Source organism: Methylobacillus rhizosphaerae (assembly GCF_900187985.1).
In the GTDB taxonomy this organism is placed as follows: domain Bacteria; phylum Pseudomonadota; class Gammaproteobacteria; order Burkholderiales; family Methylophilaceae; genus Methylobacillus; species Methylobacillus rhizosphaerae.
On sequence record NZ_FZOA01000007.1, the window covers coordinates 112,975 to 170,645 of the forward strand.

Annotated in this window: 51 protein-coding genes (2 of these 51 only partly in view); 34 read left to right on the forward strand and 17 right to left on the reverse strand. The window is 52.5% G+C overall.

Going from position 1 to position 57,671, the window contains the following annotated elements; genetic code table 11:
- Window positions 1–245: the 5' portion of a LysR family transcriptional regulator gene (locus tag CHB59_RS09245; protein ID WP_089375951.1), read on the reverse strand. Its footprint begins 682 nt before the window's first position; 245 of the gene's 927 nt are visible here — the first part of the coding sequence; the start codon lies at window positions 243–245; the stop codon falls past the left edge of the window.
- Window positions 246–359: 114 nt separating this feature from the next.
- Here CHB59_RS09245 and CHB59_RS09250 point away from each other — a divergent pair, with 114 nt between their 5' ends.
- From CHB59_RS09250 to CHB59_RS09265, 4 genes are all read left to right on the forward strand, one after another.
- On the forward strand, window positions 360–1,106 hold the full coding sequence (locus CHB59_RS09250) for an electron transfer flavoprotein subunit beta/FixA family protein (RefSeq protein ID WP_089375952.1): 747 nt from the start codon (window positions 360–362) through the stop codon (window positions 1,104–1,106).
- Window positions 1,106–2,032, forward strand: a complete 927-nt coding sequence (locus CHB59_RS09255) for an electron transfer flavoprotein subunit alpha/FixB family protein (RefSeq protein ID WP_089375953.1) — start codon at window positions 1,106–1,108, stop codon at window positions 2,030–2,032. The genes CHB59_RS09250 and CHB59_RS09255 overlap by 1 nt, the downstream gene beginning before the upstream one ends.
- A 40-nt stretch (window positions 2,033–2,072) precedes the next feature.
- Window positions 2,073–2,849 (forward strand): ferredoxin--NADP reductase, encoded by a 777-nt coding sequence (locus tag CHB59_RS09260; RefSeq protein WP_089375954.1) that lies wholly within the window; start codon window positions 2,073–2,075, stop codon window positions 2,847–2,849.
- A gap of 151 nt (window positions 2,850–3,000) precedes the next feature.
- The gene (locus CHB59_RS09265) at window positions 3,001–3,444 is read left to right on the forward strand and encodes a GNAT family N-acetyltransferase (RefSeq protein WP_089375955.1); all 444 of its coding nucleotides are present in this window, start codon (window positions 3,001–3,003) and stop codon (window positions 3,442–3,444) included.
- 64 nt (window positions 3,445–3,508) lie between these two features.
- Here the strand turns inward: CHB59_RS09265 and CHB59_RS09270 are convergent, their stop codons facing one another.
- The 4 genes from CHB59_RS09270 to ftsY are packed head-to-tail and all read right to left on the reverse strand — an operon-like array spanning window position 3,509 to window position 7,175.
- The gene (locus CHB59_RS09270) at window positions 3,509–4,564 is read right to left on the reverse strand and encodes a hypothetical protein (RefSeq protein ID WP_089375956.1); all 1,056 of its coding nucleotides are present in this window, start codon (window positions 4,562–4,564) and stop codon (window positions 3,509–3,511) included.
- 32 nt (window positions 4,565–4,596) lie between these two features.
- Window positions 4,597–5,499 (reverse strand): permease-like cell division protein FtsX, encoded by a 903-nt coding sequence (gene ftsX, locus CHB59_RS09275; protein ID WP_089375957.1) that lies wholly within the window; start codon window positions 5,497–5,499, stop codon window positions 4,597–4,599.
- Window positions 5,496–6,152, reverse strand: coding sequence for a cell division ATP-binding protein FtsE (gene ftsE / locus CHB59_RS09280; RefSeq protein ID WP_089375958.1), 657 nt, complete (start codon window positions 6,150–6,152; stop codon window positions 5,496–5,498). Before ftsE ends, ftsX begins: the two co-directional genes overlap by 4 nt.
- A 15-nt stretch (window positions 6,153–6,167) precedes the next feature.
- Window positions 6,168–7,175: a signal recognition particle-docking protein FtsY gene (ftsY, locus tag CHB59_RS09285; protein WP_089375959.1), complete on the reverse strand. Its 1,008-nt coding sequence runs from the start codon at window positions 7,173–7,175 to the stop codon at window positions 6,168–6,170.
- Between the two features lie 329 nt (window positions 7,176–7,504).
- On the opposite strand from ftsY, the gene CHB59_RS09290 reads away from it, so the two are divergent.
- From CHB59_RS09290 to gloA, 6 genes are all read left to right on the forward strand, one after another.
- Entirely contained in the window at window positions 7,505–8,824 is a 1,320-nt protein-coding gene (locus CHB59_RS09290; RefSeq protein WP_089375960.1) for a M16 family metallopeptidase, read from the forward strand.
- The gene (locus tag CHB59_RS09295; protein ID WP_089375961.1) at window positions 8,814–10,142 is read left to right on the forward strand and encodes a M16 family metallopeptidase; all 1,329 of its coding nucleotides are present in this window, start codon (window positions 8,814–8,816) and stop codon (window positions 10,140–10,142) included. The genes CHB59_RS09290 and CHB59_RS09295 overlap by 11 nt, the downstream gene beginning before the upstream one ends.
- Window positions 10,129–10,692: a 16S rRNA (guanine(966)-N(2))-methyltransferase RsmD gene (gene rsmD / locus CHB59_RS09300; protein ID WP_089375962.1), complete on the forward strand. Its 564-nt coding sequence runs from the start codon at window positions 10,129–10,131 to the stop codon at window positions 10,690–10,692. The genes CHB59_RS09295 and rsmD overlap by 14 nt, the downstream gene beginning before the upstream one ends.
- A 45-nt stretch (window positions 10,693–10,737) precedes the next feature.
- The gene (gene coaD, locus CHB59_RS09305; protein ID WP_245835107.1) at window positions 10,738–11,226 is read left to right on the forward strand and encodes a pantetheine-phosphate adenylyltransferase; all 489 of its coding nucleotides are present in this window, start codon (window positions 10,738–10,740) and stop codon (window positions 11,224–11,226) included.
- A 10-nt stretch (window positions 11,227–11,236) separates the two neighbouring features.
- Entirely contained in the window at window positions 11,237–11,488 is a 252-nt protein-coding gene (locus CHB59_RS09310) for a YfhL family 4Fe-4S dicluster ferredoxin (protein WP_089375964.1), read from the forward strand.
- A gap of 83 nt (window positions 11,489–11,571) precedes the next feature.
- Window positions 11,572–11,970, forward strand: a complete 399-nt coding sequence (gene gloA, locus CHB59_RS09315) for a lactoylglutathione lyase (protein ID WP_089375965.1) — start codon at window positions 11,572–11,574, stop codon at window positions 11,968–11,970.
- 22 nt (window positions 11,971–11,992) lie between these two features.
- Here the strand turns inward: gloA and pdxR are convergent, their stop codons facing one another.
- Entirely contained in the window at window positions 11,993–13,465 is a 1,473-nt protein-coding gene (pdxR, locus tag CHB59_RS09320; protein ID WP_089375966.1) for a MocR-like pyridoxine biosynthesis transcription factor PdxR, read from the reverse strand.
- Between the two features lie 215 nt (window positions 13,466–13,680).
- Here pdxR and CHB59_RS09325 point away from each other — a divergent pair, with 215 nt between their 5' ends.
- From CHB59_RS09325 to leuA, 12 genes are all read left to right on the forward strand, one after another.
- A complete protein-coding gene (locus CHB59_RS09325; protein WP_089375967.1) occupies window positions 13,681–14,718 on the forward strand; it encodes an AAA family ATPase in 1,038 nt (345 codons plus the stop codon).
- A 7-nt stretch (window positions 14,719–14,725) separates the two neighbouring features.
- Window positions 14,726–15,589 carry a DUF58 domain-containing protein gene (locus CHB59_RS09330; protein WP_089375968.1) on the forward strand — a complete coding sequence of 288 codons (864 nt, stop codon included), beginning with the start codon at window positions 14,726–14,728 and terminating at the stop codon, window positions 15,587–15,589.
- Complete coding sequence (locus CHB59_RS09335; protein WP_089375969.1) at window positions 15,586–16,500, forward strand: hypothetical protein; 915 nt, start codon at window positions 15,586–15,588, stop codon at window positions 16,498–16,500. The genes CHB59_RS09330 and CHB59_RS09335 overlap by 4 nt, the downstream gene beginning before the upstream one ends.
- Window positions 16,497–17,477, forward strand: coding sequence for a vWA domain-containing protein (locus tag CHB59_RS09340; protein WP_089375970.1), 981 nt, complete (start codon window positions 16,497–16,499; stop codon window positions 17,475–17,477). The genes CHB59_RS09335 and CHB59_RS09340 overlap by 4 nt, the downstream gene beginning before the upstream one ends.
- Entirely contained in the window at window positions 17,462–18,016 is a 555-nt protein-coding gene (locus CHB59_RS09345; RefSeq protein WP_089375971.1) for a hypothetical protein, read from the forward strand. The genes CHB59_RS09340 and CHB59_RS09345 overlap by 16 nt, the downstream gene beginning before the upstream one ends.
- Window positions 18,013–18,993 carry a vWA domain-containing protein gene (locus CHB59_RS09350; protein WP_089375972.1) on the forward strand — a complete coding sequence of 327 codons (981 nt, stop codon included), beginning with the start codon at window positions 18,013–18,015 and terminating at the stop codon, window positions 18,991–18,993. The genes CHB59_RS09345 and CHB59_RS09350 overlap by 4 nt, the downstream gene beginning before the upstream one ends.
- A 444-nt stretch (window positions 18,994–19,437) precedes the next feature.
- Window positions 19,438–20,763, forward strand: coding sequence for an MdtA/MuxA family multidrug efflux RND transporter periplasmic adaptor subunit (locus CHB59_RS09355; RefSeq protein ID WP_089375973.1), 1,326 nt, complete (start codon window positions 19,438–19,440; stop codon window positions 20,761–20,763).
- Window positions 20,760–23,891: an MdtB/MuxB family multidrug efflux RND transporter permease subunit gene (locus tag CHB59_RS09360; RefSeq protein ID WP_089375974.1), complete on the forward strand. Its 3,132-nt coding sequence runs from the start codon at window positions 20,760–20,762 to the stop codon at window positions 23,889–23,891. The genes CHB59_RS09355 and CHB59_RS09360 overlap by 4 nt, the downstream gene beginning before the upstream one ends.
- A 19-nt stretch (window positions 23,892–23,910) precedes the next feature.
- A complete protein-coding gene (locus CHB59_RS09365; protein WP_089375975.1) occupies window positions 23,911–27,066 on the forward strand; it encodes a multidrug efflux RND transporter permease subunit in 3,156 nt (1,051 codons plus the stop codon).
- Window positions 27,063–28,490, forward strand: coding sequence for an efflux transporter outer membrane subunit (locus CHB59_RS09370; RefSeq protein ID WP_089375976.1), 1,428 nt, complete (start codon window positions 27,063–27,065; stop codon window positions 28,488–28,490). The genes CHB59_RS09365 and CHB59_RS09370 overlap by 4 nt, the downstream gene beginning before the upstream one ends.
- Before the next feature lie 181 nt (window positions 28,491–28,671).
- On the forward strand, window positions 28,672–29,667 hold the full coding sequence (locus CHB59_RS09375; RefSeq protein WP_089375977.1) for an alpha/beta hydrolase: 996 nt from the start codon (window positions 28,672–28,674) through the stop codon (window positions 29,665–29,667).
- A gap of 349 nt (window positions 29,668–30,016) precedes the next feature.
- Entirely contained in the window at window positions 30,017–31,702 is a 1,686-nt protein-coding gene (gene leuA / locus CHB59_RS09380; RefSeq protein ID WP_089375978.1) for a 2-isopropylmalate synthase, read from the forward strand.
- A 52-nt stretch (window positions 31,703–31,754) separates the two neighbouring features.
- Here leuA and CHB59_RS09385 read toward each other — a convergent pair whose 3' ends face one another.
- The 5 genes from CHB59_RS09385 to waaC all read right to left on the reverse strand — a co-directional run bounded on the left by CHB59_RS09385 (window position 31,755) and on the right by waaC (window position 38,080).
- On the reverse strand, window positions 31,755–32,978 hold the full coding sequence (locus CHB59_RS09385) for a Bcr/CflA family multidrug efflux MFS transporter (RefSeq protein WP_089375979.1): 1,224 nt from the start codon (window positions 32,976–32,978) through the stop codon (window positions 31,755–31,757).
- Between the two features lie 208 nt (window positions 32,979–33,186).
- Window positions 33,187–34,308, reverse strand: coding sequence for a molecular chaperone DnaJ (gene dnaJ, locus CHB59_RS09390; RefSeq protein WP_089375980.1), 1,122 nt, complete (start codon window positions 34,306–34,308; stop codon window positions 33,187–33,189).
- Window positions 34,309–34,437: 129 nt separating this feature from the next.
- Window positions 34,438–36,360 carry a molecular chaperone DnaK gene (dnaK, locus tag CHB59_RS09395; RefSeq protein ID WP_089375981.1) on the reverse strand — a complete coding sequence of 641 codons (1,923 nt, stop codon included), beginning with the start codon at window positions 36,358–36,360 and terminating at the stop codon, window positions 34,438–34,440.
- A 118-nt stretch (window positions 36,361–36,478) separates the two neighbouring features.
- Window positions 36,479–37,006 (reverse strand): nucleotide exchange factor GrpE, encoded by a 528-nt coding sequence (grpE, locus tag CHB59_RS09400; protein ID WP_089375982.1) that lies wholly within the window; start codon window positions 37,004–37,006, stop codon window positions 36,479–36,481.
- 120 nt (window positions 37,007–37,126) lie between these two features.
- Window positions 37,127–38,080 carry a lipopolysaccharide heptosyltransferase I gene (gene waaC, locus CHB59_RS09405; protein WP_245835108.1) on the reverse strand — a complete coding sequence of 318 codons (954 nt, stop codon included), beginning with the start codon at window positions 38,078–38,080 and terminating at the stop codon, window positions 37,127–37,129.
- Between the two features lie 71 nt (window positions 38,081–38,151).
- Between waaC and CHB59_RS09410 the strand changes: the two genes are divergently transcribed.
- The 12 genes from CHB59_RS09410 (at window position 38,152) to CHB59_RS09465 (ending at window position 52,466) form a co-directional block, all read left to right on the forward strand.
- Window positions 38,152–39,327, forward strand: a complete 1,176-nt coding sequence (locus CHB59_RS09410) for a glycosyltransferase family 4 protein (protein ID WP_089375984.1) — start codon at window positions 38,152–38,154, stop codon at window positions 39,325–39,327.
- Window positions 39,327–40,163: a lipopolysaccharide core heptose(I) kinase RfaP gene (gene rfaP, locus CHB59_RS09415; RefSeq protein ID WP_089375985.1), complete on the forward strand. Its 837-nt coding sequence runs from the start codon at window positions 39,327–39,329 to the stop codon at window positions 40,161–40,163. The genes CHB59_RS09410 and rfaP overlap by 1 nt, the downstream gene beginning before the upstream one ends.
- A gap of 33 nt (window positions 40,164–40,196) precedes the next feature.
- Complete coding sequence (gene cptA, locus CHB59_RS09420; RefSeq protein WP_089375986.1) at window positions 40,197–41,897, forward strand: phosphoethanolamine transferase CptA; 1,701 nt, start codon at window positions 40,197–40,199, stop codon at window positions 41,895–41,897.
- Window positions 41,887–43,356: a lipopolysaccharide kinase InaA family protein gene (locus CHB59_RS09425; RefSeq protein ID WP_089375987.1), complete on the forward strand. Its 1,470-nt coding sequence runs from the start codon at window positions 41,887–41,889 to the stop codon at window positions 43,354–43,356. The genes cptA and CHB59_RS09425 overlap by 11 nt, the downstream gene beginning before the upstream one ends.
- Before the next feature lie 12 nt (window positions 43,357–43,368).
- The gene (locus CHB59_RS09430) at window positions 43,369–45,087 is read left to right on the forward strand and encodes a carbamoyltransferase family protein (RefSeq protein WP_089375988.1); all 1,719 of its coding nucleotides are present in this window, start codon (window positions 43,369–43,371) and stop codon (window positions 45,085–45,087) included.
- 144 nt (window positions 45,088–45,231) lie between these two features.
- Entirely contained in the window at window positions 45,232–47,046 is a 1,815-nt protein-coding gene (gene edd, locus CHB59_RS09435) for a phosphogluconate dehydratase (RefSeq protein ID WP_089375989.1), read from the forward strand.
- A 167-nt stretch (window positions 47,047–47,213) separates the two neighbouring features.
- Window positions 47,214–47,843: a bifunctional 4-hydroxy-2-oxoglutarate aldolase/2-dehydro-3-deoxy-phosphogluconate aldolase gene (gene eda / locus CHB59_RS09440; RefSeq protein ID WP_089375990.1), complete on the forward strand. Its 630-nt coding sequence runs from the start codon at window positions 47,214–47,216 to the stop codon at window positions 47,841–47,843.
- A gap of 65 nt (window positions 47,844–47,908) precedes the next feature.
- On the forward strand, window positions 47,909–48,595 hold the full coding sequence (locus CHB59_RS09445; RefSeq protein WP_089375991.1) for an HAD family hydrolase: 687 nt from the start codon (window positions 47,909–47,911) through the stop codon (window positions 48,593–48,595).
- A gap of 140 nt (window positions 48,596–48,735) precedes the next feature.
- A complete protein-coding gene (locus CHB59_RS09450) occupies window positions 48,736–49,425 on the forward strand; it encodes a BUD32 family EKC/KEOPS complex subunit (RefSeq protein ID WP_089375992.1) in 690 nt (229 codons plus the stop codon).
- 3 nt (window positions 49,426–49,428) lie between these two features.
- Entirely contained in the window at window positions 49,429–50,532 is a 1,104-nt protein-coding gene (locus CHB59_RS09455; RefSeq protein WP_089375993.1) for a glycosyltransferase, read from the forward strand.
- Window positions 50,533–50,538: 6 nt separating this feature from the next.
- The gene (locus CHB59_RS09460) at window positions 50,539–51,579 is read left to right on the forward strand and encodes a CgeB family protein (RefSeq protein ID WP_089375994.1); all 1,041 of its coding nucleotides are present in this window, start codon (window positions 50,539–50,541) and stop codon (window positions 51,577–51,579) included.
- A gap of 11 nt (window positions 51,580–51,590) precedes the next feature.
- Window positions 51,591–52,466 (forward strand): DUF6625 family protein, encoded by an 876-nt coding sequence (locus CHB59_RS09465; RefSeq protein ID WP_342743073.1) that lies wholly within the window; start codon window positions 51,591–51,593, stop codon window positions 52,464–52,466.
- A gap of 6 nt (window positions 52,467–52,472) precedes the next feature.
- Here CHB59_RS09465 and CHB59_RS09470 read toward each other — a convergent pair whose 3' ends face one another.
- The 6 genes in view from CHB59_RS09470 to hemH are tightly spaced (at most 50 nt apart) and all read right to left on the reverse strand, a layout consistent with a single transcriptional unit that may run on beyond the window.
- Entirely contained in the window at window positions 52,473–53,363 is an 891-nt protein-coding gene (locus CHB59_RS09470; RefSeq protein ID WP_089375996.1) for a glycosyltransferase family 2 protein, read from the reverse strand.
- Between the two features lie 14 nt (window positions 53,364–53,377).
- Window positions 53,378–54,391, reverse strand: coding sequence for a lipopolysaccharide heptosyltransferase II (gene waaF / locus CHB59_RS09475; protein ID WP_089375997.1), 1,014 nt, complete (start codon window positions 54,389–54,391; stop codon window positions 53,378–53,380).
- Entirely contained in the window at window positions 54,391–55,860 is a 1,470-nt protein-coding gene (gene hldE, locus CHB59_RS09480) for a bifunctional D-glycero-beta-D-manno-heptose-7-phosphate kinase/D-glycero-beta-D-manno-heptose 1-phosphate adenylyltransferase HldE (RefSeq protein WP_089375998.1), read from the reverse strand. The genes waaF and hldE overlap by 1 nt, the downstream gene beginning before the upstream one ends.
- A 12-nt stretch (window positions 55,861–55,872) precedes the next feature.
- A complete protein-coding gene (locus CHB59_RS09485; protein WP_089375999.1) occupies window positions 55,873–56,436 on the reverse strand; it encodes a D-sedoheptulose 7-phosphate isomerase in 564 nt (187 codons plus the stop codon).
- 20 nt (window positions 56,437–56,456) lie between these two features.
- Complete coding sequence (gene rfaD / locus CHB59_RS09490) at window positions 56,457–57,440, reverse strand: ADP-glyceromanno-heptose 6-epimerase (protein ID WP_089376000.1); 984 nt, start codon at window positions 57,438–57,440, stop codon at window positions 56,457–56,459.
- A 50-nt stretch (window positions 57,441–57,490) separates the two neighbouring features.
- Window positions 57,491–57,671, reverse strand: the 3' end of a protein-coding gene (gene hemH / locus CHB59_RS09495) for a ferrochelatase (protein WP_089376001.1). The gene runs 854 nt beyond the window's last position; 181 of the gene's 1,035 nt are visible here — the last part of the coding sequence; the start codon falls outside the window, past its right edge — the gene reads right to left on this strand; its stop codon occupies window positions 57,491–57,493.

The window sequence follows — 57,671 nt, forward strand, 5'->3', positions numbered from 1 at the left end:
CTCTCTATTTCAGCGGCTCGATCAAGCAGGGCGGCAGCCATGGGCAGCAGACTGCGTCCGAGTTCGTTGAGTTTCAGCACTTTACCCATGCGGTCAAACAGTTTGCAGTCAAACTGTCGTTCCAGTTCGGCAAGTGCAGTGCTCGCAGCAGACTGCGACAGGGACAATGCCTCAGCCGCGCGGGACACATTCTCCAGGCGTGCAATGGCAACAAATACTTCCAGTTGTCGTAATGTATGCTTCACCTGAGAATGATTCTCATATCGATGTGGTAGATATGTGATATAGTAATAATTGATTTAACAGATATTTTACCGCCGATTAAAATATGCGGCAAATTATGGAGTGGGATCGCGAATATGAAAGTTTTAGTTGCTGTCAAACATGTGGTTGATTACAACATCAAGCCACGTGTGAAGCCTGATGGTTCTGATGTTGATATCGCAGGCGTCAAGCTCAGTATCAACCCGTTTGACGAAATTGCTGTGGAAGAAGCTGTGCGTCTCAAGGAGCGCGGTGTTGCGACCGAAGTGATTGCCGTAACCATAGGCAAGGCCAATAGTCAGGACAGTCTGCGCCATGCATTGGCGATGGGCGCGGATAAGGCCATCCTGATCGAGACCGAGGCAGAAATGCAGCCTCTGGGTGTTGCCAAGCTGTTGAAGTCTGTGGTCGAGCGTGAGCAACCTGGCCTGATTATCCTGGGCAAGCAGGCTATTGATGATGATCTGGGACAAACCGGTCAGATGCTTGCTGCACTGGTCAATGTTGGCCAGGGGACATTTGCCTCTATCATTGACATCAAGGGTGATGAAATTGAAGTAACGCGCGAAATTGATGGCGGTACTGATGTAGTCGCCCTCAAGCTGCCGGCTGTGGTGACCACTGACCTGCGACTGAATGAGCCGCGTTTTATCAAGCTGCCCAACCTGATGATGGCAAAGAAGAAACCTGTCGAAACCATCAAGGCTGATGATCTGGGTGTTGATTTCAATCCTCGCCTCAAACAGCTGAAAGTGGCTGATCCTGAGCCTCGCAAACCTGGTATTAAGGTGGCGAATGTGGCTGAACTTGTTGAAAAACTACGTCTTGCGGAAGTCCTGTAATGAGTATCCTGATTCTCGCCGAACATGACGGCAAACATATCAAGCAATCCACACGCCAGGCTGTCACTGCAGCTGGTGCATGGCAACTTCCTGTTCACCTGCTGGTGACAGGATCCAATAGTACCGATCTTGCCAGTGAGGCAGCCGGTATTGCCGGTGTCGCCAAGGTGCTGCATGCGGATGCTGCACAATTCGAACACCCCCTGGCTGAGGATGTGGCAGCTTTGCTGGTGCAACTGGGTACTGATTACAAAGTGATCCTGTCTGCACATACAGCCTTCAGCAAGAGCGTATTGCCCCGAGTGGCGGCCCTGCTGGATGTTGCCATGGTGTCTGATGCCATCAGCATCACGGCACCAGCCACCTATGTACGTCCAATCTATGCAGGTAACGTCCTGACTACTGTTGAAAGCAGCGATGCGATCCAGGTCGTGACCGTGCGTGCTACTTCATTTGCCGCTGCTGCTGGCGGTGCCAGCGCGGAAGTGGCAGCAGTCAATGTGCCAGCCAGTGCCGGATTGAGCCGCTGGATCAGGGAAGACAAAACGGTTTCTGACCGTCCTGAATTATCTTCCGCACGGGTAGTTGTGTCTGGCGGACGTAGCCTGGCAGAGCGTTTTGACGAGCTGCTTGAGCCATTGGCACATCATTTCGGCGCAGCACTGGGTGCAACCCGCGCTGCTGTGGATGCCGGCTTTGCACCCAACGATATCCAGGTTGGCCAGACCGGCACGATTGTGGCGCCAGAGCTTTATTTCGCCATCGGTATTTCCGGCGCGATGCAGCATTTGGCAGGCATGAAGGACAGCAAGATCATTGTTGCAATCAATCATGATCCGGACGCCCCGATATTCCAATATGCCGATTACGGCTTGGTGGCCAACCTGTTTGATGCAGTGCCTGAGCTGACCAAGGCCCTGAGCTAATAGTAGATACCTAAAAATTTTTAAAGAGAATTGAATCTAAATGAGTGCATTTAATACCGAAAAAGTGCTGAGTGTCAGGCATTGGAACGATAGCCTGTTCAGCTTCACTACTACCCGCAATGAGGCGCTGCGTTTTGAGAATGGCCAGTTCGTGATGATAGGCCTGCAGGTTGAGGGCAAGCCGTTGATGCGTGCGTATAGTATCGCCAGTGCCAACTATGCCGAAAACCTTGAGTTTTTCAGCATCAAGGTGCCAAATGGCCCGTTGACCTCACGCCTGCAGCATTTGAAGGTAGGTGATGATTTGTTGGTAAGCCGCAAGCCAACCGGCACATTGTTGCTGTCCGACTTGAAGCCAGGCAAGCATCTCTACCTGCTATCTACCGGTACTGGCCTTGCACCTTTCATTTGCCTGATCCAGGACCCTGAAATCTACGAGCGCTTCGAGAAAGTCATCCTGGTTCACGGTGTGCGGCATGTGAACGACCTGGCGTATGAAGAATTCATCACCAAGGAACTGCCGGAAAATGAATTCTTCGGCGAGCAGATCAAGAACCAGTTGATCTACTACCCCACCGTGACACGTGAAGAATTCCGCAACCAGGGCCGCCTGACCGACCTCATGGAAAACGGCAAGCTGTTCCAGGACATCGGCCTGCCGCCGCTCAATCCCGAAACTGACCGCGCCATGCTTTGCGGTAGCCCACAAATGCTGATCGACACCTGCAAGGTACTTGATGACGCAGGACTCAAGATTTCCGAGCGTATTGGCGATGTGGCAGATTACGTGATCGAACGGGCGTTTGCCGAGAAGTAAATTTTTAGTATTAGTTAGTGTTTGACGTAAAAAAGCTGACATAGCGATATGTCAGCTTTTTTATTGAGTATCAGAGAAAGCAATATCTGGAGCGAATAGATGAGTAAACGAGTAGCCAGCACTTCTTGATCAAGCTGAGTTTCTTGAGAAGGTGCGTCATAGTCGTGCTATACACACTCCTTGGGTCTGTCCTCCTGACACCGAAGAGTTGTTTGCGCTTTACCTTGAAAGAATGCAGGCACAAAACAATGTGGCTTACTTGATTTGTGAAGCTTCTACCCATGCCATCATTGGTGTTGTCAATGTTACTAATATCATTATGGGGGCGTTCTGTAGTGCATATCTTGGTTACTATGTATTTACCGGATATGAGCGACGGGGGCTGATGCGTGAAGGCCTGCTGGTCGCGATGGAGCAAGCAAGTCAGGCCTTGGCGCTCCATCGGCTTGAGGCCAATATTCAACCTGATAATTTAGCGTCAGTTGCGTTGGTGCAGTCTTGTGGTTTTTCCAAGGAAGGTTATTCGCCTAGATATCTCAAGGTTGATGGAGAGTGGCGCGACCATGAGCGCTGGGCAATCATTCTTGAGGCATGACTGTACAATTATTTAGCTGCACTCAAGCACACGCAAGTCCTTATAGCTGAGCCGAAGCTAGATTTTATGGTACCGGATACCGAGGCGGCCCAGGCGGCGGCCTGCGGCGTTGGGAGTCGAGGTAACGCACGTCGTTGCCATCACCGAAGAATTCCTTGATCAGGAAGTCTTCCAGGCCGGCATTGTCTTCCATGCGGGCAGACAATGTGACGACACGGCCCATTTGCCTTGATTCCCAGTTGAAGTCGCCCGAGTAGTGGCGGCGTATCAGTTCTATCATTTTGCGCACGGTGGCGCGCTGGATATCTTCGCCTGCCTTGGCTTCGATCTGGAATACCTCGCGTTTGGCGGTGCTGAAGTCGTTGATCCAGCCGCGGAATTCGAAGGTGGACGTGTAGTTGCTCATGCTGAGGATGCGGAAGACGCCGCTGGCACCGGAAGAAAGGTTCTTCTTGATGGTTTCGTCGCGTTTTTCTTCGTCCGACTGTGAGCGGCTGCCGGATTCGCGCTGGGCGCGCTGGTTTTCCATCATGGCAGCATAGTTGTTGTCAGTCGCGCTGCGATATTCGCGCACGGCATTCATGTAGGAAGACATGTCTGCGTATTGCGATGGATCAGGCTCTTGCGGACGTGGTGGAGCTTGCACTGGCTTGGGTGCTGGCGCAGGGCGCTCCACCGGTTGCGGCACAGGCTTGTCCTTGCCGGTGATGACCTTGGGCGCTGGCTTGCTGGGCTGGCGTGGCCGTTTGGGCGTTTTGCGCGGTGTGGGCTCGGGAGCAGGTGTTGGTGGGGCTGCAGTGGGTGGAGGTGCCATTTCCGGCTGCGGTTTTTTCTCAGGTTGTGCCAGGCTGACTACCAGCTCTTTCTGACCACCGTCCTGATCTGCTGCTTCTCCTTGATCCAGGGTGGGCATGATGAAACCAAAGAACAGGACCAGGTGCAGGATAAGCGAGAAAATGACAGCATACAGCGTGCGGCGGCTGATGCGGAATTCAATGTAATGTTCACGCTGCAGCGGTGTCTGCCAGGGCAGGCCGGATGTGGGCGGTTGCGGTCGTATCATGCCCAGGCGGCTTGCAATGGAGGCAATAAAATGACGTAACAGGCGCGAAACAGCCACAGTTGATTAGTCCAGCACTCTTTATTTTGGGTTTAATGAAGTTTCAGTTGCGCCAGCGAGCGGTTGACTGCAATGTAGGAACCCAGCCAGCTCAGGACAACGGCGCAGATGACGACTCCCAGGCTGGCTTCCCAGCTCGGTAAGGTTAAGATGAAGCTGCTGCCATAAAGTTCTGCCAGGTCTGTTACTGAGTGGTTAAAGATGGTCAGGATGGTATTGGCAATGACCAGGGCTGCCAAACTGCCGCCAAAACCATACAGAGCGCCTGCGTAAAGGAAAGGTCGGCGGATAAAGCCATCTGTGGCGCCTATCAGTTTGCTGACTTCGATTTCTTCACGCTGGGTGGCAATCTGCAGGCGTATGGTATTGCCAATGACGGCAATCAGTGCAAAACCCAGCAGCCCGGAAATGATCAGGACGGCTTTCTTCCCCAGTTGCAGGATGGCATACAGGCGTTTGGCCCAGTCTGCATCTGCAAGTACGTGTTCCACACCTGGCCAGCTCGAGATTTCGTGCTGGATTTTCATGATGGTTTCAGGAGCGAGGTCCTTGGGCTCAATGAAAAAGGCGTCGGGCAGCGGGTTGCTATCCAGTTTGCTGGCGATGCCCTGGCTCAGGTCCTGCATCTCCTGCCAGGCAGATTCCTTGCTGACAAATTGCTGGTGGGCAATGTCCGGGTGCTGGTCCAGTTTCTTGCGGAAGGCGTTGATTGTGGCAGGTGTGGCATCCAGTTTCATGAATACGCTGATCTGCGGTTCATTTTTGACTTGCCCAGCCAGTTGGTTGAGGTTGTCGATCACGATGTAGAGGATTGTGGGCAGGCTCAGGGCGGTGCCAATGACACCCCAGATCATCAGGGTGGACAGCTTGTTGCGGAAGATGCGCGCGAGAAGAAGACGCCACACCAGGATGTGCTGGTTGATCCAATGTTTCATGATATGGTGAGCTTTCCATGGTCAAGATGCAGCAATTTGGCTGGAATGTTCTGTATCCCGTGCGCATCATGGGTTGCGATGATGACGGTGACGCCTACCTGCTGGAATGCATGGAATAAGCGCATGATGTCTTTTGCATAGGCTTCATCCAGATTGCCTGTGGGCTCATCTGCAATGAGGATGGCCGGCCGGCTGACCACTGCCCGGGCAATTGCCAGGCGTTGTTGCTCGCCGCCGGACAGGGTGATGGGCATGGATTTTTCTTTGTTGAGCAGGCCGACTTTGTCCAGGGCCGCGCGTATGCGCCTGCCGGCTTCATGTCCGGTGATGCCATTGATATAGAGCGGCAGAGCGACATTCTCGAAGCAATTGCGGTCGTACAGCAGTTTGTGGTCCTGGAAGATCAGGCCGAATTTCCGCCTGAGGTAAGGCAGCATGCGGGAGCGCAGTTTGCTGATATTCTGGTTGCCGATCAACACTGTGCCGCTGCTGGGGCGTTCAATGCCGGCCATGAGTTTGAGCAATGTACTTTTACCGGCGCCGGAATGCCCGGTGACGAATACCAGTTCGCCGCCAGCAATTTCAAGGGAAACATCGCGCAGAATTTCATCGCTACCAGGGTAACGTTTATTGACCTGATCAAAACGTATCATGCGCGCAATGCCCCTTTACTCAAATAATGCATCAACAAATTCACTTGCCCTGAATGGACGCAGATCGTCTATGGATTCGCCCACGCCGATGAAGCGGATGGGAATCGGGCGGGATTGTGCAATGGCGGCGATTACACCTCCCTTGGCTGTGCCATCCAGTTTGCTCAAAACCAGGCCGGTGACGCCCAGCGCATCATCAAAAGCCTTGACCTGGGTGACTGCGTTCTGGCCTGTGTTGGCATCCAGTACCAGCAGTATTTCATGGGGTGCCTCAGGCATGGCCTTGCCAATCACGCGCTGTACCTTGCGGATTTCCTCCATCAGGTTGAGCTGTGTCGGCAGCCGCCCGGCAGTGTCGGCCAGCACAATATCAATCCCTTTTGCCCGGGCCGAGTTGACGGCATCAAAAATGACGGCGGCGGGATCACCGCTTTCCTGGGCGACCACATGGACATTGTTGCGCGCACCCCAGACTTGTAATTGCTCACGGGCCGCAGCGCGGAAAGTGTCGCCTGCTGCAATCAGTACGGATTTTCCCTGGGCCTGGAACAGGTTCGCCAGTTTGCCGATGGTGGTGGTCTTGCCTGCGCCATTGACGCCGGCCAGCATGATCACGTAGGGATTGGCCCTGGAAATGTCCAGGGGTTGCTCCAACGGGGCGAGCAACTCCAGCAGGGATTGCTTGAGTGCTTCCTTGAGTTGTGTGGTGTCGCTGAGGTTCTGGCGCTTGACGCGAGTGCGTATCTGTTCCAGCAAGGCTTGTGTTGCCGCAATCCCCACATCTGAAGTCAGGAGGATGGTTTCCAGCTCTTCATAGACATCCTCGTCAATTTTGCCGCCACCGAACAGGGCGGCGAGTTGGGCACCAAGCTGGCTGCGTGTTTTGGCCAGGCCACGCTTGAGTCGCTCAGTCCAGCTCAGCGTGGGTTTTTCCTGCGTGACCACGGGAGCCGCTGGTACTGGTTCTGCCACTTCCGGCGCTGGAGGTGGATCGGCAGGTTTTTTCTTGAAAAAATCGAACATGAGTATCGTGCTTACGGTGAATTGCTTATTCTAAAGCAAAACAAGGCGCTTATAACCTACTGCGCTGTGACATTTTGAGCAACAGTGAAGATACGAACTTATCAGGCGACGGACGGGTCTGAGCGGAATTGTGGATGAATAAGGCCGTAAGCAACGGCCACGATAAGGGGTTTTGCCAGATACGTGCATCAACAAGTGTCGCTATAATGCGGCAGTACGCCTAATAGGAGAATTGCAAGGTGTTGGAAGAATTGAAACGTTGGCCAAGGGCTGACAGGAAACGACTAAGTACCACGCTGTTGGTGGCTTGTTGCGCTGCACTGGCAGCCATGCCAGGGGCGCAGGCTGCCACGATACATGAGTTCAAATTGGATAATGGCATGCGCGTCATTGTGCAGGAGGATCATCGTGCGCCTGTGGTGGTTTCGCAAGTCTGGTATCGCGCTGGCAGCATGGATGAAGTCAATGGCAAGACCGGGGTGGCGCATGTGCTGGAGCATATGATGTTCAAGGGCACGAAGACTGTTCCTCCGGGCCAGTTCTCCCGGTTGATTGCTGCTGCGGGCGGGCGCGAAAATGCGTTTACCGGCACGGATTACACTGCGTATTACCAGCAACTGGAGAAATCCCAGTTGCCGCTGGCGATCAAGCTGGAAGCTGACCGGATGGCCAACCTGCAACTGACCAAAGAGGAATTTTCCAAGGAAATCAAGGTGGTGATGGAGGAGCGGCGCTGGCGTACGGATGACAAGCCACAGGGTATGCTCAACGAGCAGTTCAATGCGGTGGCTTTCCAGGCACATCCTTACAAAAGGCCGATTGTCGGCTGGATGAATGACCTGGAAAACATGACGGTGGAGGATGCGCGGGAGTGGTACCAGACCTGGTATACCCCCAGTAATGCCGTTCTGGTTGTGGCGGGAGATGTCGAGCCGGAAGATGTGCTGAAACTGGCCAAGCAGCATTTTGGCGTGATCAAGCCACATGCCTTGCCTGCACGAAAACCGCAGCTTGAGCCTACACAGATCGGGGAACGTCGCACTGTGGTCAAGGTGCCGGCAGAGCTACCTTATGTGCGCATGGGGTTCCATGTGCCGGTATTGCGCGATGCAGAAAAGGACTGGGAGCCTTATGCGCTGGAAATACTTGCCGGCGTACTGGATGGCAATGCCTCTGCACGCCTCAACCAGCATTTGGTGCGACAGCAACAGCTAGCCGTGGATGTGGGGGCTGGGTATGACCTGATACAGCGCGGGCAGGTAGGACTGTTTGAGCTGGAAGGTACGCCGAGTGAGGGCAAGACCGTGGCTGAGCTGGAAGCTGCTTTATGGAACGAGTTGGAGCAGATCAAGCAGCAGGGTGTGACGGATGAGGAATTGCAGCGAGTCAAGGCGCAGGTCATCGCCGCTGATGTTTACCAGCGGGATTCTGTGTTCTATCAGGCCATGCGGATAGGGCGCCTGGAAACAACGGGCTTTTCGTGGCGTACGCTGGAAAGCTATCCAGCCCGGTTGCAAGCAGTAACCTCAGAGCAGGTGCAGGAGGTTGCGCGCAAGTATCTGGTCAGGGATAGCCTGACTGTGGCAGTTCTTGACCCGCAACCTATAGACCCCAATGCAAAACCAAAAGGTAAGCCCCATGAGCATTAAACATTCCGTGATCCGGCGCGCAGCACAGGCAGTGGCCGTTGTAGCTGGCGTGGTGATTGCCGTACAGGCACAGGCAGCGCTGAATATTCAGCACTGGCAGACCAGCAAGGGATCTGCCGTATATTTTGTTGAAAATCACGATCTGCCTATTATCGATATCAGTACCAATTTTGCGGCTGGCAGCGCACGCGATGGCGAGAAATCCGGCCTGGCGGGAGTTGCCCGTTACCTCATGACATTGGGGGCGGGTAGCCTGACCGATCAGCAGATTTCCAATGGATTGGCTGATGTAGGTGCTGTTCTTGGCGGTGAGCTTGATGCTGACCGTGCGGCGATCAAGCTGCGGACGCTGAGCAGCGCACGTGAACAGCAGGCTGCACTGGATATTTATACCAATATCCTGCATAAGCCGGATTTTCCCGATGCCGTGCTGGCGCGTGAGAAGGCGCGTATCATCGCAGGCCTCAAAGAGGCTGCAACCCAGCCGGAAAGCATTGCCAACAAGGCATTCATGAAGGCTTTGTATGGCAATCACCCGTATGCTGTCGAGGAAGATGGACAGCCTGAATCAGTGGGGGCGCTGCAGCGCTCGAACCTGCAGCAATTCTATCAACAGTACTATGGTGCCAGGAATGCCGTGATTGCCTTGATGGGAGATATGACGCCGGAACAGGCAAAAGCCATTGCCGAACGCATATCTTCCGGTTTGCCGGATGGCCCGGCTGCTGGTAGCTTGCCTGCTGTCAGTTATCCGCAGGCTGCAGTGGAGCGGCGTATTCCGCATCCGGCCAGCCAGTCGCATATCCTGCTGGGTTATCCGGGCTCCAAGCGTGGTGATGCAGATTACTTTGCATTGTATGTCGGCAATTACATTCTGGGTGGGGGAGGTTTCGTCTCACGCCTGACAGAGGAGGTGCGCGAGAAACGCGGCCTGGTATACAGTGTTTACAGTTATTTCCTGCCCTTGCAGGAGCTGGGGCCATTCCAGGTTGGTCTGCAGACCAAGCGTGACCAGGCGGAAGATGCATTGAAGCTGGTGCGCGAAACCTTACGTAATTTCATCAGCAAGGGCGTGACTGAGGCAGAGCTCAAGGCTGCCAAGCAGAACATTATTGGCGGCTTTCCCTTGCGTATAGACAGTAACAGCAAAATTCTCGATTATCTTGCCGTGATTGGCTTCTATAAACTGCCGCTCAACTATCTGGATGAGTTCAACAGCAAAGTGGAAGCTGTGACGACAGCCCAGATCCAGGATGCATTCAGCCGGCGCATAGACCCGGATAAAATGGTGACGGTGGTGGTCGGTGGCAGCAAGTAATCGTGTGCGTATCAGCGGCGGTGAATGGCGCAGCCGCCTGTTGAGTTTTCCTGATGTACCTGGTTTGCGCCCGACACCGGATCGGGTGCGCCAGACCGTGTTCAACTGGCTGGGGCAGGATATGCATGGTCGCCGCTGCCTGGATCTGTTTGCCGGTACGGGTGCAATGGGGTTTGAGGCATTGTCGCGTGGTGCGAGTGCAGTGGTGCTGGTGGAAAAGTCTGCAGTAGCGGCCCGTTCCCTGCAGCAGAACCAGGCCTTGCTCAAGGCTGGCCAGGCAACAGTGCTGCAACAGGATGCCATGCAGTTTCTGGCGCAGAGCCATGAGCGCTTTGATGTGATATTTCTTGATCCTCCCTATCAGCAAGGTTGGTTGCCCAGACTGTTGCCACTGCTTTCCAGCCACCTTGCCGAAGACGGAGTGGTCTATGTCGAGGCTGAGTTTGTGCTCGGCAATGATGCTTCATGGCAAGTGATCAAGCACGGCAAGGCAGGCAATGTTTGTTATCACCTGTTAAAATTGGCAGATATATTACCAATTGATCAGTAAGCCAGCCGCAGCATGCCTGTGTGCTGCTTTTCAGGGATTCTTCATTTGAGCAAGTTGAAAGTTGTATATCCGGGTACCTTCGACCCTATCACGCGTGGGCATGAGGACATCGTGCGCAGGGCTGCAGGCCTGTTCGATCATGTGATTGTGGCGGTTGCCAGGAGTCCGGGCAAGCACCCGATGTTCTCACTGGAGGAGCGCGTCGAGCTGGCGTCCAGCGTTTTGTCTGATTGTCCTAATGTCGAAGTGCTGGGTTTCTCAGGATTGCTGATGCAGTTTGTACGTGAGCAGGGCGCACGCGCAGTGGTGCGTGGTTTGCGCGCAGTATCGGACTTTGAATACGAATTCCAGCTTGCTGGCATGAATCGCCAGTTATTTCCCGAGATGGAAACCATTTTCCTCACACCGGCGGAGCAATACATGTTTGTCTCTGCCAGCCTGGTGCGGGAAATTGCGCAGCTGGAAGGGGATGTCAGCCAGTTTGTCTCTCCTTTGGTGCAGGCCAGCATCGCACGCAAGTTGGGCCGGGAGTAAGGAGCTCAGCATGGCCTTGATGATCACGGATGAATGCATCAACTGCGATGTCTGCGAGCCTGAATGTCCTAATGGCGCGATTTACCAGGGCGAGGAAATCTACCAGATCAATCCTGGCTTATGTACCGAATGTGTCGGTCATTTCAACAACCCGCAATGTCAGGACGTTTGCCCGGTTGCTTGCATCCCGCATGACCCTGACAGAGTGGAGAGTCATGACCAGCTCTATCAGAAATATCTGCAGATTATGTTGGTGAAGTAATTTTTGCAGTCATCGAGTATGGCGGCCAAGAGAAATTCTGGCGGTTATAATGAATTTTTCATTATGGTGTTAAGGAGTCGTTTGTGCGCATATTGCATACCATGTTGAGAGTTGGCGATCTGGAAAAGTCACTGGCATTTTATACCAATGTGCTGGGCATGAAATTACTGCGGCGTCACGAGTACCCGGAAGGCAAGTTCACATTGGCATTTGTAGGCTATGGCAGCGAAAGTGAGCAGGCTGTGATCGAGCTTACGCATAACTGGGACACGGCCAGTTATGACAAAGGCAATGCCTATGGACATATCGCCATTGAGGTGGAGGATGCCTATGCTGCCTGTGAGGCAGTCAAGCAGGCAGGGGGCAAGGTGGTACGCGAAGCTGGCCCCATGATGCATGGCACGACTGTCATTGCCTTTATTGAGGACCCGGATGGCTATAAGGTTGAGTTCATACAGCAAGGCACCTGGACGCCCGCCTGACCGTGAAGTTCTTTTCCTAGGTTTAGGTATCGGAACTTGTTTCCAGTGCCTGTTTCAGGCGCTTGATACCCTCCTCGATCTCGTTCAGGTCAAGATTGCCAAAGCCCAGCCGGAAAGCGGCTGGGGCTGGCTGAGCCATGGCAAAATTGGCAGCCGGCAGTAGCCCTATCTTATTAATTTTTGACTTTTCCAGCAGAGATTGCATCTGATTCTGCTTTTTAAGCAGAACCCAGAATGCCAATCCTCCTACCGGCATTCTGAAATCCATATACGCCGTTAGGTGTTCATTGATCAGATTTTCCAGGCTGTGGCGGCGTTCAGAATAAATCTTGAATGTTTTACGGATATGGTGACGCAGTTCGCCACTATTGATCAGCCCTGATACTGTCTGCTCGGTCACGGAATTTCCCTGTCGGTCGATCAGCAATATTTCCTGGCTGCATCGCTCTATCAGGCTACTGGATGTCACGAGATAGCCAATCCGTAATGCCGGGGCCAGCACTTTGGAGAGTGAGCCCACGTAGATGACGCGTTTCTGCTTGTCGTTGCTGGCCAGTGGCAGTATGGGATGGTTGGTGAAGTGGAATTCATGGTCGTAGTCATCTTCTATGATATGGAAATCATAGGTTTCTGCCAGCATCAGCAGTTTCAGCCGCCGCTCGGCGGTCATGGTGACGGTAGTAGGGAACTGGTGGTGAGGCGTGACGTAGACTGCGCGGATAGGGGTGGTCTGGCATAGTTGTTCCAGTTCATCCACCTTGAGTCCATATTCATCCAGGCCGACAGTCAATATATTGGCGCCACAGGATTGAAAGGCATCACGCGCCGGAGGGTAAGTCAAGTGCTCGACGACGACATGATCACCGGCCTGTACCAGCACCCTGGCGGCAAGAAAAATCCCCATCTGACTGCCTCGGACAATGCATATATTGTCCGGGGTGACGTACAGGCCGCGTTCCATATTGAGCATATCCGTAATCGAGCTTCTCAGTGAGTACATGCCCTTGGGATCTCCATATGTCAGGCAATGATTCTTGTCGGCATGCAACAGGCTGTGGCGAAAGGCGCGGGCAATGATGTTGTTGGGAATCAGGCGTGTATCAGGCATGCCATCACTGAAATGAATGACGCCATCTTGTGGTAGCACGAATGCGGATGCCACTGTGGTTGATGTGGAGAGTGGATGGCTTCGGACATTGGTCGCCGCAGGATGGGGAGGTGAAGCCGGCAGATTGGGGGAAACAAAGGTCTGGCTGCGGGCGGCGGAAGAAAGCCAGCCTTGGGCAATCAATTCCTCATACGCCATGATGACTGTTTTGCGATTGACTGCCAGGTTGCTGGCGAGCTGCCGGCTACTGGGCATAGGGGAGGATGGTGTCAGCCTGCCTGCCTGAATTTCCTCAATGATCTTCTGCACGATCTGCATAAAGACTGGCAGTTTGGAGCCAGGGGCCAGTTCGAATTTGAAATCCCACAACCTGACGCGTTTTACCATGACCTTTCCTTTGCTGACCTTTTCAAGGAATTGTTAATTTTTTTGTATGTGAAAAATTCATTCTGGACCATGCATTATAAATTTTCTGGCACTTATGTATACCAGTAACAAATTATTACAATTGGTAACACTTAAGGTTGTAAATAATAAAAATATATAAAAAACATACGGTTGTTTAAATTTCATTATGACGCATGGATGAAGCGAGGAGAAGCATGAATACAGTTTCTTATGATATTGAGCTGGCGGACTGGCGTACCAAGGCGCTTAAGCTGGAAAGCGAAGTGGGCAAGATCATCGTGGGCCAGACAAAAGCGATACGCTTGATGACAACCGCGATTTTCGCGCGCGGCCATGTGCTGCTGGAAGGCGGGGTGGGTGTAGGTAAAACCACTTTGTTGCAATCCATCACTCGCGGTATGGGAGGCGCCTATGAGCGTATCGAGGGCACGGTTGACTTGATGCCCAATGATCTCATCTACCACACCTATCTCAATTCCGAAGGGCGTCCGCAAATTGACGAAGGTCCTTTGTTGCGTGCTGGCGAGAACCTGTCGGTGTTTTTCTTCAACGAAATCAACCGGGCCCGCCCACAGGTGCATGCCTTGATGTTGCGTGTGATGGCGGAACGTCACCTGCAAGCATTCAAGAAAGATTACCGCCTCCCACATATGGTGGTGTTTGCCGACCGCAACCAGGTGGAAAAGAACGAAACCTTTGAAATTCCTTCTGCTGCACGAGATCGTTTCATGATGGAGATCCCCATTGAGATTCCGGAAAGCCGCGAGCACAGGAAATCCCTGATTTTTGATACCAAGTTCCAGCATGCCGAAGTGCTGACACAACAGGTTGAAGATCATATCCTGCAATTTGACCAGCTCAACAGCTTTTCCGACACCATACAGCGTCATGTGCGTTCCAGCCCTGTCCTGGAAGAATATGCACTGGATTTGTGGGAGGCAACGCAGGAACCAGCCAGGTTTGGTATCAAGCTGGATGGTGTGGAAGTTTCCCGCCTGGTCCAGGCGGGCGCCAGCCCTCGCGGTATGGGCATGCTGATGAAGGCATCACGGGTTAATGCCTGGCTTAACGGGCGTGACAGCTTGCTGCCTGAGGATATTCACGCGGTATTCCATGAAATCATTGCGCACCGCCTGGTGTTCAATCCTATGTATGACTCCAAGCGTACTGCACTGGCCCGCGAGTTGACCGCGCAGATCATCAATACCGTTGTAGTGCCCGGCAAGCACTGAGGCAGCCATGATTGCAATACCGGAAAAATCCTTTACCTACAGCATTCCATGGAAATCGGATAACCATCACTTGGGCGATCATCCGGGTAATCAGCGCGGTATCGGGTTTGAATACCGAGGCAATGTGCCCCTGGTGGATTATCCTGATACCCGGCGCATGGATATCAGTCGCAGTTTGCGTGATCCGTTCGAACAAATACAGGTGCGCCTGTTCAACCAGGAAAGTCCGACCCCGGTATATATCCTCTGCGATATGTCCAGCTCCATGCAGTTCAAGGGACAAATCCGGAAGCTGGATCTGGCTGTAGAGATTGCGGCGTCCATTGGTAGTGCTGTAGCACATGCAGGCGATGTTTACAGCTTTATTGGATATCACGAGAAGGTACTTGCAGAGACTTTGCTGCCGATGGGTAATCGCCTATCCGAGCTGCTGGCGCAGTTGTGTCAGGTGGCGGCATGTGAGGATATGGGACGCAATAGCGCTGGCGTGCTGGACGTGCCGCAATATCTGGGGCAGAAAAAAAGCCTGGTGTTCTGGCTGTCTGATTTTCATATGCCCCTGGAGCATGTGGACCAGACGTTGACAGCCATGTCTGCACACCAGGTCATTCCCGTTGTGCTCTGGGATGAACATGAAGTCAGCAGGCTGCCCAGGCTGGGGTTCAGCAACATGATAGATCCCGAGACCGGCGTCAGTCGCAATATGTTCTTCACCTCAGCCTTGCGGCAGCGCATTGAGGAGATGTATGCAGAGCGCCAACACACCTTGCAGCAGCTGTTTCTCAAGTTCGATAGTCCTGCACTCTATATCACGGATGACTATCACCCGGACCTGATGACCAATTATTTTGAACAGTATTTGAGCTTATGAAAAATATCATTCCACTGATGGGTTTCCTGATGGCCTTGCTGCTTACGCCGCACGCCATGGCAGGAGCCGATACGATGCCTGAGGTGACAGTCACCGATCCTGCCCGTAGTTATGGTGTGCAGATTGGCGATGTGTTGTCGCGGCACTTGAGTTTCACTTTGCCTGCCAACAGCCAACTTGCCAAGGACAGCTTGCCTGCCAAAGGCAGCAGGCAGGATGGCATAGAGTTGGTCAGTGTTCAGATGCAGCAGGATGGCAAGCAGGGCTATGTGCTGCAATTGCAGTACCAGGTATTTGCTACCCATAGCACCCCTGTTGCCATGCAGCTGCCGGAGTTGAGCCTGAAATACCAGGCAGCCGATGGACAGGAGCATGTGCTGGCTATACCCGCATGGAAATTCTGGTTTGCACCTCTGGTCAGTAGTAATGCCGCCCGGCTGGGCAAGGCCGCGGTGAATATGCAGAACCAGTTCCGCCCACCACTGGTGGATATGCGTGAGATGCGCTATTGGTTGCTGGTATTTGCCGGCCTGGTTGTAGCTGGTGCGCTGGCCTTGCTCTATATCAATGCAGACCGCAAGTGGCTACCGTTCATGGGAGGCGCGTTTGCCGAGGCGCATCGCCGGATCAAGCGTCTCAAGCCATCATCACCGCAAGCCGTGCAGGAGGCGTTCTATCACTTGCATACTGCGTTCAATACCTGGCACGGCAATAATTGTTTCGCGCAGGATATTGACAGTTTTGTACAGAAAAACCCGCGTTTTGGCAGGTCACGTGCAGCCATCGACCGTTTTTTCGCCAGTTCGAATGAGCACCTGTTTTTAGAACAGGGACAGGATACGGCAGAAACCATCAAGGAGTTGAAGCAGATCAGCAAGCAACTCCGGCATTGTGAGCGAGGCGTAGCGTGAGTTTTCAATATCCCTGGCTGCTTGTGCTGCTGCCTTTGTGTTTTATCCCTTTCTGGCTCAAGGGACGGCAGGGCACCTTATATTCCTGGATCGCGATGTTGCCGCAGGACCGTATTTCTCGCCTGATGGATAATGGCCTGAAAGTACTCATGACTGCTTTGCTGTTGTCCATCCTGTTGGCATTGGCGCATCCTCATGGCCCGGAGAAAGTGGTGCAACGCGTTGGCAAGGGCGCGCAGATTGCACTGGTGATTGATCGCAGCGTGAGTATGGATCATCCTTTTGCCGGAGATGTGTCTTCCGGCAGTGCGGGGGAAATCAAATCCACTGCTGCGCGACGCCTGATTACCAAGTTCATTGATTCGCGTCCTGATGACATGATGGGGGTAGTGGGGTTTTCCAACTCTGCGCTCTACAGTGTCAAGATCACCAACAACCGTGCCGCGATTCACGCTGCCATCAATGCTGCTACCAGCCCGTCCCTCAACCAGACCAATATCGGTTCCGGCTTGACCAAGGGTATTACGCTGTTTGACAACATCGACAGCACTGGCTCGCGCGCCATTATCCTGTTGTCCGATGGTGCGGGAAAGTTGAGCCCCAGGGTTAAGGCGACTTTGCAGGCGACCTTGAAGAAAAATCACCTGGCTCTGTACTGGATTGTGCTGCGCCAGCCGGATGATGTGAGCATTTTCTCCAAGAACGAGTATGACGAAGACCGTGTGCCGACTGCAATTGCGCTGGATCGATACTTCAAGTCACTGAATATTCCGTACCAGGCATATGAGGCGGACAACCCCGATACCCTGCAATCTGCAATCCAAGACATCGGCAAGCGGGAAAACAAGCCTATCCGTTACCCGATCACTATTCCCGGACGCAACTTCTCGCAGGATTTCGCGGTACTGGCACTGGTACTGGGATGTTTGATATTGCTGCTCAAGAATCTGAGGATTTATTCATGGAAAAACAACTGAAAATCAAGAACGCCATCGCGAGCCTGGTGCTGGTTACCGGGCTGGTGGGAGCTGGCATCACCCTGCACCAGATACGACAGGCAGAACAGGTCAACCACGCTTTGCGCACCGGTGGCGAGGTGAGCAGTGAGGAAACATATGCCTTGCAGCGCAAGTTTGCCGAGGCATACTTCCAGGGGGCTGCCAAGAACTACAAGCATGCCGTGCAGAATTACGGGCAGCTGCTGGAAAATCTGGAGAAAAAAGGCGATGTAGACCCTGAGTTGCGTGCGAAGATTTTCTACAACATTGGAAACAACCTGTTCCGCTCTGGTTTGATCCGTATGGTGAACTCTGATGGCAGCCTGCAGGATGATGCCAAATATGCCTATGCACAGGCCGTGGTAGCCTATGAGCAGGCATTGAAACAGAATCCTGCGCAATCCGAAGCCAAGTTCAACCTCAGCCTGCTGCATGCCGTGATTCCTGCCAATATGCAGATCGGTAAACGTGAGCAGACCGGGATGGAGCTGAGCAACCTGCCGATAGGATTGCCATGAAGCCAGCATTGATTCTTCGCCGTATCGTGGCATGGAGTCGGCAGCATTACGAAAACGTGCTGATCGTGCTGGCCTTGCTGTTGTTGCTGGCTTCCCTGATCAAGCCGCAAATACTCCTGAAGCAGGAAGTGCATAATTTCCTGTTGCTGGCTGACGTGTCGCAGAGCATGAATGCGTTGGATTCCAAGCTGAACAACAAGGAAGTCAGCCGCATGGAGTTCACCCGCCATCTCATGAAGCGTGTGGTGGAAAACTCCAAATGTGGCACTTATATCAGTGTTGGGGCATATGCGGCACAAAACGTGGCCTTGCTGCTCATGCCGCTGGAAGTGTGCGCGAATTATGATGAAATCATCGATACCATCGCGCAGCTGGAATGGCGTATGGCGTGGAGCGGCAACAGTCGCATCACCTTCGGGGTCAAGTCTGCAGAAGCTACACTGGACTACCTGGACACACCAGCCAAAATGCTGTTTTTTACGGATGGTGATGAAGCGCCCAAGGCCAATGGTATCAACAGGCTGGATCTCAGTGATGTGCGTGTTGGTCCTCGATTGGTGTTTGTCGGTGTTGGAGGCAAGGAAGCAGTAGGTGTGCCACGCTACAATTCCAACAACAAATGGGTGGGTTATTGGAGTATGGAGTCCAAGGATGAAGAGGGCGGTGGTGGTGGTAACTACGCTGATGCCAGTAAAGATGACCCTGATCCTGTGGTTGCATCTGCCGAGTGGGACCGCTACTTATCCATGCTGGACGAAGAGCACCTGACCAACCTGGCAGGGGAGATCAAGGCGCAGTATGTGGAAGGTGCGGACAATCAGGAGTTCCTGGACTTTGTGCAGAAGCAGAAGCCGGCAGCCAAGATAGTGACGATTTACTCTCTGACCTGGCTTTATTACAGCCTGGCTTTTCTCTGCATACTGGGTATTTACCTGCCCAACTTGCGAGTGGGAAAGAACCGCATGAAATTCAGTTAACGTAGTGATCATTATGGGGCTGATGCGCTCCGGTGCAGGATGTACTGACAGTTATCATGCACATTCCAGGCAAACCTCCATTGTTATGGGGGTTTGCTTTTTTTATATGGAGCAGCCTTGGAATGAATGTAAGGTTTTGTAAATCATATAGGCTGGGAGAGGGAGGTAGCTGGCAGTGTCAAAATATCCCGTAGCTGCGGAGATTTTTTATAAGTTGTTGATTTATATTTTCTTAAATGTATGTGATGTTGTTTTCCTGGATGCGGCTGGGAGCTAGGTGAGGAATATCTCCTGCATGAACAGATCGCAAGGTGTAGGGATGTGTAAATTAGTTTGCAGCGAGTGATTGGGGAAAATAACATGATGGTCAGGAAAACAGTCTGCTAGCTTGTTTACTATATATAGACTGGTTTCATTTCTTAAATTTATGTTCTTGAAATTCCTATGTCCAGTTCATTATTGAAGACTTTGCGCCCCTGGTTAATCCTGTTTGTCATTTTGGCCGCAGTTGCCTACAGCCTATGGAAATACCTGCCATTGACACCTTCCGGTACTCAAGGTCCTCCGGGGATGCAGCAAGGTATGCCAGCAGGTGGTCCGGGTGCTGGGGCGCAACGACCATCCGGTGGGCCACCTGGTGGTGGGCGAAGAGGCATGTTTGGAGAGAGCATGCTGGTCAATGTGGGAGAAGTGACAGAGTCACCGCTTTCCGTACAACTGGAGGCGGTAGGAACCGTAACCTCGCTCAATACTGTCAATGTAACAGCGCGTGTGGATGGTCAACTGAGCAGGATATTGTTCACCGAGGGGCAGGAAGTCAAGCAAGGCGACATATTGGCAGAAATCGACCCTCGTCCTTATGAGGCTGCGTTCAAGCAGGCTGAAGGTACCGTGAGTCAATATCGCGCACAACTCAAAAACGCAGAAATTGACCTGGCACGCTACCAGGAATTGCGTGATGAGGACTCTATCGCCATTCAGACATTGGATACACAGGCAGCGTTGGTACGCCAGTATCAGGGCAATCTGGATAATGCACTGGGTCAGCTGGATGCTGCCAAGCTCAACCTCGAGTTTACCAAGGTTCGTGCACCTATCAGTGGTCGTGTCGGCTTACGCCAGGTAGACGTTGGCAACCAGGTGACTGCCAATGCCACTACCCCGATCACGGTGTTGACACAGACACGGCCTATCAGCGTGGTATTCAGTTTGCCGGAACAGCAACTTTCCACCGTGCGCCAGCAGCTCAAGCGCAATCCGGGAAAACTGGTAGTAGAGGCGCTGGATCGTCAACGCCAGGTGCGGCTTGCCACAGGTAAGGTGGCCAGTATCGATAACCAGATTGATACCACTACCGGTACTTTCAAGCTGCGGGCGCAGTTTGATAATGCGGATGATGGACTCTACCCGAATCAATTCGTTAATGTGAAACTGCACGCAGCGGAAATGGGCAATGCCTTGCTGATTCCGAGCGGTGCATTGCAACGTGATGACCAGGGGACTTATGTCTACACCATCAATGCAGAGAAAGTGGTTGCCAAGCAACGTGTGACTGTCGGCATCAGCCAGGCGGAACAGGTGGAGATTCGCGAAGGCCTGAATGCTAACCAGCGTATCGTGATTGACGGCGTGGACAGGTTGTCGGATGGTAGGGTGGTCCGCGTTGCCGGTGAGGATGATGTTGTGCCTGCTGCTGGCAGTCAGGTACCACGCAGGCCTGGCACTCGTAATGAAGGGCAGTCAGGGCAAAACAGAGGTCCGCGTTCATGAATCCCTCCCGGATCTTTATTGAAAGGCCGGTAGCCACTACTCTCTTGATGTTTGCCCTGTTGATTTCAGGGATACTGGCTTATCGCATGCTGCCAGTGGCATCGCTGCCGGAAGTGGAATATCCGACTATCCAGGTCAAGACACTGTATCCTGGCGCCAGCCCTGAGGTGATCAACTCCATGATTACAGCACCGCTGGAAAGTCAGCTGGGCAGGATCGCAGGGTTGGATGAAATGTCCTCTAGTAGTGCAGGCGGTGCCTCGGTGGTGACCTTGCGCTTCGGCCTGGATACCAGTCTGGGCATTGCTGAACAGGGTGTGCAGGCTGCCATTAATACAGCTTCTAACCTGCTGCCCAGTGATTTGCCCAGCCAACCTGTTTATAGCAAAGTGAACCCGGCTGATGTTCCCATCCTGACCCTGGCGGTCACCTCTACTTCCCTAACCCTGCCCAAGGTTCAGGACCTGGTGGATACGCGCCTGGCGCAGAAGATTTCCCAGATTTCCGGCGTCGGCATGGTCAGTCTCAGTGGCGGGCAGCGGCCTGCCGTACGCGTCAGTGCCAATTCCACAGCACTTGCCTCCTATGGCATGAGTATGGAAACCATACGTAGCGTGATTTCCAGCAATAACCTGAATGGTTCCAAGGGAAGCTTCAATGGCGCTAAGCGTTCCACCACCATCGATGCCAACGACCAGATGCGCAGTGCGGATGAATACAGCAACCTGATCCTGAGTTATCAGAATGGTGCCCCGGTTCGCCTCAAGGATGTCGCCAAGGCTTATGATGGCGCAGAAAATGAATTCCTGGCTGCATGGGCGGATGACAGTCCGGCCGTCATTGTCAATATCCAGCGTCAGCCAGGTGCCAATGTAATTGACGTGGTTGAGCGTATACGCGCCATGTTGCCTGACCTGAAGGAAAGCCTGCCGGAGAATGTGCAGGTATCCATACTCAGCGATCGTAGCCAGACCATACAGGCGTCTGTCAAGGATACCCAGTTTGAGTTACTGCTTGCCGTGTCCCTGGTGGTGCTTGTCACCTTCCTGTTCCTGCAGGATGGCCGCGCGACCCTGATTCCTTCCATTGCTGTCCCCCTGTCCTTGATTGGTACTTTTGGTGTCATGTATCTGGCCGGGTTTTCCATCAATAACCTGACGTTGATGGCATTAACCATTGCCACCGGTTTCGTGATCGATGACGCCATTGTCATGCTGGAAAACATCGAGCGCTATATTGAACAGGGTGATCATTCTCTGCAGGCAGCACTGAAGGGCTCCAAGCAGATTAGTTTTACCATTATCTCACTGACGATTTCACTGGTGGCTGTGCTGATTCCGTTGCTGTTCATGAGTGATATTGCCGGACGCCTATTCCGCGAGTTTGCGTTGACCCTGTCCATTGCCATTCTGGTATCCATGCTGATTTCGCTGACCCTGACACCCATGCTGTGCGCACTATGGTTGAAGCATGTGCCGCAAGGAGAAAAGGGCAGGTTTGCACAAGCTGGCGCTCGTATGATGGATGGTCTGATTGGGCGTTACGGACAGGCCTTGAAATGGGTGCTTAGACATCAGGCGCTGACGTTGATGATTGCAATCATTACCCTGCTGATCACGGTATGGTTCTACCTGTTCCTACCCAAGGGATTCTTCCCTTCCCAGGATACCGGACTGATCCAGGGGGTGAGTGAAGCACCGCAATCTGTGTCGTTTGCCGCCATGTCGAAAAAACAGGAGGCGCTGGCCAGAATCATCAAACGTGACCCGGCGGTGGAAAGTGTATCCTCCTATATCGGGGTGGATGGTACCAATGAGGCCCTTAATACCGGGCGGCTGTTGATTAACCTGAAGCCGCACGCGGAGCGTGATGTGACTGCGAATGAGGTGATTGTCCGCTTGAAGCAGGCGACAGCTCATATCCATGATTTCAAGCTATATCTGCAACCAGTCCAGGATCTGACAATAGAAGACAGGACCAGCCGTACCCAATACCGCTTCCTGTTGACCGATCCGGAAATTGAGGTGCTGAAATCTTCCATGCCCCGTGTGCTGGAAAAACTGCGCCAATTACCGCAAATTATAGATGTGGCAAGCGATTTGCAGGATCAGGGCTTGCAGACTTATCTGGTGATAGACCGGGATAATGCCACGCGCTTGGGTGTGACGGTTTCCAATATCAATGCGGTGCTCTATAACGCATTTGGCCAGCGCCTGATTTCCACTATCTACACCCAGGCCAGCCAGTATCGCGTTGTCCTGGAAGTGCCGCCAAATTACCGTAGCGGTCCGGAAGCCCTGTCAAACTTGTATGTGCCGGGAAGCAGTGTCGATAGCAGTGGCAATACGGTATCCACACAGATTCCCCTGACTTCGCTGGTCCGGGTGGAAGAGCGCAATACACTGCTGACGATCAATCATATTGATCAGTTCCCGGCAGCAACTGTCTCGTTCAACCTTGCCGATAAAGTGGCACTGGGAGATGCGGTTGATGCGATTCGCGCTGCGGTGGCGGAACTTGAATTGCCAGGTAGTGTACAGACCCGTTTCCAGGGGGCTGCCCTGGCATTTGAGGCATCACTGTCCAATACCCTGTACCTGGTACTGGCAGCGTTGCTTTGCATGTATATCGTGCTGGGTATTCTTTATGAGAGTTTCATCCATCCGATCACTATCCTGTCCACCTTGCCATCGGCAACTGTCGGAGCCATGTTTGCGCTCTGGATTTATGGCCATGAAATAGGCATGGTGGCCATTATCGGCATCATTCTCCTGATCGGTATTGTCAAAAAGAATGCCATTATGATGATCGATTTTGCGTTGGCTGCCGAGCGTGAGCAGGGGCTGAAGCCGGTGGATGCCATTTACCAGGCTTGCCTGTTGCGTTTCCGCCCTATCCTCATGACGACCATGGCTGCGCTGTTTGGTGCCTTGCCTCTGATGTTTGCAAGTGGGGCCGGAGCCGAATTGCGCCAGCCACTGGGTATCACCATGGTGGGAGGGCTGCTGCTTTCACAATTGCTGACCATTTTCACCACCCCGGTGATCTACCTGATGTTTGATCGCCTGGCGAATTATCGTGCCAAGGCAGGAAAACCTGGCAGCAAGACAGACGGAGAGCTGGCGTGATGCAGGCAGGAGAAATGGCATGAAGCGCTCCCTGTCCTGGTCGCAGCTCAAGGATAATGAACGAGGGCTATCCTCGCTGTTCATCCTGAGGCCTGTCATGACCTGGCTGTTGTCCCTGGCCATGCTATGTGCCGGCTGGTTGGCATTCGGCTTGCTGCCGGTGGCGCCGCTGCCGCAAGTGGATTTCCCTACCATACAGGTAAGTGCCTCACTAGCGGGGGCGAGCCCGGAAACCATGGCCTCTTCCGTTGCTACTCCTCTTGAGCGCAGCCTGGGGCGTATCTCCGGGATCAGCGAGATGACGTCCTCGAGTTCGCAGGGCAGTACATCGATCACCTTGCAGTTTGATCTTGGTAAAGATATTGATGTTGCTGCACGAGAAGTGCAGGCGGCAATCAATGCTGCAGCCAGTATGCTGCCCAGCGGCATGCCCAGCCGTCCCAGCTATCGCAAGCTGAATCCTTCGGATATGCCTAGCCTGGTGTTCACCATGACCTCCAAGAGCAAGAGCATGGGGGAACTGTATGACCTGGCATCCAATATGGTGTCGCGCAAGATCTCACAGGTGAAGGGTGTGAGTCAGGTGACAGTGGCGGGAAGTGCCTTGCCGGCAGTCCGCGTGGATATCAATCCGGATGCGTTGGTACAGCAAGGGCTTGCCCTGGATGATGTGCGTACTGTGATCAGTGCTGCCAATGGCAATGGACCCAAGGGATATCTGCAGAATGACGAGTACAGTTGGCAGATAGATGTAAATGACAGGCTGTTGCGGGCCAAGGATTACCGTTCCCTCATTATTGCCAATAATAATGGGGCAGTGACCCGGCTCAGCGATGTTGCCAATGTATACGACTCGGTGGAAGACATCCGCAACGTAGGATTCCATAATAACCAGCGTGCCATCCTCTTGATGGTGAGCCGTGAATCTGGTGCCAATATCATTGACATGATAGAACGTATCCGGCTCGAGCTGCCCAGCATCCAGAGCAGCCTGGGTGACGAGATCAATCTGACAGTGGTGGAGGACAGAAGTCCCAATATCCGTGGTTCGCTGCATGAGGCCGAATTGACACTGGTGATAGCAGTGGCGCTGGTGATTCTTGTTGTCTTCATGTTCCTTCGAAATGGCCGGGCCACCCTGATTCCCGCACTTGCGGTGCCAGTATCGCTGGTGGCTACATTCGCTGTCATGGAATTATGCGGATATTCGTTGAACAACCTGACCCTGATGGCATTGATTATCTGCACGGGCTTCGTGGTGGATGATGCCATTGTGGTGGTTGAGCATATCAGCAAGCGGATCGAGCAAGGTGAGCCTCCCTTGAAGGCCGCACTGCGCGGTGCCAAGGAAGTTGGATTTACCGTGGTCTCCATGAGTATTTCACTGGTGGCTGTCTTTATTCCGCTGTTGTTCATGGGCGATATTACGGGCCGCCTGTTCCGTGAGTTTGCCGTAACCTTGTCGGTCGCTATTCTGATTTCGTTGTTTGTCTCCCTGACATTGACTCCCATGCTCTGTGCCTACCTGCTGAAGCGCAAGGATGCAGCGGCAGTGGAGGGTCATGGCGGGAAAGAAACGGGTCGGGGATTTTTCCAGCGTGTACAGCATGGATACGGCAGGAGCCTGGGTTGGGTGCTGGATCATTCGGGCCTGATGCTGGTGGTCTTGTTGTTTACCGTTGCGATCAATGTTTACCTGTATATCGCCATTCCCAAAGGCATGTTCCCGGATCAGGATACTGGACGTTTATTCGGTAATGCCCGGGCCGATCAGGGAGTATCGTTTACTGAGTTGCAGAAAAAGCTGGAAGCTTTCCGCAGTATATTGCTGACAGACCCGGCCGTAGATCAGGTGATGGGCATGTCGGGAGGCGGCCGGGGGGCAGGAGCTTCCGGCAACTCCGGTAATTTCATCATTATTCTCAAGGATATTCGTCAGCGCGAATCCGCGGGTACCATTATTGACCGTTTGCGGCCCAAGCTGGCGCAAGTGCCTGGAGCATCCATTTTTCTTGTCAATATGCAGGATCTGCGCATTGGAGGCCGTTCCAGCGATTCCAGTTATCAGATGACCTTGAAAAGCGATGATGTCAAGGATTTGCGTACCTGGGAAACCAAAGTGCTGGATACCTTGCAAAATATGCCGGAGATTATCGATGTCAGTGGTGGCGGTCGTAGTCGTTCTGTACAGGTTTATCTCAATATAGACCGCGATGCCGCCCGGCGCCTGGGTGTCGACGTGGACATGGTGATTGCGTTGCTGAATAACTCTTATGCGCAACGTCAGATTTCCACTATTTATCAGGAACAAAATCAGTACCGGGTGGTGATGGGAGTTGCCGATCAGTATATGCAGAGTCCGGACATACTTTCCAGCTTGTATGTGGTGACTACCGGCGGCGCACGTGTGCCTTTATCCAACCTTGTGACGTTGGGTTACAACTCAGCTCCGGCCACAGTGCATCATGAAGGACAATTTGCTTCCATTACCTATTCATTCAATCTGCCTGTAGGCGGTAATCTTGAGAATGCCAAGCAGCAGATCAGGAATGCACTGGCAACACTCAAAATGCCGCTCAATGTGCAGGCTACGTTCTCCGGAACGGCCAGCGCACAAAGCAAGGTGTTGCAACAGATGCCATGGTTGATCCTGGCTGCGTTGGTCGCGGTGTATATCGTATTGGGCATGCTATATGAAAGCTATGTCCATCCGCTTACCATCCTGTCCACTTTGCCATCGGCTGGGGTGGGTGCCTTGCTGGCACTGATCCTGTTTGATACGCCGCTGACACTGATTGCCTTGATCGGCATTATTTTGCTGATCGGGATTGTGAAGAAAAATGCCATTCTCATGATTGATTTTGCCTTGATTGCTGAGCGCGAGCAGGGGTTGAAGCCGCGGGAGGCCATCATGGAGGCATGCCATCAACGCTTACGCCCTATCCTTATGACCACCATGGCTGCCTTGCTGGGCGCCTTGCCATTGATATTTGGCACTGATGGTGATGCGCCCCTGCGCAGGCCCCTGGGTATCGCAATCGTTGGTGGATTGCTGCTCAGCCAGTTATTGACGCTTTATACCACCCCGGTGATTTATCTTTATCTTGACCGTTTGCGCTTGTGGGTTCTCAACCGGCGTAAACCTCAAGGCGTAATGTTGGAGAAAATGGAATGAGTACCTCTGTCAGGCTCGGTGTCATCAGCTTGTCGATCCTGCTGTCTGCATGCATGGTGGGGCCGGACTATCATCGACCGGAATTAACCACGCCTGTTGCATTCAAGCATGTGGAAGGATGGAGTTTTGCCACTCCTGCGGATGAGGATACCAAGGGCGAGTGGTGGCGACGTTATCATGACGTTGAGTTAAACCAGTTGGTGGAAAAGCTCAACCAGGGCAACCAGACCGTTGCGCAATACGAAGCACAGTATCGCCAGGCATTTGCCCTCGCCCAGAGTTCGCGCGGTGCCTTGTGGCCGCAATTGACCACGAGTGCCGGCAAGACACGGGCAGGGCAGGGAACAGGCAGCTCGACTTCCAGCCAGGCAGTACAGACCAGTGGTATCCGCACTACTTACACTGCGACCTTGAACGCTAGTTGGGAGCTGGATATCTGGGGGCGATTGCGTCGCACCCTTGAAGCCAACCAGGCCAGTGCTGATGCCAGCGCCGCAACGTTGGCGGCCATGCGTCTCAGTATGCAGTCCGAGTTGGTGCAGAATTATCTGCAGATTCGCGTCATGGATCAGCAAAAGCGCCTGCTCAGCGAAACAGTGGATACCTACAAGCGGGTGATACAGCTGACAGAAAGCCAGTACAAGCGCGGGATTGTGGCCAGCGCCGATGTGGCTGCTGCCACTACACAATTGAAAAATGCCGAGGCTGAACTGGTAGACCTGGTATGGCAACGTGCCCAGCTGGAGAATGCGATTGCGGTGTTGATAGGTGAAGCACCAGCCAACTTCAGCCTGGCAGAAACCGAAGCAGTGCCACAATTGCCGGAAATTCCTGTTTCTGTGCCCAGCCAATTGCTTGAGCGGAGGCCGGATGTCGCGGCAGCAGAGCGCTCGGTCATGTCTGCCAATGCTAGTATCGGTGTGGCCAAGGCAGCGTACTATCCAAGCTTGTCACTGTCAGCCAGTGGTGGCTACAGAAGCAGTACTTTCAATGACTGGATTACCATGCCGAACCGGTACTGGTCCGTAGGTCCCCAACTGGCGATGACCCTGTTTGATGGATTCCAGACCAAATACGGTGTGAAGCAATCAGAAGCGAGCTATGACGCTTCAGTGGCCTCATATCGCCAGACCGTGCTGACCGCATTCCGCGAAGTAGAGGATTATCTGGTGGCATTGCACACACTGGGAGATGAGTCCGTGTTGCGTGAACAGGCACTGGCAGCCGCCAAGCAGTCGCTCAAGCAATATACCAATCAATACCGTGTTGGCCTGATTGGCTTCCTGGATGTCGTGACAGCCCAGACTACAGCATTGAGTGCTGAACGTACCTTGTTGACATTGCAGCAAAGCCGTCTGATCAACAGTGTCCAACTGATCGCAGCACTTGGCGGCGGTTGGGAAGGGCTGTCGGTACAGGATTAGTACGGGGTGTTCTGCCTCCGGCAGGCTGTGCTGTACCTGGATGATGCCCGGCCTGCTAATAACTGATAGCTGACATCAGGATTGACAGTTCTGACAACGTTATCAGGCATAGACTGACAGACGAAACCTTCGCTGGCCAGCATACTCAGGATTCACTACCAACCTGCATGGGAGACGTATTGTGAACATCCTTGATCCGATTATGCATACTTGGAACCCGGCAACAGACAAATACAGTGGTATGGAGCCGAAAACCAGGGCGTTCCTGGAAGAGCTCGCAGCATCAGACGGTAAGCCGGTAGAAACCCTGGGGGCTGAGGAAGCCAGGAAAACGCTGAGTGATCTGCAAGGTAGTGTAGAGGTTGAACTGGGTAATGTGACAACTGAAAGCCGGGAAATAGCGACCGAAGGTCACTCCATTCATCTGATGGTGGTCAAGCCTGCAGACATTGCGGTTGATCCGCCTGTCATCATGTTCTTCCATGGCGGCGGCTGGGTACTGGGGGATTTTCCGACCCATCAGCGCCTGGTGCATGATCTCTGTATCATGTCCAACTGTGCCGTGGTCTTTGTGGATTACGCGCGCGCACCGGAAGTGCAGTATCCCGCCGCATTGATTGAGTGTTATCTGGCGACCAAGTGGGTGGCACAGCATGGAAGTGACATTGGAGTGGATGGGTCCAGGCTTGTGGTTGCCGGTAATAGCGCGGGTGGCAATGTGGCAACCGTGGTGTGCCTGATGGCCAAGGAGAAGCGAGAACCCTTGATACGTCATCAGACCCTGTTCTGGCCTGTTGCCGATGCTTCTTTTGATACTGGTTCCTATGCCGATTATGCAGACGGATATTTTCTCACCCGCAACATGATGAAATGGTTTTGGGATTCCTATCTGGATGATCAAGAGGCACGGCGCGAGATATATGCATCTCCTGTCCGGGCAACACTGGAGCAATTGAGTGATTTGCCGCCCGCACTGATCCAGACTGCGGAATTCGATGTGTTGCGCGATGAGGGAGAAGCATATGCCCATCGCTTGAGCGACGCAGGCGTCACTGTCATGTGCTCACGTTATTTGGGTGTTATCCATGATTTTGGTTTGCTGAATCCCTTGGCCCGGACGCCGCAAGTGCATGCAGCCATCCTGCAGGCAGCTGGAGAAATCCGCAAATACATCTGATGGAAGCCTTGCTGGATGCCAAGGTTTGACACGGATAATACCTGTGTTTATGATGACGGCATTATGTGCATTCAGCAAATGACATTCCTGCTACTCCCTCAGGCCGTTCTGGGCCTGCTGCTGCGCCTCGCGCGCATCTAACCTTATCTCCTCCTGTCGATGTTATATCCTCGTTCCTGATAGTCAGGGGCAGGGTGCTTGTATCCATTTTCCGGAAACCTCTCACGATGTATAGAAAACCATGTTTTTTCAGACAATTCCGACTGCCAAGCGGTTGTCAGGCCTTGCATGAACGCGGCAGCCTGCCAGCCCCTGATGCCGCATGAACTGATATCTGAAAGAGAAAACAATGTTGAAGAATCCAGGCAGCAAATACCAAGCATTCACTCCGATTGATTTGCCCAATCGGCAGTGGCCAACCCGTACCATTACCCGTGCGCCCATCTGGATGAGTACAGACCTGCGTGATGGCAATCAGGCTTTGTTTGAGCCCATGAATGCGGAGCTCAAGCTGCGCATGTTCCAGATGCTGGTGAAAATCGGTTTCAAGGAAATCGAGGTTGCCTTTCCCTCTGCGTCACAGACGGATTTTGATTTTGTGCGTACGCTGATTGAGGAAGGGCATATCCCGGATGATGTGACCATTGAAGTATTGACCCAAGCACGTGAGGATTTGATTCGCCGTACATTTGAATCCTTGCGTGGTGCAAAACGGGCCATTGTGCATGTCTATAATGCGGTATCCCCCGCTTTCCGCAAGACGGTGTTCCGGACTGACAAGGCTGGTGTCAAGCAGTTTGCCACAGACAGCGCACGCCTGATCAAGCAGTTGGCGGATGAGCGCCCTGAAACCGAGTGGGTGTTCCAGTACAGCCCGGAAACTTTTACCGCGACTGAGCTTGAGTTTGCCAAGGAAGTCTGCGATGCTGTGACGGAAATCTGGCAGGCTACTCCCGAGCGCAAGGTCATCCTGAACTTACCAGCCACCGTGGAAATCGGCACTCCCAATTTCTATGCCGACCAGATCGAGTGGATGCATACCAACCTGGCGCGTCGTGAAGGTGTGATTCTCAGTGTACATCCCCACAATGACCGCGGCACTGCGGTGGCTGCTGCAGAGCTGGCAGTGATGGCTGGTGCAGACCGTATTGAAGGATGCCTGTTTGGCCATGGTGAGCGTACTGGCAATGTCGACCTCGTGACCCTGGCACTCAATCTTTATACACAAGGCGTTGATCCTGCACTGGACTTTTCCCAAATCAATACCGTTGCACGCACTGTGGAAGACTGTACCCAATTGCCTGTGCATCCGCGCCACCCTTATGCGGGAGATCTGGTCTTCACGGCATTTTCCGGTTCACATCAGGATGCGATCAAGAAGGGCTTAGCCGTCCAGAATTCTGATGCAGTCTGGGAAGTTCCGTACTTGCCGATTGATCCTCACGATGTCGGGCGCACTTATGACTCCATCATTCGCGTCAACAGTCAGTCCGGTAAGGGCGGAATCGCTTACCTGCTTGAAACGGGCTATGGCCTGGCCATGCCTCGCCGCATGCAGGTGGAATTCAGCAGTGCGGTGCAACGCATGACAGACAGTAGCGGACAGGAAGTGAGTGCTGACGGCATCTGGCAACTTTTCAATGAAGAATACATCGCGGCAGAAGAGCCGGTGCATTACATTGATCATGTACTGGACGAACAGGGTGATATCCAGCACATTACACTCACTGCGCGCATTCATGGTGTCGAGACTGTGCTCGAAGGCAGAGGTAACGGCCCGATTGATGCGCTGGTGCAGGCATTCGGCAGCAAGTTCCGCATCCATGATTACGAAGAGCGTGCCCTCGGAGCAGGTGCGGCAGCCAAAGCCGTGGCATTTGCCGAGCTGGAGAAGGACGGGCAACCAGGCACGGTTTATGGTGCAGGGATTCACGATAACCTGGTGACAGCATCCATTCTGGCTGTGATCAGTGGTGTCAATCGGCTGTATAACCGGCTTGATACAGCTGCGCAGCAGGAATTCCTGCCAACTTGATGGTGGAGCAGAGTTCAACCTGAACCCCACAAGCCCGGGCTTGTGGGGTTTTTTATTTGCGCTGTGACAGTGGCCGCTTGATTATCAGACGATGTATCAGCAAAGCACCCATGCCGCATCCGGCCATGACCATGGCCATCGGGAAGGTAGTGCCGTCGTGCAGCATATTGACCGAGCCACCAGCCAGTGTGGCGAGGCAGAATTGCAATGAACCCATCAGTGCAGAGGCTGTACCTGCCTGCTGGCCATGGGTGGCCAACGTGGCGGCGCTGGAGTTGGGGCCGATATAACCTATGCTGGCAACAAAACCGAAAATGCCGAGCAGCAGCAGGGGCAGGGTGATATGGCCTGATAATGATAGCCCCAGCAGGATCAAGCCAATACCGCCCGGCAGCCACAATGCGCGTGAAAGCAGCACAGTGGCATCATGTTGCTTCAGGCGCCAGGCGTTGATCTGGCTGAATAGAATCAGGCCGGCGGCATTGGCTGCAAAAATCCAGCCATAGTGCTGTGTTGGAATTTGGTAATACTCAATGAATACAAACGGTGAGCCGGCAATATAGGCAAACATCCCGGCACGCGCCAGGCCGCCGCTCAATGTGTAGCCGAGGAAGCTGCGGTCTGTCAGTAATCTGCTGTAATTCCGCAAGACATGGGTAAGCACCAGTGGCGGCTCATGGCGTGTGTCATGTGTTTCCTCCAGCTGGAAATAGACTGCTATCAGTCCTGCGCTGCCTGCCACTGCCAGTGTGAGGAATAACACACGCCAGTCAAACACGGTGACAATCCAGCCGCCGACCAGTGGTGCAATAATAGGAGCCAGCCCCATCACCAGCATCAACATGGAAAGTGCACGTGCTGTATCGTTGGCGTTACACCTGTCCCGGATAATTGCCATAGTGACCACCATGCCTGCGCACCCTCCGAGAGCCTGCAGGAAACGCCAGGCAATCAGTTCGTGAATGCTGCCTGTAAAAGCGCAGCCGATGGATGCCGCAATATAAATCACCAACCCCACCATTAATGGCAAGCGCCGACCAAAACGGTCGCTTAGTGGTCCATAAAATAGCTGGCCAATGGCTAATCCGATGAAATAACTTGCCAGAGTCAGTTCAGCGCTGCCTGCATGTGCCAGCAGGCTTTTCTCTATTTCCGGGAAGCCCGGCAGGTACATGTCTATGGATAGAGGGGCAAGGCCGGTAAGGGCACCTAACAGGAGCAGCCAACCACTTGTGAGGGAAACGTTGGAAGAAGATGCGTTCTTGTTATGTGTCATAGAAAAATGTCTGATATGTTCAGGCCCCATACTACAGGGCGAGGAGGCCGTTGCACAGGGAAATGAGGCTGCGGCAGGGATGTGGTATCTGGAAACAGAGTCAGAAATACTTCTCGATTTCATATGCCGCAGATACTGCTATCAAGTCATGAGAAACAAAAAGGCATGGTGGTAACCATGCCTTTTTGTTTTTGCAGATCAGCGAGAGTTACTGGAAGAAATCCTTCACTTTTGTCATCCAGGATTTTGCCCGAGGGCTGTGCTTGCCGGAATCCAGCTGATTGATGTCTTCCAGTTCGCGCAACAGTTCCTTCTGTCGTTCGGTCAGCTTGACCGGGGTTTCTACCACGACATGACACATCAGGTCGCCCATGTCGCTGCTTCGCAGTGGTTTGATACCCTTGCCACGCAGACGGAATACAGCGCCAGTCTGAGTTTCTGGAGGGATTTTCATCTTGGCATGACCATCCAGGGTTGGGATTTCGATTTCACCGCCCAGGGCTGCTGTCGTGAAGCTGATCGGCATTTCGCAGTGCAGGTTGGCACCTTCGCGCTGGAAGATGTCATGCTGCTTGAGGTGCACGACAACATAGAGATCGCCGGGAGGGCCGCCGTTGACGCCGGCTTCGCCTTCGCCAGATAGGCGGATGCGATCGCCTTCATCCACGCCGGCTGGTATCTTGACCGAGAGTGTCTTGTGCTGCTTGACACGTCCGCCGCCGTGGCAGGTCGGACACGGTTCCTTGACCATTTGGCCGGAGCCATGACATTTGGGGCAGGTTTGTTGTACGGAGAAGAAACCTTGCTGCATGCGTACCTGGCCATGGCCGCCACAAGTGGTACAAGTGACAGGCTGTGTGCCGGGGCGTGCGCCAGAACCGTGACAGGTTTCGCATTCCGCCATGACAGGAATACGGATCTTGGTTTCGGTGCCGCGGGCTGCGTCTTCCAGTGATATTTCCATGTTGTAGCGCAGGTCCGCGCCACGATAGACATTGGAGCGACGGTTGCCTCCGCCTCCGCCAAAGATATCACCAAAGATGTCACCAAAGGCATCAGCAAAATTGCCAAAGCCCGCACCTCCGGCGCCAGCGCCTGCGCTGGGGTCTACACCTGCGTGGCCATACTGGTCGTAAGCACCGCGTTTCTGGTCATCCGACAGGATTTCGTAGGCTTCCTTGGCTTCCTTGAAGCTTTCTTCGGCCTTGGGATTATCCGGGTTGCGATCCGGATGGAATTTCATCGCCAGCTTGCGGTAAGCCTTCTTGATTTCATCATCCGAAGCGTCCCGGTTGACACCCAGTACCTCGTAATAATCTCTTTTTGCCATATTTTTCTGCTAACAATATCAGTAAGCCCTGAACAAGCCACCGCCTTGCCGCGTGTGGTTCATCCAGGACTTCCTGGAGGCACAGCAGGGAGCATCCTGTGTGCCTCATGAGGTTACATGGTAAAGGACTTACTTCTTGTCATCCTTGACTTCCTCGAACTCGGCATCCACAACTTCGGCGTCCACGGTCTTTTCCTGTGGCTCGCCTTGGTCTGCGGCACCAGCTTCAGCCTGACTGGCAGCGTAAACTTTCTCGCCCAGCTTCTGGGAAGCTTCCATCAAGGCATTGGTCTTGCTCTCGATGGCATCCTTGTCGTCACTCTTGATGACTTCTTCCAGCTCTTTCACCGCGTTCTCTATGGCTTCCTTCTCGTTGGCTTCCAGCTTGTCGCCGTGGTCAGCCAGAGATTTCTTTACGCTGTGGATTGCGCCGTCGGCGCTGTTGCGCGCATCGACCAGTTCACGCAGTTTCTTGTCTTCATCTGCGTACTTGGCGGCATCTTCTTCCATGCGCTTGATCTCTTCATCGGACAAACCGGAGTTGGCTTTGATGGTGATCTTGTTTTCCTTGCCGGTCGCCTTGTCCTTGGCGGACACGTGCAGGATACCGTTGGCGTCGATGTCGAAAGTGACTTCGATCTGCGGCATGCCGCGTGGCGCTGGAGGAATATCGCTCAGGTTGAACTGGCCCAGGCTCTTGTTGCCGGAGGCCACTTCGCGCTCGCCCTGCAGCACATGGATGGTCACGGCGGACTGGTTGTCGTCGGCTGTGGAGAACACTTGTGATGCCTTGGTCGGGATCGTGGTGTTCTTCTGGATCAGTTTGGTCATTACGCTGCCCAGGGTTTCGATACCGAGGGAGAGCGGAGTAACATCAAGCAGCAGCACGTCCTTCACGTCACCCTGCAACACACCGCCCTGGATGGAAGCGCCAACTGCAACGGCTTCGTCAGGGTTCACGTCTTTGCGCGGCTCCTTGCCGAAGAATTCCTTCACCTTTTCCTGTACCTTGGGCATGCGGGTCTGGCCACCGACCAGGATCACGTCCTGAATGTCGGATACCTTGACGCCAGCATCTCGCAAGGCAGTTTCACAAGGCTTGATGGAGCGTTCGATCAGGTCTTCCACCAGGCTTTCGAACTTGGTGCGGGTGATCTTGACTACCAAGTGCTTGGGGCCGCTTGCATCAGCAGTGATGTAAGGCAGGTTGACTTCGGTCTGTGTGCTGGAAGAGAGCTCGATCTTGGCCTTCTCAGCTGCTTCCTTCAGGCGCTGTTTAGCCAGCAGGTCGTTGCGCAGGTCAAGGCCATTTTCCTTCTTGAACTCGTCAGCAAGGAAGTCAATCAGGCGATTGTCGAAGTCTTCACCGCCGAGGAAAGTGTCACCGTTGGTAGAAAGTACTTCAAACTGATGTTCACCATCAATTTCAGAGATATCGATGATGGAGATGTCGAAAGTACCGCCACCCAGGTCATAAACGGCAATCTTGCGATCACCTTCTTGCTTGTCAAGGCCGAAAGCCAATGCCGCGGCAGTTGGTTCGTTGATGATACGCTTGACATCCAGGCCTGCAATACGACCGGCATCCTTGGTTGCCTGGCGCTGAGCATCGTTGAAGTATGCTGGTACTGTGATCACAGCCTCGGTGACTTCTTCACCCAGATAGTCTTCAGCAGTCTTCTTCATCTTGCGCAGTACTTCTGCGGAGATTTGTGGTGGCGCCAGCTTATCATTGCGTACTTCTATCCACGCATCGCCATTATCAGCCTTGGTGATGGTGTAAGGCATCAGGCCGATATCCTTCTGCACTTCCTTTTCTTCGAAGCGGCGGCCGATCAGACGCTTGACTGCGTAGAGTGTGTTCTTTGGGTTGGTCACAGCCTGGCGTTTCGCTGGTGCACCCACCAGAATTTCGCCATCTTCCTGATAAGCAATAATGGATGGCGTGGTGCGAGTGCCTTCTGCATTCTCAATCACACGTGGCTTGCCACCTTCCATGACGGATACGCAGGAGTTGGTGGTGCCTAAATCAATACCAATAATTTTTCCCATTGTCTGGATTCCTTGTGTTCTTTTAATTCAAAGTGGATAACTATGTTGCCAAAGTGGGGATAGGTGAGATGATTTCAAGTCTCTTTGCGAAAAAATCCCCACGGGCAACTGAACCTGATTATTTGGCAACCATCACCAGTGCCGGGCGCAGTACGCGATCATTCAGGGTGTAGCCCTTCTGCAATACGGTAACCACGGTGTTGGGTTCTGCGTCACTTTCCACAGTGCTGATGGCCTGGTGCTTGTTGGGGTCGAATTTTTCGCCCGCTGGGTTGATTTCGACAATACTGAACTTCTCAAATACCGAAGTCAGCTGTTTGGAGGTGAGCTCCACCCCGTCACGGTAGCTTTCCAGTGTGGCTGAGCCTACATTCAGGGCAGCATCCAGGCTGTCCTTGACGGAAAGCAGTTCGTTGGAGAATTTTTCCAGGGCGAACTTGCGTGCCTTGTCAATATCATCTGCAGCCCGGCGACGAATGTTTTCGCCTTCAGCCTTGGCATACAGTACAGCAGCCTGTTGTTCGGCAAGCTGGGCTTCCAGTTCGGCAATCCTGTCATCAACGGAACCTGCTGTCGCGGCATCCTGTGCCGCTGCATCTGTATTGTCGATCAGGTCGGTTTCTGGCGTCTTGTCTTCTTGCTGCATGATAAGTCCCTGTTGGTAATGATGTAACAACGAAGCAAATGGGGATATATATGCAAATTACAAGTAGGGCGGGGTAATTTAAATGTGAACAGCCGCTAATGTTGAGTTAAATATTTGACTTTACTGAATAATGACCTGTTTCAGCGCGTCCAGTACAGTCGCGACTGCCGGTACTTGGTTTTTTCCACCGAGGTTGCGCACCTTGCGTTGGTCATACGCAAGCACACCTGTCAGCTGCGGGTCAGTATCTGTATAGAGTGCGACAGTAGGCTGTTTTAAAGCGGCGGACAGGTGTACCAAGCCGGTATCTACCCCGATGGCTGCCTGGCTGTGTGCGATCACCGATGCGAGTTGATGCAGTGGCAGGCGCGGCAGTACCAGGCAGGAAGGCACTGCCTGGGCAATACGCTGTGCACGTGCCTCTTCGCTGGCATTACCCCAGGGGAGTACCAGTTGCAATCCTTGTTTGTGCAATGAGTGACCCAGCGCTACCCAGAGCGGTTCTGGCCAGAGTTTTGAGTCACGGCTCGTGGCATGCAGTCCAACAATATAATGTGGCGGAAGCTGCCAGCCTGGATCAAGGATGCTGGCAGTAATACCGTAATCCGGAGGCGAGTCTGGAACAGGATAGCCAAGTGCGCGTGCCGCCAGCTCACGATTGCGGGTGACGGCATGCTGGTTGCGGGCAACGGTATGACGGTGCTGATAAAACATGGCAGCCCATGATTCACGGGCGGAAGCACTGTCCTGGCCGTGGTAGGCTCCTTTGGCCTGGCTGCCGATCAGGGCGCTTTTCAGCAATCCTTGGGTATCAATGATGGCATCATAATCCTGGGTACGTAGCTGCTGCCGCATTTGCTGTAGTTCGCGCCAGGTGGCGGGGTGCAGCAAATGCTTGCGCCAGCGTCGAATAGCAACAGTGATGACCTGGGATACGCCTGGGTGCAGGCGCGGAATGTCGGCAAAACTTTCTTCCACTACCCAGTCTATTTCCATATCCGGAAATGCGGCCCTGATGTCCGTAATGACAGGCAGATTGTGGATGACATCTCCCAAAGATGTCGTTTTGATCATGAGCAAACGAGGCATGGACGGCATTTTCGCATACAATCCAGTTTATTTTTTCAATTCAAGGCTGGCGACTGTTGAAGTTTGCATTTTTGACCTTCAAGTATTTCCCGTATGGCGGCATGCAGCGCGATATGCTGCGTACCGCCATACGCTTGTCTCAGGCTGGGCATCATGTGGATATTTTTACCATGTCATGGAGTGGTGAGTTGCCGCAAGGCAATATTGCCGTCCATATCCTGCCTGGGCGTGGCTGGTTCAATTTCCAGAAATACCAGGATTTTATCCGGCAGGCGCAGGCGGAAATTGCCAGTCGGGGCGGTTTTGATCTGGTGGTTGGTTACAATCGCATGGAAGGGTTAGGTGCCTATTTCGCGGCTGACCCTTGCTTTATCGAGCGCGCGCATCGCCAGCGTAACTGGCTGTATCGGTTGACGCCGAGATATCGCTGGTTCCAGCGGATGGAAGAGGCCATTTTCTCGGTGAAGGCCGATACCCAGATGCTGATGGTGGATATGGCGGAGAAGGCCGTGTTCCAGCACTGGTATCACACTCAGGATGCGCGTTTCCACTATATCCCACCATATCTGTCTGCTGAACGCCTGCAATTGCAGGACAGGGCGGAGATGCGCGACTATCTGCGGCATACGTTCAATTTGCCGCAGGATGCGCATGTCGCGTTGCTGGTCGGCTCCGGTTTTTATATGAAAGGGTTGGATCGCGCAGTGATAGCGCTGGCGAAGTTACCCGTGCACTTGAGAAAGAATTTCAAGCTGATCGCCATCGGCCAGGATAAGCCGGAGCCCTTTATACGCATGGCGCGAAAACTGGGAGTCAGCGATCATTTAATCATCTCCGCAGGGCGCCCGGATATTCCACAGCTGATGCAGGGCGCTGATTTCTATCTGCATCCAGCCTACCGGGAAAATACTGGCCTGGTGATCCTGGAAGCGATGGCCAGCGGCTTACCAGTCGTTGCGACGGCCAGTTGTGGTTATGCTACGCATGTGCAGGCGGCAGGGGCTGGCCTGGTTGTGGCAGTGCCTTTTGAGCAGGCTGCATTGGAGAAGACTTTGCGCGATATGCTGGAAATTGTGCAGGCACGTGGTGAGCAGCTACAGGCCTGGCGTGAAAACGGGCTACGTTATGTGCAACAATTGATGCAAGCCAATAATGGCGATGCGGAAGCGCTGATCCTGCAGGATATTGTGATGTCCGGGGCAGTGTCCAACCAAACACAGGAGTCGTTGTAATGACGCGCGAAATATTGGAGTTATCACCAGAAATTCGCGTAGGCGTGCAGGGCGAGGATATATTTGCTGCTGTTATGGATTTGCAGGGTCAGGTGTTTCGTGATGTGCCAGGCCGTAAGACTATCCGGGTTGATATTGCCGGCCAGTCCTGTTTCATCAAACAGCATTTTGGTGTGGGCTGGGGTGAAATTTTCAAGAATCTCTTGGCATTCAAGTTGCCGATTATCAGTGCTGATACGGAGAGGCGGGCAATCGAGGCCCTGGGGAGAATCGGGATTGCCACGACACCATTGGCAGGGTACGGAGAACGCGGGTGCAGCCCTGCAAGCCGGCAGTCTTTCCTGATCACGCATGACCTGGGGGATATCCTTTCGCTGGAAACACTGGCTGAACAATGGGCAGTCACGCCACCAGAGCCACGTTTCAAGCGGCATCTGCTCATTGAAGTGGCATCACTTGCTGCCCGCCTGCATGATAGTGGCCTCAATCATCGTGATTTCTATCTTTGTCATATCTGTCTGGATTTACCACGCCTGCGGCAGGGTGACATTCATTTGTATTTGATAGATCTGCACCGCGTCGGAATCCGTGAGACAATCCGTTCCCGTGATCGTATGAAGGATATGGCCGCGTTATATTTCTCGGCAATGAATGCAGGATTGTCAGCACGCGATTACTTACGTTTCCTGCGCAGGTATCGTGGTCGGTCAATCAGAATTACTCTACAGGAAGAGCGTGATTTCTGGCGGCAGGTACAAGTACGTGCAATCAGACTTTATATCAAATTACACAAAGTTGCGCCTGATCTGCATCAGCTTGGCGGCATCATCGCCTGATTCATGACAGGCTGGCACACAGCCAGGATATCTATGCAAACACCATTCAAGCTTTCTTTGCAGCGCCCGGGTTGGAGTGCTGTTCTCGATTATTACCTGTTTTTCTTCTATTTCTCCGGTATTACGCACATATTGCTGCAGATAAGCGGCGCTACCATTTTTGTCGGCTTGCGCCAGGCGATTGTGATGAGTTTGCTTTGGCTGATTCCTGTTATGTTGTTGCCTCGTTATGCGCGCAAGTTAGCGGCCGGAATCGGATTGGTGCTGTGGGGCTTCTCCCTTGTGAGTCTGGGGTATTTCTGCATTTATGGGCAGGAATTCTCCCAAAGCGTGATGTTCACGATTTTTGAATCCAACCCTGCTGAGTCGAGTGAGTTCATTGCGCATTACTTTGTATGGTGGATGATCCCGGTATTGTTGTTGCATAGTGCAGTTGCCTATTGGTTATGGCATAGGCTGGGCCGGGTGCAAGTCAGCAGGCGGGCGGCCTGGACGGTAAGCCTGTTGATTCTGACACTATTGTTTGTGCAGCCGATGTTCAAGCAGTTGGTGATCAAGAGAGCGGGCCTGGATACGGCTGTTGAGAAGTTGCAGTTGCGGATGGAGCCAGCAGTTCCCTGGCAGATGGTGATTGGCTACATGCATTACCGCAAGCAACTTGCCAATATGGAAGCATTGTTGGAGCAGAACAATAAAGTGCCACCGTTGAATGCATTGCAGGATACCAATGCCGGGCAGCCTGCTACACTGGTATTGGTGCTGGGTGAGTCGACTAATCGCGAGCGCATGAGCCTGTATGGCTATCCGCGCAAAACCACGCCACGGCTGGATGCCATGCGTGAACAATTGAGTGTCTTCGAAAATGTCGTGACTTCCAGGCCTTACACCATCGAGTCACTGACCCAGGTATTGAGTTTTGCGGATCAGGAGCATCCTGATCTCTATCTCACCAAGCCATCACTCATGAATATGATGCGCCAGGCAGATTACAAGTCGTACTGGATTACCAATCATCAGACGATTACCAAGCGCAATACCATGTTGACCAATTTTTCCAAGCAGACTGACAGGCAGTTTTATATGAACAACAGCCGGGCGCAGAATTCACGTGAATACGATGCCAATGTGTTTGCTCCGTTTGAAGAAGTGTTGGCTGACCCTGCTCCCAGGAAATTCATTGTGGTGCACCTGCTTGGTACACATATGAAATATGAGTACCGCTATCCTGCAGAATTCAATGTGTTCCGGGGACGCGCCGGGGTGCCATCCGTACTCGATGATGATGAGGCCGAGGTATACAATAGCTACGATAATGCCGTGCTTTACAATGATTACGTCATGTCTACATTGATTAATACCTTGCGTGAACGTGCCCCGAACAGTCTGCTGGTGTATTTCTCGGATCATGGCGAGGATGTCTATGATGGTCCCGATCATGACATGCTGGGACGCAATGAAAGCAAGCCAACACTGCCGATGTATACCGTGCCATTCATTATCTGGGCGTCCGAACAATGGAAATCCCACCATGACATGAATTTTGAAAGCATGCTGCAACGACCCTACAGCAACGCGCATTTCATTTACACATGGGCAGACCTGGCCGGATTGAGCTTTGATGGATTTGATCCCCAGTTCAGCCTGATCAATTCCCAGTTCAAGGAACATCCGCTGCTTATCGGAAATCCGAACCAGCCTGATACCCTCCATATACTGGATCTGCATGACCACTGAACCGGATTTGCTGCAGCGTTCACAGCAGTTGTTGGGGACGCCATTCGACCTGGTGCTGGACAATGGTGAGCATTTGCAAGTGCTGGAGATTGTGCGGCGTGTGCCGGGGCGGCGTATTGTCTGCCGTGGCATTTGGAAGTCGCAACTGGTCTATGTCAAAATTTTCCTGGGCAAGCAGGCTGAGCGTTATGCCACCCGGGATCGGCGGGGCGTACGGCTGTTGCGCGATGCAGCGATTGCGACTCCTGAGTTATTGTGTGAAACAGGGATTGAGGCGCAAAAAAAGTGCCGCATCCTGGTATTTGCTGCTATCGCCGCGGAAAATGCGGAGCAGGCCTGGTTGCAGTTGGAGGTTGGCGCGAGATTGCAGCTGGCCAGGCGCCTGGTGGAGGCAGTCGCGCATCATCATCAGGCGGGCCTGGTGCAGACTGATTTATACCTCAAGAATTTTCTTGTGACGGAACAGCAGATTTACAGTCTGGATGGTGATGGCATTCGCCCGCAGACTTTCTGGCGGTGGTGGCATCAGCCGCTGGATAACCTCGCGCGCCTTGTGTCCAAGTTTGATGTGGGTTCCGTAGGCGCGTGGTTGCCGGAGTTGCTGCAAGTCTATGCGGATGCACGTGGCCTGAATGCCGTTCCTGCGATCAAGGATATGCAACAACGCATTGCCAGGCATTGGCAGGCTGACATGCGCCAGTATGCGGCCAAGGTGCAGCGCAGTTGTACTGATGTCCGCACATTGAAAACCCCCAGTGCATATCTGGCAATCAACCGGGCGTATGATCACCCTGGGTTGCTGGCAGCGCTTGAGGCACCGGATGCCTTGTTGGGCAAAGCCGGGGTAGCGCGATTGAAGAGTGGCAATACCTGCACGGTTGCTTCTGTGCAAATTGATCAGCGCAATCTTGTGATCAAACGGTACAATATCAAGAATTTCTGGCATTGGTTTGGCCGTATGTGGCGGCCATCACGGGCTGTCCAGGCCTGGGCCAATGCTTATCGGCTGCAGTTGAAGCATATTGCAACACCTGTGGCTGTGGCTGTGCTGGAACGTAGGTGCTGGGGTTTGCGCCGGGAAGCGTATCTGCTGACCGAATATGTTGAAGCGCATGATGCAAAAATGTTTTTTGCTGACCAAACTGTGGATGTAGAGGTCAAGCAGCGGGTTGCCATGTTGATCGTCCAGCTGTTCTACCAGCTTTACTGCCTGCAGCTGGAGCATGGTGACTTCAAGGCAAGTAACCTGTTGATACAGGGGGAGCAGCCGATATTGATTGATCTTGACAGTATGCGCCAATATGGGGACGTGAAACGGTTTCAGCGTCGGCATGTGCGTGATTTACGACGCTTCATGAGGAATTGGCAAAATAACGAGACAGTCCGTTATATTTTCAATAAGGCATTTCTGACAGTTTATACTGATGGCAAGTTATTGCATCAGGCTGGTATTAAATAAAGCGGAAAACGAATGATCATTCTAGGTTTATCTGGTGCGCTGGGGCATGATGCCTCAGCTGCCATTATTGTTGATGGGAAAATTGTGGCAGCGGTGGAAGAAGAGCGTTTCCTCCGTGATAAGCATGCCAAGAACAAGTTTCCCCTGGAAGCTGCACGCTACTGTCTGCGGGAAGCCGGAGTGCGTCCGGATCAGGTAGATATCGTGGCATTTCCCTATGGTGAAATTCCATTAAGCAGTGCTGCGCGCTGGCATTATGCCAAGCGCTATTGGTATGCACCTGACCGTGCGCTCGACGCTATTTTCAACGGCAATCGACGCTTCCGGCGCAACCGTGACAAATCCCTGGACTTGATGCGCGAGCTTGGGCTGACCAAGGCACGCTTTGTGCCGGTCGAACATCACCTTGCGCACGCCAGCAGCGCTTATCATTTGAGTGGATTCAAGGAAAAAACCGCCATCGTCGGTATCGACGGCAAGGGCGAGTACGCCACGACATTCTTCGGCTACGGTGAGAATGGCAAGATTCACAAAATCAAGGAGTTCTACGATCCGGATTCACTGGGTGGCATGTATGGCGCGATCACCGAATATCTTGGCTTCGAAATGCTGGATGGCGAGTTCAAGGTCATGGGGATGGCGCCTTATGGCGACCCTGCGCGCTATGACTTGTCCCGGCTAGCCAAGTTTGAAAATGGCGAACTCAAGATCAATACTGATTATGTCAACGTAGTTGGCTTGCGTCGTTATAAAGAGCAGGGTAAAGGCTTCTATTTCACGCCAAAACTGATCGAATGGCTGGGTCCCAAGCGCAATGGCGACGAGATCGATGACCCTTATATCCATTATGCAGCGTCGGTGCAGAAACTCCTGGAAGATCTCGCACTGGAAATGATCGAGTATTATCTGGGCGACATCATCCGCGAGACTGGCCGTATTGCCATGGCGGGCGGCGTAGCGCTCAACGTCAAGCTCAACCAGCGCATCATTGCCTTGCCGCATGTGAAGGAACTGTTTGTGCAGCCTGCATCCGGCGATAATGGTACATCGCTGGGCGCGGCCAGTTTTGTGGCCGCCGAGATGGGTGAGCCGCTGGAGCCTATGCGTCATGCCTACCTCGGCCCATCATTCACCACAGAGGAGTGCCTTGCCGCCTGCGAGGCACACCCTGCCAAGCCCAAGTTCCAACGTGTTGAAAATGCGTCACAGAAAGGTGCCGAGATCCTCGCTGCCGGCAATCCGTTGGCCTGGTTCCAGGGGCGCATGGAGTTTGGGCCGCGTGCATTGGGCTGTCGCAGTATTCTGGGCGATCCCAGCCATCCTGGCGTGGCGGATCGTATCAATGCTCAGATCAAGTATCGTGAACGTTGGCGCCCATTCTGCCCAAGCATGCTGGATCGTGTGGCGCCAGATATCCTGCAGACAGATCATCCTGCGCCGTATATGACCTTCACTTTTGATGTGGCGGAACATTGGAAGCCGCGTATTCCTGAAGTGGTGCATGAGGATGGGACCGCGCGTGCCCAGGTCGTGACCAGGGAGACCAATCCACGGTATTACGCGCTGATCGAGGAGCTGGAGCGCCTGCGCAACGTGCCTGTAGTGCTCAATACCTCGCTCAATCGGCGTGGTGAACCCATGATCTGCAGCCCGACAGATGCGCTCAATATGTTCTATGGATGTGATCTGGAATATCTCCTCATGGAAGATGTCCTGGTAACCAAAAAATAGACGGGACAAGGCCTGCAGGGGAGTTTTGTTTACTGCAGGCCTATAGTTTTTTTACCTTATCTCAGTCGTGGTTAATTTGACGATGCCTGGCGCTTTCAGCGATAATTCAAAGCTAACCTCCAACTTTTCAGCAGCACAAAATTAATGACACAAACCCTCATAGAAGTCACTGAGCGTATTCGCGAACGTAGTGCGCCAACCCGCAAGGCCTATCTGCAACGTATAGACCAGATCATCAATCGCACACGTGGTGCCGATCGTCTGGGCTGTGCAAACGTGGCGCATGCTTTTGCTGCCTTGCCGAACAATGACAAGTTCCGTGTGGTGGCAGAAAAAGCGCCGCATATCGGTATCGTGACGGCTTACAACGACATGCTGTCGGCTCACCAGCCGTACGAGAATTACCCCAATATCATCCGTGACGAAGCGCGCAAGCATGGTGCCACTGTGCAAGTGGCTGGCGGTGTGCCTGCGATGTGTGACGGGATCACGCAGGGCGAGCCTGGTATGGAGCTGAGCCTGTTCTCGCGCGATACCATTGCCATGAGTACAGCGGTTTCCCTATCCCACGATGTGTTCGATGCGGCATTGATGCTGGGGGTCTGTGACAAAATCGTGCCTGGGTTGCTGATAGGCGCTCTGCATTTTGGCCATTTGCCGACTGTATTCGTGCCTGCTGGCCCGATGGCGACCGGTATAGACAATACAACGAAATCCAAGGTACGCGAGAAATATGCCCAGGGCTTGGTAGGGCGTGAGGAGCTGTTGGCTTCTGAATCCGCGGCCTACCATGGTGCTGGTACCTGTACTTTCTTTGGTACCGCCAATAGTAACCAGATGCTGATTGAGGCGATGGGTTTGCATGTGCCAGGCGCTGCCTTTGTGCATCCGCATGACGATATGCGTGAGATGTTGACCCGGGAGTCAGTCAAGACTGTACTTTCCATCACCAAGGGGCAGCGTTTTACCCCCATTGGCCAGATGGTGGATGAACGCGTTATTGTGAATGCAATCGTGGCTTTGCTCGCTACTGGCGGCAGTACCAATCACCTGATTCACTGGGTAGCTGTGGCGCGTGCAGCAGGCATTATTATTGACTGGTCTGATTTCTCCAAGTTGTCACAGAATACGCCATTGCTGGCCCGTGTCTATCCTAATGGCACGGCCGACGTGAACCAGTTCCAGGCAGCAGGTGGCCCCAGTTTCGTGATTCGTGAACTGGTGGATGCCGGCTATATGCACGGTGACGTGAATTCTGTTGTGATTGGCGGTTTGCGCGATTTCGGCAAGAAGCCAGTCAAATCTGACGATGAACTGATTTGGGTTGACCTGCCGAAGGAAAGTCCGGATGAAACGATAGTGCGTAATGCCTCCAAGCCATTCAGTGCTTCTGGTGGCTTGCGTCTGTTGACTGGCAACCTTGGCCGCTCTGTCATCAAGAGTTCAGCTGTGCCGGAAGACCGCCAGATCATTGAGGCACCTGCCATTGTGTTCAATGGCCAGGAAGAATTGCTGGCCGCGTTTGAACGCGGTGAGTTGGAAAAGGATTTCATTGCGGTCGTACGCTTCCAGGGGCCACGTGCCAATGGTATGCCGGAACTACATAAGCTCACACCACCATTATCCGTACTGCAAGGAAAGGGCTTCCGTGTCGCGATCGTGACCGATGGCCGCATGAGTGGCGCCTCTGGTAAAGTGCCGGCTGCAATTCACTTGAGCCCGGAGGGGGTAGCTGGCGGTGCGATCTGCAAAATCCGTACGGGTGACATGATTCGTCTCAATGCGATTGTCGGTACATTGAATGCGCTAGTTGATGATGAAGAATGGCAGGCGCGTACTGTGGCCGTGATGACGGAAGCACAACGCAACAATAATGGACATGGCATTGGTCGCGAATTGTTTGGCGGGATGCGCAAGAATGTACACAGTGCCGAAGAAGGCGCTGTCACCTGGCTCTAGCCATGTGAAAATGCGCGGGGGATTTCGTTGTTTTTCGCTTGCCGTACTCGCTACTGCTTGTGCTCAAACACCTCGTCCGCCGCAATTTTTAAATGCTAATGGTATCAGTGGTTACAAAATCACGCTCCACTCTCAGTCTTTTAATTATTAACCCATAGGTATAGAACATGAGCACACTAGATTTAGCCAATCACGGCCCGGTCATCCCGGTTATTGTCATCAACAAAGTGGAAGATGCCGTACCTATGGCAGAAGCCTTGCTCGAAGGCGGCATCAAGGTATTGGAAGTGACCTTGCGCACGCCCGTGGCATTGCAGGCAATGGAAGCGATTGCCAAGGCAGTACCTGACGCTATTGTGGGTGCGGGTACTGTACGCAACATCAAAGATGCGCAAAACTGCAAGGACGTTGGTTGCCAGTTTGCCGTTAGCCCCGGCTATACAAGTGAGCTTGGCCGCGCGGCGCGTGAAATGGGCCTGCCTTTGCTGCCTGGCGTTTCCACCGGTAGCGAAATCATGCAGGCTAATGCCGATGACTACTACTTCCTCAAGTTGTTCCCTGCTGTCGCTGTGGGCGGTATCAACCTGCTCAAGGGCTTTGCCGGACCGTTCGGCGATGTCAAGTTCTGCCCGACAGGCGGTGTCACTGTGGAGTCTGCCCCACAATTCCTCGCATTGCCAAACGTCGTTGTATGTGGTGGTACCTGGTTAACACCAGCTGATGCAGTAGCACGTAAGGATTGGGCGCATATCACCAAGCTGGCTAGGGAAGCTTCTGCTATCGTTGCTGCGAAGTAAACACGGAAATGTGATCAATCAACCAAGGCTTGTAGCAATACAGGCCTTTTTATTATCTTTCGCTTATGCCTGCAAAACCGGATCTCGCAAAATATAAAACCATCGTGTTGGATTGTGATGGCGTGGTACTGAACAGCAACCAGACCAAGGTCGATGCGTATTTCAATACAGCCAAACGCATGGGAGGAACAGATGCGCAGGCGCAGGCATTTGTCGACTACCACATCAAGCTGGGCAGTATTCCACGCAACGACAAAATCCGTCATTACATTACCGACATTATCCATCAGCCGTTGACGCCCGAATTGTTCCAGGCGTTTATGGATACCTTTACAGTGATACTGGACGAAACCCTCATGCAGTGCCAGGTTGCACCGGCGCTGCATGAGCTCAAAGCTGCAACCAGCCAGGCAAAGTGGATGTTGATGTCCGGTGGCGACCAGGATGAGTTGCGCCAGATTTTCCCGCGGCGTGGCCTGGATGGCTTGTTCGAACTGGGAATTTATGGCGGCCCGACCAAGAAAAACGAACATCTGGCTCGCATGATTGCGGATGGTACCATCCAGTTCCCGGCCTTGTTTGTCGGCGATAGCCGTTTCGATCATCAGGCATCGACAGGTGCCGGGTTGGACTTTATTTTTGTCAGTGACTGGACGGATATGCCCGATTGGGAAACATACTGCAAACAGCACCATGTGACTGTTTGCCATCATCTGGAAATGTCTCTGAATGAAGCTTTTCCATCAATCTGATGCCTTCCTGATTGGCGTTATACAGATGTGCAGGGAATAGCTGTTATGATCATGCATTATTCATATAGGTTGTATTGGGTTCCATTTGTGAGTATATCCAGACTGGGATTCAACTCGGTGTTACCGATTGGTCGAACTGTATGCTGATTCCCCGGTTGAAAATTCGTGCCAGCTATTTGCTGACTCCAGAACATCTGGAACAGATAAGCCAGAATGCCAACATTCTGGAGCAAGATGAGCGTGGCATCAAAGTAATGAAGCTTGAGAATGGCAATATCCTCAAAATATTCCGTGTGCGGCATATATTCACGTTGGCACGCATTTACTCTTATGCGCGCCAGTTTTGTAAAAATGCGGATAAGCTGAAAAAGCTGGGTATCCCGAGTGTAGATATCGTGCAGTTATTCCACTTTGAAGATAACACGAATACTGCCGTGCTTTATCAGCCTCTACCCGGGGAAACCTTGAACCAGCTGAGCCGATCCGGTCGACTGGATAATGCCTTGATCAAGGCATTTGGTCAATTTGTCGCACATTTGCACCAGCAACGCATTTATTTCCGTTCATTGCATTTTGGCAATGTGGTCAGAACACCAAGTGGCCAGCTTGGCCTCATCGATATTGCGGATCTCAAAATATATCCTTACAGCCTGACTACATGGCATCGTGCGCGTAATTTCAAGCATCTGCAGCGATATGACGAAGATTGGATGGTATTGTCGGAAGCGGACCGGAGAACGTTCGCGGATAGCTATTTTGCGGTAGCTGCATTGCCTGCTGAAACCAAAGCGATGTTGCGATCCAAACTGGCATTTTTATCTGGTGGGTGAGCTATGTATGTTCTTCACATCTGTCATAGTTATTACCCGCCGTTTCTTGATTGTGCCCGTCAGTATGCAGCCCTTTTCACAAACCACCCATATAAGGTAGTGACGGTCTACCTGACAGGAAAGCCTGACCCGGAAGTAGAGAAGATCAGTGCTTCTGATGAGGTGATTTTCCTTGGCTATAGCAGCAAGCAGGTACGGGGGCTCAAGCTGGGAGCGATTGCACGGATTCGCCATCTGGTGAAAAGCCGGGCTTTTGCCTTTTGTATTGCTCATCGTGCAAAACCTACCTATGTGGCATTGCTTGCTAGCGATCTTCCTGTCATCAGTGTGCACCATAACTATGACGATTATGGGCGCTTGACTCGCCGTATCCTTGTTAATTATTACCGTAAGCGATTGTTGATGTTATGTGTCTCGGACTCTGTTCGTGATGAAATGCGCCAGCACCTTGAACACTGGCCTGCTGAGCAGATCCAGACTTTGTATAACCGCATCGATGTGGACGCGCTCAAACAGTCTTTGTTATCCAGGCAGCAAGCACGCCGTGCCTTTGCTCTCGAGGATGATACCTATGTGATTGCCAATGTGGGACGGTTGCACCGTGACAAGGATCAGGCAACCCTGTTACGTGGTTTTGCCGAGGCATTGTCTCAATTGCCAGCCAATACCTTGCTGCTCATCCTCGGTAAGGGCCCCTTGGAGCAGAATCTCAAGGATTTGGCTGATAAATTGGGAGTGGCCGGAAAAGTCCGCTTTGCTGGACAAATTCCTGATGCCAGGTGTTATTTTCGCGCCTTTGATTTGTTTGTCCTGACTTCTGATCATGAGCCTTTTGGCATGGTCCTGCTTGAGGCAATGGCAGCGGAGTTACCTGTCATTTGCAGTAATAGTGGTGGTGGTGCAGAAGTGGTGGCAGGAGTAGGCCAGACATTCCCACTGGGCGATGCTACAGCTTTGCGCGGGGAAATACTCGCAGCAATGCATAGGAAGCATGACAGGGCACATGAAATTCAAGTGTTACAAACCAGGTTCAGTGATGCTGCGGCCCGGGAGAGATTCTGGGCGTTGCCATGGGTCAAGAAAATCAGTAACGTGCATTGGAAATAGTGAGTGATGCAACAGAGAGAGAATAATAAAATATTGATCCTTGACGGGCTGAGCCAGATTCCCTTGGGCAAGGAAGTTGCCGAAGCAATCCGGAATACCATGATGAATGCTGAATATATTGATTTAAGGAGTTTGAAAAATTCAACTTCTTATAAAATAAAATCAGCATTGCATAAAGTTATTCATAAAAACTCATTGCTACATGAGTTTGAGAATTCTGCATTGGCAAGTGTTATTCATGCTGTGCAACCAACCCATATCCTGGTTATTTCTTATCTATATCAGTATATTGATCCTAGGTTTTTGCAGAAAATTGCAAAAGAGGGAAATATAAAGCTATTTTTGTATGATACTGATAGCTGTAATTTGTATGAGCGTCGCAATGAGTTTGAGTATTTCCTGGATGTGGAACTACCGATTTATCATAAGATATTTTCGTTTTCCATGGTAATGACGCATTTCTTCAGGGAAACAAAACATCTTCCTGCCATATTTCTTCCTTATGGTGCTAATCCGGTATTAATCAAGGAGGCGAAGAATTTCCGGCATGATGTGCTATTTGTTGGTACGTGCGATATCCGGAGAATTTTTCTGCTGGAGAAAATACGGGATCATGTCACTCTCTATGGAAATAGATGGGGTAAGTATTCTGGGTTGATGACATCAGCACTGAAAGCCAGAGTGAACAATAAGAAGATATGGGGTAGTGAGCTATATGAGATCATGGCTCAGTCCCATATTGTGCTGAATATTAATAATATTCAGTTTCATGGTGTAGAGACTGGTGTGAATCTACGTATTTTCGAAGCATTGTCTATGAAGAAATTCCTGCTGACTGAATATTCGGAGGAATTAGCAAGTTTGTTCGAGATGGGGAAAGAAATCGAAACTTTCCGGGATGCAAGGGAGCTGAAAGAGAAAGTCGAGTTTTATCTGCGTCATCCAGAAAAAATGCAATCGATTGCGGAAGCTGGCTACCAGAAATTTATTACCCATTATACATGGGAGTCATGCACAAAAATTATGTTGAGTAAGATGTTGGAATGATTGAAAAAAAAATGGAGGTTGAAAAACCCAATACAATACGTATCATTATTCCCTATTTCGGCAACTGGCCTTTCTGGATGCCAGTATTCCTTGAGAGCTGTCGTTACAATAGCACCATAGACTGGCTGATCTATACAGACTGCACTATTCCAAAAAATTGTCCTGATAATGTCAAGGTTATACAAGTAAGTTTCAGGGCTTATTGCACGTATCTATCATCTCGGTTGCAAATGGATTTTTATCCTGATAGTGCGTATAAACTCTGTGATATTAAACCTATGCTGGGGCATGTTCATCATGACGAGATTGCAGGATATGATTTCTGGGGTTTCGGTGATATTGATGTGGTCTATGGGAATTTACGTGCTTATTTCACCCGGGAACGCCTGAGCCATTATGACTTGTTCTCCATGCATGCGCGCCGTATCAGTGGACATTTGTGCCTATTGCGCAATACACCAGAAATGAATACCGCTTTCCAGAAGGTTTCCAATTGGCCTAATATGCTTGCTGATCATGCACATGTGGCATTTGATGAAAAAGCATTCAGCAAGATATTTCTGCGTCACAAAAACTCTGCTGCCTTGGTGCAATGGTTGGCGAAGAAAATTGACCCCTGGCTTGAAAAGGCAGAATTCAATGAAACTTATACTACTCCAAATGCCAGGATAAAATGGCGTAATGACTCAGGAGATTTTCCTGAAAAGTGGTACTGGTCCAGAGGGCAGGTTTCCAATGATTTGGACCAAGGATATTATTTTCCGTATTTCCATTTCATGGAGTGGAAAAAAGGCTGGGATTCGGCCAATCAGGAGTTGAAGGATTTTCTTGCTACCACTGATGCCAAGGTTGAAATTGATTGCCGGGGAATGAGAGTGGTTGGCTGACAGTTGTTATAGCTGTGCGCGCTGATTGTCATATATTCTGCATAGTGCATCCGTGGTGCCCCTGGTGACCGCACGCAGTTTTTTCTGTTTATTTTCTTCGTAAAAAATAATCTGGAAGCACCAGACGATATACCGTGATATGGCCTTCCTGAGCCAGAATCCCTTAGCATATTCCGGAAATAAGCGTTCTGTGATGATTTGGTTTCTTGCCATATAGTATCGGCGGATTGGGTTATGGTTGTGTAGCGAGAACTTATGCCAGAAGAAGCGATGTGACGTGGGAAATCCAATCTTGTGCTGCATGAGGTGTTCCACGGACTTGTAAATTTTATAGCCATGTTTTCTCAGGCGGAAACAGTATTCTATATCGACATAATCAATAAAGAAGTCATCCCGGAACTCTCCAAGGTCAGTGAAGATGCGATTTGAGATTAATGAGCCAGATGTAATGGCGCGTCTGACTTCTTTATATGGCGCATTGGCCTGCTTATTTTTTTTCTTTTTCGGTAGGTGGTATTGATAGGCACTACAGATGATGGCTGCTGATTCTTTATCAGGAATGGCTGTCAATATTGAATACAAGGCACCCGCACATTGTGGAAATGGCTGGGAGTCCTGGTCAAAGAGCAGGGTATATTCATAGCCATACTCTATAGATTTTCTGACGCCTATATTGAGTGCAGTGGCAATACCGAGATTCTCATTATTCCTGATTAATGTGGTGTGTTCCTGTGCATCCAGATGATGGATTTCCTCTGGTAGGGATCCATTATCTACAATAACGACATGACTTACCTGAGCAATAATTGTGTTTAAGCGGCTAATGAAGTTTGCGTCTGGATGATAGGTAATAATGACGGCACAGACAGGAGATTTTGCGGAGGTGGGATGTATCATCACAATTGAAATGTTTAGATCAGCTTTTGTGTCACTGTATCAGGTTTGATTCTTCTCAGGCAATTCAAGTGCCCCAACGGACACTCCCGCTGAAAGCAGGGGCTGCACTCCAGTCCGAGGTATTCAATAATGGCCTTGCTGCTCATTGGTGGGGTGTGGTGAGGGTCTGATGAGCCGTAGATGGCGATCAGTTTCTTGTTCAGTGCGGCAGCTACGTGCATGAGGCCGGAATCATTGCTGACCACGGCATCGCATAGCGACATGAGATCAATAGCATCGCCCAGTTTTGTTTTTCCGCCAAAATCCAGGCATGCCATGTTGCTCAAACGGTTGATTTCTGCCGTGAATGGCACATCTTTTTCTGAGCCGAACAGCCAGACTTGCCAGCCTTGCGCGTGAGCAGCGCGTGCGACTTCTGCATAGTATTCCAGCGGCCAGCGCTTGGCTTCGCCATATTCAGCACCAGGGCATAAGCCTAATACTGGTGTTTGGGGGCTGGGTATGCGCATGCTCGCCAGGCAGGCCAGCGCATTGTCCCGGCTGGCGGCCAGGCTTGGATTGGAAATGTCAGGCAGTGGGGTATTGGCATCGGCGCTGAGCGCCACAAAGCGGTCGACAGTGCGCGGTAGCGCCTGCTTGTCCAGTTTTCGGATGTCGTTGAGCAGGCCATAGCGCATTTCACCGACAAAGCCAGTCCGCTTGGGGATGCGGGCAGCGAATGGCAGGATGGCGGATTTAAGCGAATTGGTGAGCATGATGCTTTGGGTGTAGCCGTGATTTTTCAGGCTATGGCCAAAGCGGATGCGCTCTCCCAGGCCTAGTTCGCCATGCTTGAAGGGTAGGGCGATGCCTGCGTTGACTTCGGGCATGCGCTCCAGCAGGGGCAGCGTCCAGGCAGGTGCCGCGACATCGATGATGCAACCGGGTTTTTGCTGCTTGAGCGCCTTGAACAGGCTTTGCGCCATTACCATGTCGCCGACCCACGATGGGCCCATGACCAGGATTTTGTCTTGCAGCGCAGCGTTCATCAGGCGCCGAGTTTCCGGATGATATTGCTGGTGCTGCGGCCAGGGACGACATCAATCAGGGCGACTTCGCCGCCCCAGGATTTGACTTCCGTGCCACCGACGACCTGGTCTTCGGTGTAGTCGCTGCCTTTCACGATCACATCAGGGCGTACGGCCTTGATCAATGTCATAGGGGTGTCCTCATCAAACAGGATGACGGCATCGACGGATTCCAATGCGGCCAGGACACGTGCCCGGTCCTGTTCATGAATGACCGGGCGGGTTGGGCCTTTGAGCGCGCTGACCGAACGATCGGTATTGAGTCCGAGGACCAATCTGTCTCCTGTTTTGCGAGCAGCCTCAAGGTAAGTGACATGGCCTGCATGCAGCAGGTCGAAACAGCCGTTGGTAAATACGATACGGTCACCCTGATTGCGCCAGGATTGCACACGGGATAACAGGGTTTGCAGAGAGGCGCATACCTTGTCAGCCTGCGCTGCTGTCTGCTGGGAATGCAGTTCAGTTTCCAGATCAGTTTTGCTGATTGGTACAGTGCCAACCTTGCCCACCACGATGCCAGCAGCAATATTGGCGAGCTCAATGGCTTCATGCAGGGGCAGATGGTGTGACAGTGCCGCAGTGAGTGTGGCGATGACAGTATCACCTGCGCCAGAGACATCATAGACCTGGCGCGCGGTCGCAGCGAGATGGGCGCTGCCGTGCTTGTCCAGAACAGTAATACCTTCTTCACCGCGGGTGACTGCCAGGAAATCAAGGCCCAGTTGCTGGCGCAATGTGTCGGCAGCGTGCAGAAGTTCAGTAGTATGACTGATGGCGATATTGCAGGCTTCGGCAGTTTCGCGCTTGTTTGGCGTCAATCCTGTGGCACCGCGGTATTTGCTGTAATCACGTCCCTTGGGATCCACCAACACAGGAATATTTGCGCTATGCGCTTGCTGCATGATTGCCTGGCAAAGCTCCTCGCTCAGTACGCCCTTGGCATAATCTGACAGGATGATGGCGGCAGGTTTGTCATTCAGGGCTGCAGCAGCAGCGGAATGAAGAGCTGCATATTCTTCCGGGGTGAAGGATGAAGCGTCTTCCTGGTCCAGGCGCATCATTTGCTGATGTCCGCCCAGAATGCGTGTTTTGGTGATGGTGGGCCGGTGTGGGCTGCGATAGATATGCCGGATATCGATATTGGCTGCATTCATCAAGTCCAGCAGTGTCGCCGCTTCATGATCATCGCCCACCGTGCCGACAATACGTGTTTTGATATTGAGCCCCACCAGGTTGGCAGCGACATTGGCAGCGCCGCCTGCGCGTTCATCCTGGGATTTGAGCAGCACGACGGGAACCGGTGCCTCGGGCGAGATGCGCTGGACTTCGCCAAACAGGTAGCGATCCAGCATGAGATCGCCAATAACCAGAATCCAGAGGTCGTCGGTGCCGAAATGGTGTTGTACGGTATTGAGTAATGATTCGCGCATTGGAGTGGTAACTTAGTCGGCTTCTATCAGATCACATAAACTGTGCCCGACCAGGATGTGAGCTTCCTGGATACGAGGAGTATCGCTGGTCGGCATGATGAGGGTGTGATCACATAAAGCGGCCAGCTTGCCGCCATTACCGCCTGTCATGCCTACGGTGACGGCACCAATCTCGCGGGCTTTTTCTATGCCCAGCACGACATTGCGGCTATTGCCCGAAGTGGAAAAACCGACCACCAGGTCGGCAGGTGTGCACAATGCTTCCACCTGGCGCGAGAAAATGAAGTCAAAGCCATAATCATTGCCGACAGAAGTGAGAATGGAAGTGTCCGTAGTCAATGCAATGGCAGGCAGTCCCCGCCGCTCTTTCTTATAGCGGCCGACAATCTCTGCCGCTATGTGCTGGCTGTCGGCGGCGCTACCACCATTGCCGAACAGCAGGATTTTTCCGCCATTTGCAAGACAGGTGCGCATGGCTTCCGCTACTGCGGCTACTTTCGGCAGTAACGGCTCCAATGCCGCAATCACGGCCTGATGTTCGGCAACAGCGTGTTTCAAGAGGTCAACAGCACTCATGAGGTTCTCCAGTGGGTGGCTCAGCAATAAGGATCAGCTTGCATGAGGTATTGTTGGACATAATCCTGTACACCTTGTTCCAGGGTATGGAACGGCGTGGTGTAGCCGGTATTGCGCAATTTTTCAATATTGGCCTCGGTGAAGTATTGATATTTACCCATGAGGTCCTGCGGCATATCAATATATTCGATGCTGGGTTCGCGCCCCATACTGGTCATGACCGCCGTGGCCAGATCCTTGAAAGCACGTGCTTCGCCTGTGCCTATGTTGTACAGGCCGGAGTGTTGTGGCTGGTCGAGAAAATGCGCCATGACGGATACGGCATCCTTGACATAGACAAAGTCCCGCAACTGCATGCCATCCGCGTAACCTGCCTTGTGGCTCTTGAACAGTTTGACATGTCCCTGATCGCGGAACTGGTTGAAGGTATGGAATGCCACACTTGCCATACGCTCCTTGTGGTATTCATTCGGGCCGTAGACATTGAAGAACTTGAAGCCGCACCACTGTGGCGGCGTGGCCAGGCCTTCTGCGCACTGGCGTAATGCCCACTGGTCGAAGAACTGCTTGGAATAGCCATAGCCATTGAGCGGACGCAGCTGGTCTATCGTCGATTCCTCATCATCATAGCCAAACTCTCCACCGCCATATGTGGCTGCAGAACTGGCATAAAGGAAGGGAACTTCGTTTTCTGCACACCAATTCCAGAGAAACTGGCTGTAGCGGATATTGTCCTGCACCAGTTTGTTGAAATCGCGCTCTGTCGTGGCGCTGATCGCACCCATATGAATCACGGCATCAATCTGCCCGGAAGCTCCGGACAACCATGCAGGCAACTCATCCTTATCCAGATAGTTGGCATATTGCCTGTGGCACATGTTCTGCCATTGATCCGGATGCAGAATGCGATCCACGATGACAATATCTTCGCGCTGATGCACGGTATTGAGATGCCATGCCATCATGCTGCCTATCATGCCTGCGCCGCCGGTAATGACTATCATTGTTTGAATCCGTTTAAACTAATCTGAAAGTATAGCAAAAGCCCATGGCTTTAGCGCGGCGTGATCCAGCCTTGGAGATTCTCCAGGGCAATGTCGCGCATGGCGTTGATCCAGGTATCGCGTTCATTCAACGCAGGAATATAGTGATATTCGCCACCGCCGGCTTCAAGGAAGAGATGTTTGCCTTCCATGGCAATTTCCTCCAGTGTTTCCAGGCAGTCGCTGGAAAAT

Bases quoted from the DNA above. Each gene is read 5' to 3' on its own strand.
- CHB59_RS09250 (WP_089375952.1), top strand. From the start codon at position 360: ATGAAAGTTTTAGTTGCTGTCAAACATGTGGTTGATTACAACATCAAG.
- CHB59_RS09255 (WP_089375953.1), top strand. From the start codon at position 1,106: ATGAGTATCCTGATTCTCGCCGAACATGACGGCAAACATATCAAGCAA.
- CHB59_RS09260 (WP_089375954.1), top strand. From the start codon at position 2,073: ATGAGTGCATTTAATACCGAAAAAGTGCTGAGTGTCAGGCATTGGAAC.
- ftsX (WP_089375957.1), bottom strand. From the start codon at position 5,499: ATGAAACATTGGATCAACCAGCACATCCTGGTGTGGCGTCTTCTTCTC.
- ftsE (WP_089375958.1), bottom strand. From the start codon at position 6,152: ATGATACGTTTTGATCAGGTCAATAAACGTTACCCTGGTAGCGATGAA.
- ftsY (WP_089375959.1), bottom strand. From the start codon at position 7,175: ATGTTCGATTTTTTCAAGAAAAAACCTGCCGATCCACCTCCAGCGCCG.
- CHB59_RS09290 (WP_089375960.1), top strand. From the start codon at position 7,505: ATGCCAGGGGCGCAGGCTGCCACGATACATGAGTTCAAATTGGATAAT.
- CHB59_RS09295 (WP_089375961.1), top strand. From the start codon at position 8,814: ATGAGCATTAAACATTCCGTGATCCGGCGCGCAGCACAGGCAGTGGCC.
- CHB59_RS09310 (WP_089375964.1), top strand. From the start codon at position 11,237: ATGGCCTTGATGATCACGGATGAATGCATCAACTGCGATGTCTGCGAG.
- pdxR (WP_089375966.1), bottom strand. From the start codon at position 13,465: ATGGTAAAACGCGTCAGGTTGTGGGATTTCAAATTCGAACTGGCCCCT.
- CHB59_RS09325 (WP_089375967.1), top strand. From the start codon at position 13,681: ATGAATACAGTTTCTTATGATATTGAGCTGGCGGACTGGCGTACCAAG.
- CHB59_RS09330 (WP_089375968.1), top strand. From the start codon at position 14,726: ATGATTGCAATACCGGAAAAATCCTTTACCTACAGCATTCCATGGAAA.
- CHB59_RS09335 (WP_089375969.1), top strand. From the start codon at position 15,586: ATGAAAAATATCATTCCACTGATGGGTTTCCTGATGGCCTTGCTGCTT.
- CHB59_RS09345 (WP_089375971.1), top strand. From the start codon at position 17,462: ATGGAAAAACAACTGAAAATCAAGAACGCCATCGCGAGCCTGGTGCTG.
- CHB59_RS09350 (WP_089375972.1), top strand. From the start codon at position 18,013: ATGAAGCCAGCATTGATTCTTCGCCGTATCGTGGCATGGAGTCGGCAG.
- CHB59_RS09355 (WP_089375973.1), top strand. From the start codon at position 19,438: ATGTCCAGTTCATTATTGAAGACTTTGCGCCCCTGGTTAATCCTGTTT.
- CHB59_RS09360 (WP_089375974.1), top strand. From the start codon at position 20,760: ATGAATCCCTCCCGGATCTTTATTGAAAGGCCGGTAGCCACTACTCTC.
- CHB59_RS09365 (WP_089375975.1), top strand. From the start codon at position 23,911: ATGAAGCGCTCCCTGTCCTGGTCGCAGCTCAAGGATAATGAACGAGGG.
- CHB59_RS09370 (WP_089375976.1), top strand. From the start codon at position 27,063: ATGAGTACCTCTGTCAGGCTCGGTGTCATCAGCTTGTCGATCCTGCTG.
- leuA (WP_089375978.1), top strand. From the start codon at position 30,017: ATGTTGAAGAATCCAGGCAGCAAATACCAAGCATTCACTCCGATTGAT.
- CHB59_RS09385 (WP_089375979.1), bottom strand. From the start codon at position 32,978: ATGACACATAACAAGAACGCATCTTCTTCCAACGTTTCCCTCACAAGT.
- dnaJ (WP_089375980.1), bottom strand. From the start codon at position 34,308: ATGGCAAAAAGAGATTATTACGAGGTACTGGGTGTCAACCGGGACGCT.
- dnaK (WP_089375981.1), bottom strand. From the start codon at position 36,360: ATGGGAAAAATTATTGGTATTGATTTAGGCACCACCAACTCCTGCGTA.
- grpE (WP_089375982.1), bottom strand. From the start codon at position 37,006: ATGCAGCAAGAAGACAAGACGCCAGAAACCGACCTGATCGACAATACA.
- waaC (WP_245835108.1), bottom strand. From the start codon at position 38,080: ATGATCAAAACGACATCTTTGGGAGATGTCATCCACAATCTGCCTGTC.
- rfaP (WP_089375985.1), top strand. From the start codon at position 39,327: ATGACGCGCGAAATATTGGAGTTATCACCAGAAATTCGCGTAGGCGTG.
- cptA (WP_089375986.1), top strand. From the start codon at position 40,197: ATGCAAACACCATTCAAGCTTTCTTTGCAGCGCCCGGGTTGGAGTGCT.
- CHB59_RS09425 (WP_089375987.1), top strand. From the start codon at position 41,887: ATGACCACTGAACCGGATTTGCTGCAGCGTTCACAGCAGTTGTTGGGG.
- CHB59_RS09430 (WP_089375988.1), top strand. From the start codon at position 43,369: ATGATCATTCTAGGTTTATCTGGTGCGCTGGGGCATGATGCCTCAGCT.
- edd (WP_089375989.1), top strand. From the start codon at position 45,232: ATGACACAAACCCTCATAGAAGTCACTGAGCGTATTCGCGAACGTAGT.
- eda (WP_089375990.1), top strand. From the start codon at position 47,214: ATGAGCACACTAGATTTAGCCAATCACGGCCCGGTCATCCCGGTTATT.
- CHB59_RS09445 (WP_089375991.1), top strand. From the start codon at position 47,909: ATGCCTGCAAAACCGGATCTCGCAAAATATAAAACCATCGTGTTGGAT.
- CHB59_RS09450 (WP_089375992.1), top strand. From the start codon at position 48,736: ATGCTGATTCCCCGGTTGAAAATTCGTGCCAGCTATTTGCTGACTCCA.
- CHB59_RS09455 (WP_089375993.1), top strand. From the start codon at position 49,429: ATGTATGTTCTTCACATCTGTCATAGTTATTACCCGCCGTTTCTTGAT.
- CHB59_RS09460 (WP_089375994.1), top strand. From the start codon at position 50,539: ATGCAACAGAGAGAGAATAATAAAATATTGATCCTTGACGGGCTGAGC.
- CHB59_RS09465 (WP_342743073.1), top strand. From the start codon at position 51,591: ATGGAGGTTGAAAAACCCAATACAATACGTATCATTATTCCCTATTTC.
- CHB59_RS09470 (WP_089375996.1), bottom strand. From the start codon at position 53,363: ATGATACATCCCACCTCCGCAAAATCTCCTGTCTGTGCCGTCATTATT.
- waaF (WP_089375997.1), bottom strand. From the start codon at position 54,391: ATGAACGCTGCGCTGCAAGACAAAATCCTGGTCATGGGCCCATCGTGG.
- hldE (WP_089375998.1), bottom strand. From the start codon at position 55,860: ATGCGCGAATCATTACTCAATACCGTACAACACCATTTCGGCACCGAC.
- CHB59_RS09485 (WP_089375999.1), bottom strand. From the start codon at position 56,436: ATGAGTGCTGTTGACCTCTTGAAACACGCTGTTGCCGAACATCAGGCC.
- rfaD (WP_089376000.1), bottom strand. From the start codon at position 57,440: ATGATAGTCATTACCGGCGGCGCAGGCATGATAGGCAGCATGATGGCA.